Annotated in this window: 52 protein-coding genes (2 of these 52 cut by a window edge); 25 read left to right on the top strand and 27 right to left on the bottom strand. The window is 67.0% G+C overall.

Annotated elements, in window-relative coordinates; translation table 11 throughout:
• The 4 genes from KY493_RS01580 to KY493_RS01565 form a co-directional block, all read left to right on the top strand.
• Positions 1-3,331, top strand: partial view of a TonB-dependent receptor domain-containing protein gene (locus tag KY493_RS01580; RefSeq protein ID WP_219897261.1) — the 3' portion only. Its footprint begins 5 nt before the window's first position; only the last 3,331 of its 3,336 coding nucleotides appear in the window; its start codon lies beyond the left edge, outside the window; its stop codon occupies positions 3,329-3,331.
• Positions 3,332-3,518: 187 nt separating this feature from the next.
• Positions 3,519-3,833 carry a hypothetical protein gene (locus tag KY493_RS01575; RefSeq protein WP_255567967.1) on the top strand — a complete coding sequence of 105 codons (315 nt, stop codon included), beginning with the start codon at positions 3,519-3,521 and terminating at the stop codon, positions 3,831-3,833.
• A gap of 20 nt (positions 3,834-3,853) precedes the next feature.
• Positions 3,854-7,285 (top strand): carbamoyl-phosphate synthase large subunit, encoded by a 3,432-nt coding sequence (carB, locus tag KY493_RS01570; protein WP_219897260.1) that lies wholly within the window; start codon positions 3,854-3,856, stop codon positions 7,283-7,285.
• The gene (locus tag KY493_RS01565) at positions 7,285-8,571 is read left to right on the top strand and encodes a glycosyltransferase (RefSeq protein WP_219897259.1); all 1,287 of its coding nucleotides are present in this window, start codon (positions 7,285-7,287) and stop codon (positions 8,569-8,571) included. Before carB ends, KY493_RS01565 begins: the two co-directional genes overlap by 1 nt.
• Here KY493_RS01565 and KY493_RS01560 read toward each other — a convergent pair.
• Complete coding sequence (locus tag KY493_RS01560; RefSeq protein WP_219897258.1) at positions 8,568-9,872, bottom strand: dicarboxylate/amino acid:cation symporter; 1,305 nt, start codon at positions 9,870-9,872, stop codon at positions 8,568-8,570. The two genes, KY493_RS01565 and KY493_RS01560, sit on opposite strands and share 4 nt — an antisense overlap.
• A 115-nt stretch (positions 9,873-9,987) precedes the next feature.
• On the opposite strand from KY493_RS01560, the gene KY493_RS14375 reads away from it, so the two are divergent.
• The 4 genes from KY493_RS14375 (at position 9,988) to greA (ending at position 11,773) form a co-directional block, all read left to right on the top strand.
• A complete protein-coding gene (locus KY493_RS14375) occupies positions 9,988-10,203 on the top strand; it encodes a cysteine protease (RefSeq protein WP_255567966.1) in 216 nt (71 codons plus the stop codon).
• 38 nt (positions 10,204-10,241) lie between these two features.
• Positions 10,242-10,907, top strand: coding sequence for a glutathione S-transferase family protein (locus KY493_RS01550; protein WP_219897257.1), 666 nt, complete (start codon positions 10,242-10,244; stop codon positions 10,905-10,907).
• Between the two features lie 49 nt (positions 10,908-10,956).
• Positions 10,957-11,157 (top strand): hypothetical protein, encoded by a 201-nt coding sequence (locus KY493_RS01545; RefSeq protein ID WP_219897256.1) that lies wholly within the window; start codon positions 10,957-10,959, stop codon positions 11,155-11,157.
• Positions 11,158-11,299: 142 nt separating this feature from the next.
• A complete protein-coding gene (gene greA / locus KY493_RS01540; RefSeq protein WP_219897255.1) occupies positions 11,300-11,773 on the top strand; it encodes a transcription elongation factor GreA in 474 nt (157 codons plus the stop codon).
• Between the two features lie 21 nt (positions 11,774-11,794).
• Here greA and KY493_RS01535 read toward each other — a convergent pair whose 3' ends face one another.
• Positions 11,795-12,064 (bottom strand): hypothetical protein, encoded by a 270-nt coding sequence (locus tag KY493_RS01535; protein ID WP_219897254.1) that lies wholly within the window; start codon positions 12,062-12,064, stop codon positions 11,795-11,797.
• Positions 12,065-12,131: 67 nt separating this feature from the next.
• Between KY493_RS01535 and trxB the strand changes: the two genes are divergently transcribed.
• Complete coding sequence (gene trxB / locus KY493_RS01530) at positions 12,132-13,145, top strand: thioredoxin-disulfide reductase (RefSeq protein ID WP_219897253.1); 1,014 nt, start codon at positions 12,132-12,134, stop codon at positions 13,143-13,145.
• A gap of 43 nt (positions 13,146-13,188) precedes the next feature.
• On the opposite strand, the gene KY493_RS01525 is transcribed toward trxB, so the two are convergent.
• The 8 genes from KY493_RS01525 to KY493_RS01490 form a co-directional block, all read right to left on the bottom strand.
• Complete coding sequence (locus KY493_RS01525) at positions 13,189-14,145, bottom strand: aldo/keto reductase (protein ID WP_219897252.1); 957 nt, start codon at positions 14,143-14,145, stop codon at positions 13,189-13,191.
• A 68-nt stretch (positions 14,146-14,213) separates the two neighbouring features.
• Positions 14,214-14,621: a response regulator gene (locus tag KY493_RS01520; protein WP_219897251.1), complete on the bottom strand. Its 408-nt coding sequence runs from the start codon at positions 14,619-14,621 to the stop codon at positions 14,214-14,216.
• A gap of 61 nt (positions 14,622-14,682) precedes the next feature.
• Positions 14,683-16,623 carry a PAS domain-containing protein gene (locus KY493_RS01515; protein WP_255567965.1) on the bottom strand — a complete coding sequence of 647 codons (1,941 nt, stop codon included), beginning with the start codon at positions 16,621-16,623 and terminating at the stop codon, positions 14,683-14,685.
• Between the two features lie 90 nt (positions 16,624-16,713).
• The gene (locus KY493_RS01510) at positions 16,714-17,892 is read right to left on the bottom strand and encodes a cell wall hydrolase (protein ID WP_255567964.1); all 1,179 of its coding nucleotides are present in this window, start codon (positions 17,890-17,892) and stop codon (positions 16,714-16,716) included.
• 23 nt (positions 17,893-17,915) lie between these two features.
• Positions 17,916-18,395 carry a Dps family protein gene (locus KY493_RS01505; protein WP_219897249.1) on the bottom strand — a complete coding sequence of 160 codons (480 nt, stop codon included), beginning with the start codon at positions 18,393-18,395 and terminating at the stop codon, positions 17,916-17,918.
• Between the two features lie 216 nt (positions 18,396-18,611).
• Complete coding sequence (locus KY493_RS01500; protein WP_219897248.1) at positions 18,612-18,971, bottom strand: DUF6481 family protein; 360 nt, start codon at positions 18,969-18,971, stop codon at positions 18,612-18,614.
• A gap of 218 nt (positions 18,972-19,189) precedes the next feature.
• Positions 19,190-19,375: a hypothetical protein gene (locus KY493_RS01495; RefSeq protein ID WP_219897247.1), complete on the bottom strand. Its 186-nt coding sequence runs from the start codon at positions 19,373-19,375 to the stop codon at positions 19,190-19,192.
• 23 nt (positions 19,376-19,398) lie between these two features.
• Positions 19,399-19,671, bottom strand: a complete 273-nt coding sequence (locus tag KY493_RS01490; protein WP_219897246.1) for a hypothetical protein — start codon at positions 19,669-19,671, stop codon at positions 19,399-19,401.
• Between the two features lie 244 nt (positions 19,672-19,915).
• Here KY493_RS01490 and KY493_RS01485 point away from each other — a divergent pair, with 244 nt between their 5' ends.
• Positions 19,916-20,950, top strand: coding sequence for a cell wall hydrolase (locus KY493_RS01485; RefSeq protein ID WP_255567963.1), 1,035 nt, complete (start codon positions 19,916-19,918; stop codon positions 20,948-20,950).
• Between the two features lie 15 nt (positions 20,951-20,965).
• Here the strand turns inward: KY493_RS01485 and KY493_RS01480 are convergent, their stop codons facing one another.
• From KY493_RS01480 to nadA, 6 genes are all read right to left on the bottom strand, one after another.
• The gene (locus tag KY493_RS01480; RefSeq protein ID WP_219897245.1) at positions 20,966-21,193 is read right to left on the bottom strand and encodes a hypothetical protein; all 228 of its coding nucleotides are present in this window, start codon (positions 21,191-21,193) and stop codon (positions 20,966-20,968) included.
• Positions 21,194-21,195: 2 nt separating this feature from the next.
• The gene (locus KY493_RS01475; protein ID WP_219897244.1) at positions 21,196-21,405 is read right to left on the bottom strand and encodes a hypothetical protein; all 210 of its coding nucleotides are present in this window, start codon (positions 21,403-21,405) and stop codon (positions 21,196-21,198) included.
• Positions 21,406-21,475: 70 nt separating this feature from the next.
• On the bottom strand, positions 21,476-22,333 hold the full coding sequence (nadC, locus tag KY493_RS01470) for a carboxylating nicotinate-nucleotide diphosphorylase (RefSeq protein ID WP_255567962.1): 858 nt from the start codon (positions 22,331-22,333) through the stop codon (positions 21,476-21,478).
• Positions 22,330-23,853 carry an L-aspartate oxidase gene (locus KY493_RS01465; RefSeq protein WP_370627364.1) on the bottom strand — a complete coding sequence of 508 codons (1,524 nt, stop codon included), beginning with the start codon at positions 23,851-23,853 and terminating at the stop codon, positions 22,330-22,332. Before KY493_RS01465 ends, nadC begins: the two co-directional genes overlap by 4 nt.
• The gene (locus tag KY493_RS01460; RefSeq protein WP_219897242.1) at positions 23,850-24,692 is read right to left on the bottom strand and encodes a metalloprotease; all 843 of its coding nucleotides are present in this window, start codon (positions 24,690-24,692) and stop codon (positions 23,850-23,852) included. Before KY493_RS01460 ends, KY493_RS01465 begins: the two co-directional genes overlap by 4 nt.
• A 55-nt stretch (positions 24,693-24,747) precedes the next feature.
• On the bottom strand, positions 24,748-25,827 hold the full coding sequence (gene nadA, locus KY493_RS01455; protein ID WP_219897241.1) for a quinolinate synthase NadA: 1,080 nt from the start codon (positions 25,825-25,827) through the stop codon (positions 24,748-24,750).
• Positions 25,828-26,002: 175 nt separating this feature from the next.
• On the opposite strand from nadA, the gene KY493_RS01450 reads away from it, so the two are divergent.
• Positions 26,003-28,342: an EAL domain-containing protein gene (locus KY493_RS01450; protein WP_219897240.1), complete on the top strand. Its 2,340-nt coding sequence runs from the start codon at positions 26,003-26,005 to the stop codon at positions 28,340-28,342.
• A gap of 12 nt (positions 28,343-28,354) precedes the next feature.
• Here the strand turns inward: KY493_RS01450 and KY493_RS01445 are convergent, their stop codons facing one another.
• Entirely contained in the window at positions 28,355-29,158 is an 804-nt protein-coding gene (locus KY493_RS01445) for an SDR family oxidoreductase (RefSeq protein ID WP_219897239.1), read from the bottom strand.
• 133 nt (positions 29,159-29,291) lie between these two features.
• On the opposite strand from KY493_RS01445, the gene KY493_RS01440 reads away from it, so the two are divergent.
• The gene (locus KY493_RS01440) at positions 29,292-29,849 is read left to right on the top strand and encodes an SRPBCC family protein (RefSeq protein WP_219897238.1); all 558 of its coding nucleotides are present in this window, start codon (positions 29,292-29,294) and stop codon (positions 29,847-29,849) included.
• Positions 29,850-29,877: 28 nt separating this feature from the next.
• The gene (locus tag KY493_RS01435; RefSeq protein ID WP_219897237.1) at positions 29,878-31,053 is read left to right on the top strand and encodes a zinc-dependent alcohol dehydrogenase; all 1,176 of its coding nucleotides are present in this window, start codon (positions 29,878-29,880) and stop codon (positions 31,051-31,053) included.
• A 55-nt stretch (positions 31,054-31,108) separates the two neighbouring features.
• On the opposite strand, the gene KY493_RS01430 is transcribed toward KY493_RS01435, so the two are convergent.
• The 4 genes from KY493_RS01430 to KY493_RS01415 are packed head-to-tail and all read right to left on the bottom strand — an operon-like array spanning position 31,109 to position 34,230.
• Positions 31,109-31,636 (bottom strand): methylated-DNA--[protein]-cysteine S-methyltransferase, encoded by a 528-nt coding sequence (locus KY493_RS01430; RefSeq protein ID WP_255567961.1) that lies wholly within the window; start codon positions 31,634-31,636, stop codon positions 31,109-31,111.
• Positions 31,633-32,730 carry a bifunctional transcriptional activator/DNA repair enzyme AdaA gene (locus KY493_RS01425; protein WP_255567960.1) on the bottom strand — a complete coding sequence of 366 codons (1,098 nt, stop codon included), beginning with the start codon at positions 32,728-32,730 and terminating at the stop codon, positions 31,633-31,635. Before KY493_RS01425 ends, KY493_RS01430 begins: the two co-directional genes overlap by 4 nt.
• A gap of 30 nt (positions 32,731-32,760) precedes the next feature.
• Entirely contained in the window at positions 32,761-33,876 is a 1,116-nt protein-coding gene (locus KY493_RS01420) for a hypothetical protein (protein WP_255567959.1), read from the bottom strand.
• Between the two features lie 27 nt (positions 33,877-33,903).
• Complete coding sequence (locus KY493_RS01415) at positions 33,904-34,230, bottom strand: PadR family transcriptional regulator (RefSeq protein ID WP_219897236.1); 327 nt, start codon at positions 34,228-34,230, stop codon at positions 33,904-33,906.
• 117 nt (positions 34,231-34,347) lie between these two features.
• Here KY493_RS01415 and KY493_RS01410 point away from each other — a divergent pair, with 117 nt between their 5' ends.
• Positions 34,348-37,704: a DNA methyltransferase gene (locus KY493_RS01410; protein ID WP_219897235.1), complete on the top strand. Its 3,357-nt coding sequence runs from the start codon at positions 34,348-34,350 to the stop codon at positions 37,702-37,704.
• 7 nt (positions 37,705-37,711) lie between these two features.
• Here the strand turns inward: KY493_RS01410 and KY493_RS01405 are convergent, their stop codons facing one another.
• On the bottom strand, positions 37,712-38,437 hold the full coding sequence (locus tag KY493_RS01405) for an extensin family protein (RefSeq protein WP_255567958.1): 726 nt from the start codon (positions 38,435-38,437) through the stop codon (positions 37,712-37,714).
• 82 nt (positions 38,438-38,519) lie between these two features.
• Between KY493_RS01405 and uvrB the strand changes: the two genes are divergently transcribed.
• The 3 genes from uvrB to KY493_RS01390 all read left to right on the top strand — a co-directional run bounded on the left by uvrB (position 38,520) and on the right by KY493_RS01390 (position 42,830).
• On the top strand, positions 38,520-40,865 hold the full coding sequence (gene uvrB, locus KY493_RS01400; RefSeq protein WP_255567957.1) for an excinuclease ABC subunit UvrB: 2,346 nt from the start codon (positions 38,520-38,522) through the stop codon (positions 40,863-40,865).
• Positions 40,866-41,022: 157 nt separating this feature from the next.
• On the top strand, positions 41,023-41,988 hold the full coding sequence (locus tag KY493_RS01395; RefSeq protein WP_219897233.1) for a ParB/RepB/Spo0J family partition protein: 966 nt from the start codon (positions 41,023-41,025) through the stop codon (positions 41,986-41,988).
• A gap of 5 nt (positions 41,989-41,993) precedes the next feature.
• Complete coding sequence (locus KY493_RS01390) at positions 41,994-42,830, top strand: hypothetical protein (protein ID WP_219897232.1); 837 nt, start codon at positions 41,994-41,996, stop codon at positions 42,828-42,830.
• Positions 42,831-42,832: 2 nt separating this feature from the next.
• On the opposite strand, the gene KY493_RS01385 is transcribed toward KY493_RS01390, so the two are convergent.
• Positions 42,833-43,681, bottom strand: coding sequence for a Dam family site-specific DNA-(adenine-N6)-methyltransferase (locus tag KY493_RS01385; RefSeq protein WP_219897231.1), 849 nt, complete (start codon positions 43,679-43,681; stop codon positions 42,833-42,835).
• A gap of 15 nt (positions 43,682-43,696) precedes the next feature.
• Between KY493_RS01385 and KY493_RS01380 the strand changes: the two genes are divergently transcribed.
• The 4 genes from KY493_RS01380 to KY493_RS01365 all read left to right on the top strand — a co-directional run bounded on the left by KY493_RS01380 (position 43,697) and on the right by KY493_RS01365 (position 45,418).
• Positions 43,697-43,957 (top strand): hypothetical protein, encoded by a 261-nt coding sequence (locus tag KY493_RS01380; protein ID WP_370627362.1) that lies wholly within the window; start codon positions 43,697-43,699, stop codon positions 43,955-43,957.
• Positions 43,958-44,041: 84 nt separating this feature from the next.
• Entirely contained in the window at positions 44,042-44,236 is a 195-nt protein-coding gene (locus tag KY493_RS01375; RefSeq protein ID WP_219897229.1) for a hypothetical protein, read from the top strand.
• Positions 44,233-44,784: a hypothetical protein gene (locus tag KY493_RS01370; RefSeq protein WP_219897228.1), complete on the top strand. Its 552-nt coding sequence runs from the start codon at positions 44,233-44,235 to the stop codon at positions 44,782-44,784. The genes KY493_RS01375 and KY493_RS01370 overlap by 4 nt, the downstream gene beginning before the upstream one ends.
• 109 nt (positions 44,785-44,893) lie before the next feature.
• Complete coding sequence (locus tag KY493_RS01365) at positions 44,894-45,418, top strand: hemerythrin domain-containing protein (RefSeq protein ID WP_219897227.1); 525 nt, start codon at positions 44,894-44,896, stop codon at positions 45,416-45,418.
• 3 nt (positions 45,419-45,421) lie between these two features.
• Here KY493_RS01365 and KY493_RS01360 read toward each other — a convergent pair whose 3' ends face one another.
• The gene (locus tag KY493_RS01360; RefSeq protein ID WP_219897226.1) at positions 45,422-46,189 is read right to left on the bottom strand and encodes a hypothetical protein; all 768 of its coding nucleotides are present in this window, start codon (positions 46,187-46,189) and stop codon (positions 45,422-45,424) included.
• 256 nt (positions 46,190-46,445) lie between these two features.
• On the opposite strand from KY493_RS01360, the gene KY493_RS01355 reads away from it, so the two are divergent.
• A complete protein-coding gene (locus KY493_RS01355) occupies positions 46,446-46,862 on the top strand; it encodes a very short patch repair endonuclease (protein WP_219897225.1) in 417 nt (138 codons plus the stop codon).
• Between the two features lie 48 nt (positions 46,863-46,910).
• Positions 46,911-48,002, top strand: coding sequence for a DNA cytosine methyltransferase (locus KY493_RS01350; RefSeq protein ID WP_219897224.1), 1,092 nt, complete (start codon positions 46,911-46,913; stop codon positions 48,000-48,002).
• Here the strand turns inward: KY493_RS01350 and KY493_RS01345 are convergent.
• Positions 47,999-48,847 (bottom strand): NgoMIV family type II restriction endonuclease, encoded by an 849-nt coding sequence (locus KY493_RS01345; RefSeq protein ID WP_219897223.1) that lies wholly within the window; start codon positions 48,845-48,847, stop codon positions 47,999-48,001. The genes KY493_RS01350 and KY493_RS01345 overlap by 4 nt on opposite strands.
• Positions 48,848-48,861: 14 nt before the next feature.
• On the bottom strand, positions 48,862-50,670 hold the full coding sequence (gene lepA / locus KY493_RS01340) for a translation elongation factor 4 (RefSeq protein WP_219897222.1): 1,809 nt from the start codon (positions 50,668-50,670) through the stop codon (positions 48,862-48,864).
• Positions 50,671-50,835: 165 nt separating this feature from the next.
• Here lepA and KY493_RS01335 point away from each other — a divergent pair, with 165 nt between their 5' ends.
• Together KY493_RS01335 and KY493_RS01330 are read left to right on the top strand one after the other, a co-directional pair.
• Positions 50,836-51,972, top strand: a complete 1,137-nt coding sequence (locus KY493_RS01335) for an efflux RND transporter periplasmic adaptor subunit (RefSeq protein WP_219897221.1) — start codon at positions 50,836-50,838, stop codon at positions 51,970-51,972.
• Between the two features lie 9 nt (positions 51,973-51,981).
• Complete coding sequence (locus KY493_RS01330; protein WP_219897220.1) at positions 51,982-55,062, top strand: efflux RND transporter permease subunit; 3,081 nt, start codon at positions 51,982-51,984, stop codon at positions 55,060-55,062.
• 77 nt (positions 55,063-55,139) lie between these two features.
• Here the strand turns inward: KY493_RS01330 and KY493_RS01325 are convergent, their stop codons facing one another.
• Positions 55,140-56,872: the 3' portion of a TonB-dependent receptor gene (locus KY493_RS01325; RefSeq protein WP_219897219.1), read on the bottom strand. It continues 892 nt past the right edge of the window; 1,733 of the gene's 2,625 nt are visible here — the last part of the coding sequence; its start codon lies off the right edge, out of view; the stop codon is at positions 55,140-55,142.

The raw sequence follows: 56,872 nt of genomic DNA, 5'->3' as shown, positions 1-56,872 counted from the left end.
TCAGCATCTACTCGCGACCACCGTGCTCGCCGGCATTCTCGCCGCCGGCTCGGCCGTCGCCCAAACCGCGCCTGCTTCCCCCGAGCAGCAACCGCCTCTCGCCACCGCCCCGACCGGCGATCCTGAGATCACCCAGGAACAACAGCTGGACGAAATCGTCGTCACCGGCTCGCGCATCCGCCGCGACCCGACCAATGCCCCCACCCCGCTGATCCAGGTCGGTCGCGAGGCGCTGCTGAACACCGGCCAGACCACCGTCATCGACTATCTGGCGACCCTGCCGGCCCTGTCGAACTCGGTTGTGCCCTCCGACACCACCGGCACGGGACTCGGCGACGGCGGCCTGTCGCTGCCGAACCTGCGCTCGCTGGGTTCCAACCGCACCCTGACCCTGGTCGATGGCCGCCGCCATGTCGGCTCGTCGGGCGGCTCGCTGGCGGTCGACGTCGACACCATCCCCCGCCTGCTGATCGAGAACATCGAGATCATCACCGGCGGCGCGGCTTCGGTCTACGGCGCCGACGCCGTGTCGGGCGTGCTGAACTTCGTGCTGCGCAAGGATTTCGAGGGCCTCGAGATCGACGCCAATCTTGGCATGATCAATCAGGACGGCCAGCTCAACAAGCGCATATCGGGACTGGCCGGCAAGAACTTCCTGGACGGTCGCCTGAACGTCTATGTGCACGGCGAGTACGAGGAAGTGGATGAAGTCACCTCCAACGACATCGACTGGATCGACGACGCTTACTTCCTGGGGGTTGTAGATTCTGACCGCACCGCCGTCCCTTACGACGGCCAAGTCGATCGCCTGCTCTACAAGAACGTCCTTAGAATGGACATTCCGCGTTGGGGTCAGACCACCCTCGGCAATGTGCAGCAGCCGACAGACCTGACCAGTCCGAACGTCGCGTACGAAGACTGCTTCTCGGGCGGCGCCGGTTGGAGCTATTCGCCCAACTGCTACGGCGTCACCCCCGGCAAGACCTTCTGGTACGACGGCGCCACGGCGCGGCCGGCCAACTTCGGTCAGCGGATCGGCAACGTCGGCATCAATCGCCCCTACAACATTGGCGGCGACGGCGAGAACATCGCCGACTTCAGCACCGGCTCGCGCGTGCCGCGCTCAGAATCGGCGCGGTTCCAGGCCGGCTCGACGTTCCAGTTGACCGACAACATCGAGCTGTACGGCGAGGCCAAATACATCACCGAGGACACCTTCGACCGCGGCCAACCGACCTTCTACGACATCGATCTGGTCGAATCGTACGGCGCGGGTTCGGTCAATCCAATCTACAGCACCAACAACTTCGATCTGCGTTGGTCGGACAACGCCTTCCTGCCGCAGAACGTCAAGGACGCCATCCGCACCAACACGGTGACGCCCTTCACCACGCCGACCCTGACCTCGCCCGGCCAGCCGCTGGCGCCGGTCGCGGCGCAGTTCGCCCGTCACTCGCTGTTCGGGCCTGACCGCTATCAGGACAACACCCGCGAACTGCAGCGCTATGTCTTCGGCGCGCGCGGCGACTGGGATCAGATCGCCTTTGTCCGCGACCTATCGTGGGACCTGGGCTACACCTATGGCAAGGTCGAGGTCGAAAACCGGGAACACGGCACCGACACCCAACGCTTCGCCTTGGCGGCGGACGCGGTGGTGGACACCGCCGGCATCGTCAACGGCCAAGCGGGTCAGATCGTCTGCCGCGTGCAGTTGCTCGACGCCCAAGGCGCTGATTTGGACGACTATCAGCGGGGCGGCGACCTTCGCGACAGCGAATATGGTCGCAACTCCATTGACCAATGCGCGCCGCTGAATGTGTTCGGCAAGGGCAACCAGAGCGCCGAGGCCATCGAATACATCCTGGCCGACATCGGCGTCACCGAGCAGAACGAGCAGCAACAGGTGCTTGGCTCAATCTCGGGCAACCTGTGGGACTTCTGGGGCGCCGGTTCGATCGGCGTGGCGATTGGCGGCGAATACCGCCGCGAGGAAACCTCGGCTACCGGACGTGATCGCGACACCGCGGGCCGCCTGCTGTTCCTGAACACGGGTCCCGACTTCCTGGAAGCGTCCTACGAGAGCAAGGAAGTCTTCGCCGAACTGTCGATCCCGCTGTTCCGCGACTCCATGCTGGGTGAATACGCCGAGCTGAGCGGCTCCTATCGCTACGCCGACTATTCCACCGTGGGCGCTCAGGACGTCTATGGCGTCAACCTGATCTATCGTCCGATCCCGGACATCGCCTTCAAGACCAGCTTCAACACCTCGATCCGGGTGCCTGACCTGGGCGAGAACTTCTCGCCGTTCAGCCAGACGTTCCTGAACGACTTCACCGACCCCTGCACCACGCAGGCCATCATCGCCGTCAACGACGCGGACCAGAAGGCGAACCGGATCCAGAACTGCTCGGCCCTGGCGGCGCAGCAAGGCCTGGACTTCGACTTCGCCGGCGCCACGCCGGAGACGACCGACGACTTCCGCCCGACCTACACCTCGGGCGTGTCGGGCGTGCTGGGCGGCAACCCCGCCCTGCAGCCGGAAGAATCGGACAGCTTCACCTTCTCGACGGTGCTGAAGCCGCGCTTCATCCCGAACTTCTCGCTGGTCCTCGACTACTACGAGATCAAGATCGACAATGTCATCTCGGCCATCTCGGCGGCGACGGCGGCGGCGAACTGCGTCAACGGGCCGTCGCTGAACGACGCGGCGTGCGCCACCATCTTCCGCAACAACCCGGACATTCCGTTCGGCATCGGCGCGCCGCAAGGCGATCCGGTCGGCGGCTTCATCCAGGGCTCGATCAACTACGCCAAGCTGGAAACGCGCGGTCTCGACTTCACGGCCAATTATCGCTTCGACTTCGATGAGATGCTGGGTCGCAATTGGGGTCGCCTCGACTATTCGATCGCCGGCCTGTACCTGATCGAGCAACAGGAGTTCTTCAACGCCGAAGACCCGTCGGATTTCGATGAACTGGTCAGCACGCCCTTCTATCCCAAGGTGCGCTTCACCTCCTCGCTGACCTACACGCCCAACGAGATCTGGAGCGTCAACTGGACGGCGGACTGGCAGACGTCTCAGGACATCATCGAGTCTCGCGACTTCATCAACAATGCCGACCAGCGGTATTACTATCAGACGCGCACGGGCAACTTCGCCCGTCACGACCTGACGGTGCGCTGGAACGTGCGTGAGGACCTGTCGGTGCGCGCGGGCGTGGTCAACGTCTTTGACGCCGAGCAGAAGGACTATCTGGGCACGACCCTGTATTCCAACTTCGACCCCTACGGCCGCCGCTTCTTTGTCGGCCTGAACTTCCGCCCGTTCTAGGATCAGTCGGAAGCCACGAACTGGAGGGCGGTCCGCACGGGCCGCCCTTTTTCGTGGGCGATGCGATCTCGCTTGCTTGCCAGCGCCGCCCCCCCTCTCTAAACGGGCCGCTTAACCGACAACCGGATCGATCCGCCGCGAGCGCGTCTCGCGACGGCTTGGCGCGTGCATGGAGATGAGGACGGCTGTGGACGCTTCCGACGTCAGCCACGACGAGCGCGACGCCATGGTGCGCGCGGCCTTGGCGGCCCAGGGCGACAGCGGCGTCACGCCGCGCCACACCCTGTTCTACTTCCACGGCGACGGCGAGCACGGCGACCTGAACGAGGTGGCGCGCCGGGCCGGCTTTCTGACGCGGGGCGCCGACGACTACACGGTGCTGGAGACCACCACGGCGGTGGACGAGGCGTCGTTTTCCGCCACCTCGGCGATGATGCAATCCTGGGCCGCGGCCTTCCAGCTGGACTACGACGGCTGGGAATGCGCGGTCGTGACGAACTAGAACAACAAGAGGCCTGATCCATGCCCAAGCGCACAGACATCCGCTCGATCCTGATCATCGGCGCCGGCCCCATCGTGATCGGCCAGGCGTGCGAGTTCGACTATTCGGGCGTGCAGGCCTGCAAGGCGCTGAAGGCCGAGGGCTACCGCGTCATCCTGGTCAACTCGAACCCGGCGACCATCATGACCGACCCGGAGGTGGCCGACGCCACCTACATCGAGCCGATCACGCCCGAGATCGTCGAAAAGATCATCGCCCGCGAAAAGCCGGACGCCCTGCTTCCCACCATGGGCGGCCAGACGGCGCTGAACACGGCGCTGGCGTTGGACGCGTCGGGCGCGCTGGCCCGCCACGGCGTGGAGATGATCGGGGCGCGCGCCGAGGTCATCGACAAGGCCGAGGATCGCCAGAAGTTCCGCGACGCCATGGACAAGCTGGGGCTGGAGAGCCCCCGCTCCCACGCGGCGCACACCATGGACGAGGCGCTGGACGGGCTGGAGTTCGTCGGCCTGCCCGCCATCATCCGCCCCTCCTTCACCCTGGCCGGCACCGGCGGCGGCATCGCCTACAACCGCGAGGAGTTCGAGGAGATCGTCGCCCGCGGCCTGGACCTGTCGCCGACCACCGAGGTGCTGATCGAGGAGAGCGTGCTCGGCTGGAAGGAGTTCGAGATGGAGGTCGTCCGCGACAAGGCGGACAACTGCATCATCATCTGCTCGATCGAGAACATCGATCCGATGGGCGTCCATACGGGCGACTCGATCACCGTGGCCCCTGCCCTGACCCTGACCGACAAGGAATATCAGGCGATGCGGACCGGCTCGATCAACGTGCTGCGCGAGATCGGGGTCGAGACCGGCGGCTCGAACGTCCAGTGGGCGATCAATCCGGCGGACGGCCGCATGGTGGTGATCGAGATGAACCCGCGCGTGTCGCGCTCGTCGGCGCTGGCGTCCAAGGCCACCGGCTTCCCCATCGCCAAGGTCGCCGCGCGCCTGGCGGTCGGCTACACCCTGGACGAGCTGCAGAACGACATCACCCAGGTCACGCCGGCCAGCTTCGAGCCGTCGATCGACTATGTGGTCACCAAGATCCCGCGCTTCGCCTTCGAGAAGTATCCGGGCGCCGAGGCGTCGCTGACCACCTCCATGAAGTCGGTCGGCGAGGTCATGGCCATCGGCCGCACCTTCCAGGAGTCGATGCAAAAGGCGCTGCGGGGGCTGGAGACCGGCCTATCCGGTTTCGACGAGATCGAGATCGACGGCGTGGGCGGCGACGGCGAGGACGCCTCGATCCGCGCCGCCGTGGTGCGGGCGCTGGGCCAGCCGACGCCCGACCGCATACGCGTCATCGCCCAGGCCTTCCGCCACGGCCTGTCGGTCGAGGAGGTGCACGCCGCCTGTTCCTACGAGCCCTGGTTCCTGCGCCAGATCGCCGAGATCGTCCGCACGGAGGGGCTGGTCCGCGTCAAGGGGCTGCCGGGGCAGGCCCCCTCCGTCACGGCGCAGGGGCGCCGCGCCACCTCCCCATCCGCTGGCGCGGACAGGGAGGAGAACGGGGCGGAAGCCTCTCCTCCCCACGCCAGTGGGGAGGGGGACCGCGAAGCGGTGGAGGGGTTCGCCCGCGAGTTCCGCCGCCTCAAGGCCATGGGCTTCTCAGACGCACGCCTCGCCCATCTGACCGGCCAGAGCGAGAAACAGGTCCGCGACGCTCGCCGCGCGCTGGAGGTGCGCCCGGTGTTCAAACGCATCGACACCTGCGCGGCCGAGTTCGCCTCGGCCACCGCCTACATGTACTCGACCTATGAGACCGGCGCGCTGGGCCAGGTCCCGGAGAACGAGGCCGAGCCGTCGGACCGGAAGAAGGCCATCATTCTGGGCGGCGGACCGAACCGCATCGGCCAGGGCATCGAGTTCGACTACTGCTGCTGCCACGCGGCGTTCGCGTTCGACGACATCGGCGTTGAAAGCATCATGGTCAACTGCAACCCGGAAACGGTATCGACCGACTACGACACCTCGGACCGGCTGTATTTCGAGCCGCTGACGGCCGAGGACGTGCTGGAGCTGATCGAGGTCGAGCGGTCCCGGGGCGAGCTGATTGGGGTGGTGGTCCAGTTCGGCGGCCAGACGCCGCTGAAGCTGGCGCACGCCCTGCGCGACGACGGCGTTCCGGTCCTGGGCACTTCGGTAGACTCCATCGACCTGGCCGAGGACCGCGAGCGGTTCCAGCAGATGCTGGAGGCCATTGGCCTGCGCCAGCCGCCGAACGCCCTGGCCCGCAGCGCCGAGGAGGCCGCGCGCAAGGCCGAAGAGGTCGGCTATCCCGTCGTGCTGCGCCCCTCCTACGTCCTGGGCGGGCGCGGCATGATGATCGTCCACGATCGCGAGCAGCTGGACCGCTACGTCGGCGAAGCCATGCGCGTGTCCGGCGACGACCCCGTGCTGATCGACCACTACCTGAACCGCGCCACCGAGGTGGACGTGGACGCCCTGTGTGACGACGAGACGGTGTTCGTGGCCGGCGTGCTGGAGCATATCGAGGAAGCCGGCGTCCACTCGGGCGACAGCGCCTGCTCCATGCCGCCCTATTCGCTGTCGGCCGCGACGGTCGCCGAACTGAAGCGCCAGACCGAGGCCATGGCTCGCGCGCTCAAGGTGCGCGGCCTGATGAACGTCCAGTTCGCCATCGAGGAGCCGCACGGGCCCGAGCCCCGCATCTTCGTGCTGGAGGTGAACCCGCGCGCCAGCCGCACCGCGCCGTTCGTGGCCAAGACCATCGGCCAGCCGATCGCCGCCATCGCCGCCAAGGTCATGGCCGGGGTGCCGCTGAAATCCTTTGGCCTGGCGGACAAGCCTTATGACCACATCGCGGTCAAGGAAGCGGTGTTCCCCTTCGCCCGCTTCGCCGGCGTCGATACGGTTCTGGGTCCAGAGATGCGCTCGACCGGCGAGGTCATGGGCCTGGACTGGAAGCGAGAGGGCGAGGCCGACATGGCGCCCGCGTTCGCCCGCGCCTTCGCCAAATCCCAGATCGGCGGCGGCGTGACCCTGCCGACGTCGGGCCGCGCCTTCATTTCGGTCAAGGACGAGGACAAGCCCTTCATCCTGGAAGCCGCGCGGACCCTGCTGGCCGAAGGCTTCTCGCTGATCGCCACGGCCGGCACCCACGCCTATCTGGTCGAGCAGGGGCTTGAGATCGGTCTGGTCAAGAAGGTCTTGGAGGGCCGTCCCCACATCGTGGACGCGATGAAGAACGGCGAGGTCCAGCTGGTCTTCAACACCACCTCGGGCAAGCAGTCGCTGCAGGACAGCTTCTCCCTGCGTCGCACGGCCCTGATGATGAAGATCCCCTACTACACCACCACCGCCGGCGCCCTGGCCGCTTCCCAGGCGATCGGCGCCATCAAGGCCGGCGACCTCGACGTTCGCCCCATTCAGGCCTACGCCTGATGGCCGGGGGGAGCCGCCGCATCGTCCTGGCGACCGGCGGCTCCCTTGGCGATCTTCATCCGGTGATCGCGCTGGGCAAGGCGCTGGCGATGCGCGGCTTCCAGGCCGAGATCGCCACCGCGCGCGATTACCGCGCCAAAGTGGGGGCCGAAGGCCTCGTGTTCCACGAGGTCGGCCCGGACCTCGCACAGCTGGAAGCCGACCTCGGCTTCGACATCGCGCAGCTGACCGACCGAATCGCCCGCTCGGATCGCTTCCTGTTCGAGAAGGTGATGCTGCCCTACGCCGCCAGCAGCACGCGCCAGATGATCGCCGCCAGCGAAGGCGCGGACCTCATCGTGGGCCTGTCCTTCGCCGTCGGCGCCGCCATCGCAGCCGAGAGTCTGGGCCTGCCGCATGTCGCGGTGTCGCTGCAGCCCACGACGGTCTTCTCGGCCTACGATCCGCCATTCCTGCCGCGCGTCCCCTGGTTGAAGCCGGCGGGCGGCGGTTTTCAGCTCTGGCTGAACCGGACGACCTTGGCCATCGGGCGGCGGACCACCGCGTCCTGGACCCGCAGGATCAACCGCATCCGGCGCGACCTCGGCGTGGGTCCGGCGCCTGGCGACATCTTCTTCGACGCCCTGGCGGGCTCCGACCTGGCGCTTGGGCTGTACTCTCCGGTCCTTGGCGAGCGGCAGCCGGACGCGCGTCCAGCCTTCCACGTGGTCGGCTACGCCCCCTACGACAGCGAAGCGGGCGGCCCTCCGGTCTTGCCCGAGGCCCTGCGCCGGTTCCTCGACGGGGGGGAAGCGCCGATTGCCTTCACCCTGGGCAGCGCGGTGGTGAACATCCCCGGCGACTTCTACCGACAGAGCCTGAAAGCCGCCCGTGCGCTGGGCCGCCGGTCGGTGCTTCTGGTCGGACCTGGCGGAGACTTTGGCGTGGCGGACGGGCCCGACGCGATCGCCGTTCCTTATGCGCCCTATTCCCTGCTGTTTCCGCGCGCGGCGGCGGTGGTGCACCAGGGCGGCGTCGGCACGACCCAGCAGGCCCTGCGCGCCGGCCGGCCGCAGTTGGTCGTGCCGCACCTGGGCGACCAGCACGACAACGCCGCGCGGGTCCAGCGCCTGGGCTGCGGCCTGACGCTGGACCGCGGGCGCTATGCTGCACAGGCCGAAGGCGCGCTGTCTCGACTGCTGAGCGAGCCGACCTTCGGCCTGCGCGCCGACGTGCTGGGCGCCCGCACGCGCGACGAGGACGGCGCCTCGGTCGCCGCCGAATTGATCGCCGGATTGATCGCCTAGATCGCCGCGCCGGGATCGGGTTCGGGCGCTTCGTCGCGGCCCTGGACGATGCGGGTGGCGGCGAGGTCGGCGGTGACGTTGCCGACGGTGCGCAGGATGTCGGGCACCACCTCCACCGCCAGCAGCAGCGGCAGCACGCCCAGCGGGCAGCCCATGGCCAGGCAGATCGGCCCCACGGCGGCGAAGAAGCTGACCTGCCCCGGCAGGCCCACGCTGGCGATCGACACGGCGAAGGCGGTCAGTCCGCCGGCGATCAGGGCCGGCAGGCCCAGCTCGACCCCGTTCAGCTGAGCGACATAGAGGCAGACGGCGAGGTTCGCGACCGGACTGGTCAGGCGGAACACCGCCACCGCCAGCGGCAGCACCAGCCCCGCCGTGGACGCCTTGATCCCCAGCGCGGTCCGCGCCCGATCCACCATGGCCGGCAGGCTGGCCAAGGACGACTGGGTCGAGAAGGCCACCACCTGCGCCGGCGCGATGGCCTGGGCGAAGCGGCCCAGGCTGATGCGGCCGAACACCACGGCGACCGCATAGGTCAGCAGGATCAGGCCGATCTGGCTGAGACACACGATGGCGATGTAGTGGCCGAGCGTGCCCGCCACCCCAAGCCCCGCGCGCAGCCCGACGCCGAGCGCCAAGGCGAACACGCCGATCGGCGCGGCCAGCAGCACCCAGTGGACGATCACCACCATGGCCTCCGCCACGGCCTCGAAGAAGGTCGACAGCGAGCGCCGCAGTTCCGCACGCAGCCGCGTGGCCGCGAAGCCGAAGACGATCGCGAACACCACCACCGCCAGCACGCCGTCGGACGCCGCCGCCTGGATCAGGTTGGCGGGCGCCAGGCTGTCCAGGAACGCCTTGAAGCCGTCGGTCTTGGCCGCCGCCCCCACCTCGGCCGCCGCCTCGACGGGGATGCCGGCCAGCAGCGCCCGCCCGGACTCCGGATCGATCGGCCACAGCGCCAGCAGGCCCAGCCCCGCCAAGATGCCGTAGATCACCGCCCCGGTCAGCATGACGCCGAACACCACGAGCGCCCGCACCGCCAGACGCCCCGTCGCGGCGGCATCCGCGATGGACACGATGCCGGTGACCAGTAGGCCGAACACCAGCGGAATGACGGTGATCCGAAGCGCGTTCAGCCACACCTGTCCCAGCTGCTCGACCACGCCGACAGCGCCCAGGGCGACGGGCGAACCCGATCCTTGCGCCAGCGCGCCGACCACAAGACCCGCGACCAGCCCCACCACGACGCGGAAGCTCAGCGAGGAGAGAAAGACGGACAGGCGTCGAGAAGAGGTCATGGGTATCCTGGTGGCGGCGACGGCGCAGTCGCGTCATGCCGTCGCGGGGAGGCGGCGGGCTTGAACGGATCATGCGGGCGATGCGTTCATCCGGCAACATAGAAGGAAATCGATCATGGCCCTGTCCCGCATCGCCACCGCCGCTGCCGGCCTGCTGCTTTCGCGCGGCGGCCGCCGTTTCGCCGGTCGTCACGCCGGCAAGCTGGCGCTCGCCACCCTGGCCTATGAGGCCTGGCGCACCCATCAGGCCAAGAAGACCGGCGGCGCATACGGCCAGTCGGCCCCGAAAGGCGGCGCGCGTCCGCGCTGGAGCGGCCGCCGCCCCCTGTAAGGCTCGACAGCCTGACGGCCGTCCGTCCATAGTCGCGCATGATCACCGTCCACCACCTGAACGACAGTCGCTCGCAGCGCGTGCTGTGGCTGCTCGAGGAACTCGGCCTGCCCTACGAGGTGCGGCGCTACCAGCGTGATCCCAGAACGCGACTGGCGCCGGCCGAACTGCGCGCCATTCATCCCCTGGGCAAGTCGCCGGTGATCGAGGACGGCGACATCCGCGTGGCCGAGACCGGGGCCATCGTCGACTATGTCCTCGACACATACGGCGCGGGTCGCCTGCGTGCGCCGGCGGGCACGGAAGACGGGCGTCGCTTCACCTATTGGCTGCACTATGCCGAAGGCTCGGCCATGCCGCCGCTGTTGCTCAAGCTGGTGTTCGGCCTGCTGCCCGCGCGATCCCCGGCCTTGTTGAAGCCGCTGGTCCGTCAGATCGCCGCCAAGGCGCAGAGCGGCTTCATCGATCCGCAACTGAAGACCCACGTCGCCTTCTGGGAGGCCGAACTGGGACGCTCGGCCTGGTTCGCCGGCGACGACTTCAGCGCCGCCGACATCATGATGAGCTTCCCGGTCGAGGCCGGCGCCGATCGCGCCTTTGACCGCGCCGACCATCCACGCCTGGACGCCTTCCTGGACGCCATCCACGCACGACCGGCCTACCAGCGGGCGCTGGAGCGCGGCGGACCCTACACCTACGCGTGAATATGGGCGGGCGGCGGCAACCGGCGCGCGTCTTGCACGTTTCGATGCCATGCGTCTTCAAACCATCCAGATCGTCGCGGGCCTGCTGGCCGCCGTCGCCTTTGTTCTCGCCTTCATGGCCGCCGGCGCCGTGATCGCCTCCAGCCTGTTCTTGCTGCTGGGCATGGCGGCGCTGGCCTGGCTGGCGTGGAGCCTGATCAAGCGCGTGGGACGCCATCACCGCGAGCCCAGGCCCACCAGCCGGGCCTGAACGGCGCGTCCGCGCCGGACCCTTGAGTTTCCGAACACGGCGCCCTAGCTTATTCGCCCGGCCGCGACCGCCCCGCGGCCTTTTCCGTGCCGACCTCCAAACTTTCCAGTCTCCGGGCGACAACAAGAAAAATCACGACACAATGGAAAAAGTGCCGATGACGGCCGAGGGCTATCGCGTCCTCGACGATCAACTGAAGCAATTGAAGTCGGTCGAACGGCCGAGCGTCATCGCCGCCATCTCCGAGGCGCGCGAGCACGGCGACCTGTCCGAAAACGCCGAATATCACGCGGCGAAGGAGCGTCAGGGCTGGATCGAGGGCCAGATCGCCGAGATCGAGGACAAGATCAGCCGCGCCCAGGTGATCGACGTGTCGCGCCTGTCGGGCGATCAGGTCAAGTTCGGCGCCACCGTCACCGTGGTCGACGAGGACACCGAGGAAGAGAGCCGCTACCAGATCGTCGGCGAGCACGAGGCCGATGTGAAGCAGGGCAAGATCTCCATCGCCTCGCCCATCGCCCGCGCCATGATCTCCAAGGAAGTCGGCGACGTGGTCGAGGTGAACACCCCCGGCGGCGTCAAGGCCTATGAGATCCTGAAGGTCGAGTGGAAGTAGGCTGAGGCCGGCGCGGCGGCGTCAGTCGCCGCCGCCTCCATCGCCGCCGCCGTCCGACCCGTCGGCGTGATCGGCGCGCCCGTCATGGATGATCGGCGCGCCGGCGTCGCCACTGTCGTCGGTCTTGCGCCTGGGCCTCGCCGACATCGCCACGCCCATCCCGGCGCCGATGGCCACGCCCAGGCTCAGCCACAGCCCCATGTCTTCGGTGGCCGCACCGATCGCCGCGCCGATCGACACCCCGAGGGCGACCCCGATCGGCAGCATCTCCGTGCCCTTGCGCGTCTTCATGCCGACCTCCGCGATGAAGCCGCAGACTAGCATCGCGTCCGGCGGAATCAGCGACTAAATAGCGGCCATGACCCAAGTCGCTCCCCGCACCGTTCGCGTCGCCATTATCGGATCCGGCCCCGCAGGCTGGACCGCCGCCATCTACGCCGCCCGCGCCTCGCTCAACCCCGTGGTGATCGCCGGCATTCAGCCGGGCGGTCAGCTGACCATCACCACCGACGTCGAGAACTATCCGGGCTTCGCCGAAACCATCCAGGGTCCCTGGCTGATAGAGCAGATGCAGGCCCAGGCCCTGCATGTCGGGACCGAGGTCATTCACGACATCGTCACCTCGGCGGACCTGTCGCAGCGGCCCTTCCGCCTGACGCTGGACAGTGGCGAGCAGATCATGGCCGAGACCGTGATCATCTCGACCGGCGCCCAGGCCAAGTGGCTGGGGCTGGACTCGGAGGCGGCCTACCAGGGCTTCGGCGTCTCGGCCTGCGCCACCTGCGACGGCTTCTTCTATCGCGGCAAGGACGTGGTCGTGGTCGGCGGCGGCAACACGGCCGTGGAAGAGGCGCTGTTCCTGACCAACTTCGCCTCCAGGGTGACGGTGGTCCACCGCCGCGACGAGTTCCGGGCCGAGAAGATCCTTCAGGACCGCCTGTTCGCCCACCCCAAGGTCGAGGTGATCTGGAACCATGCGGTGGAGGAGATCCTGGGTGTCGTCGACGGCGTCGCCCGCAACGTCACGGGCGTGCGGCTGAAGAACACCGGCGACGGCTCGTCCCGCGAGATCAAGGCCGACGGCGTCTTCATCGCCATCGGCCACGCGCCGTCGTCGGAGCTGTTCAAGGGTCAGCTGGAGACCAACGCCGGCGGCTATCTGCGGGTCACGCCCGGCACGGCCTCGACCGCCATCGAAGGCGTCTGGGCGGCGGGCGACGTCACCGACGACGTCTATCGCCAGGCCGTCACCGCCGCCGGCATGGGCTGCATGGCGGCGCTCGAGGCCAGCCGCTTCCTAGCCGAACAGGACCACAAGGCCGCCGGTCACCCGATCCCGCACAAGGAAGCCGAGAAGATCGGCGTCTGGTGACGCGTCCCCCCTCTCCGTCAGGGAGGGGAGGTCTTGGTCAGCCTTAGGCGCTGGCCTCGGTCAATTCGGCCAGATCGTCGTCTGACAGGACCAGCGTCGCGGCCTTCAGCGTGTCCGCCAACTGCTCGACCGAGGTGGCGCTGACGATCGGCGCCGTCACGCCGGGGCGGCTCAGCAGCCAGGCCAGCGAGACCTGCGCCGGCGTCGCCTCGTTGCGCTGGGCCACCGCGTCGAGCACGGCCAGGATGCGCACGCCCCGCTCGTCGAACTTGTCCTTGAGCATGCCCTCGCGCGCCGTGCCCGCCACCTGCTCGGCGGTCTTGTACTTGCCGGTCAGGAAGCCGGCCTCCAGGCTGAAATAGGTGATGACGCCCAGGCCACGCTCGACGGCGAGGTCCTGCAGCGCGCCTTCGAACGTGTCGCGGCTGTAGAGATTGTAGTGCGGCTGCAGGCTGGCGTAGGCCGCGAGACCCTCGCGCGCCGAGATGTCCAGCGCCTCGGTCGTCTGGACCGCATCATGGTTGGATAGGCCGATCGCCCGCACCTTGCCGGCCTGCACCAGGCGGTCGAAGGCGCGCAGCGTCTCTTCCTGCGGCGTGCGCGGATCGGGCCAGTGCGCCTGATACAGGTCGATCACATCCGTCCGGAGCCGGCGCAGGGAGTCCTCGACCGCGCGCTCGATCCAGCCGGGGGACAGGTCGTTGTGGCCCTGACCCATGTCGGAGCCGACCTTGGTGAATATCTTGACCGCGTCGCGTCGCCCGCGCGCGGCCAGCCATTCGCCGATGATGGTCTCGCTCTCGCCGCCCTCGTGGCCGGGGACCCAGCGGGAGTAGGAATCGGCGGTGTCGATGGCGTCGAAGCCCGCATCGACAAAGGCGTCCAGCAGCTGGAACGAGCGTTCGCGGTCGGCCGTCCAGCCGAACACATTGCCGCCGAACACCAGCGGCGCGATCTTGAGGCCGCTGTCGCCGAGGCTTCGTTTCTGGAGGGGGCTCATGGCAAGTCTCCGTTTCGGGGAGCCTTGCACATAGGCGGCGACCCGCCGGTCACAACCGGCAGGGCGGATCAACCGAAGAGCTGCAGGCCGATCGGCGTCTCGACCGACTTTTGCCCGACGCGACGACGCAGCGCGTAATCCACCGCGGTCTGCACCGCCTGCTCGTCCGTCGGCTTGGACAGCACGCCGATGGTGCCCGCCACGCCGTTCCTGACCATACCCGGATTGGCCGTCATGAACAGGACGGTGACCCCCTGTTCCTGGCCGAGTTCACGGCCCAGGTCGATGCCGGTCGGCCCATCGGACAGGTGAATGTCGACCAGCGCCAGATCGACTTCGCTTTCGCACACGAGGTCGCGCGCAGCCTTGGCGGTCGCGGCGACGCCGACAACCTCATGGCCGAAATCCTCCAGCACGAAGCGAAGTTCCATGGCGACCAGCACTTCGTCTTCGATAATCAGAATACGCGCAGGCATAAGCAGTCGGATCCGGTGATCGCTCGAAACGCGACACTGCCGCGGGAGTTCCAAGAAACAGTCAATGGTCCCGAGCGCCGGCCGCGCGCCGTCTGGCAAGCGCTGTCGCCGGCAGGTCCACAACGATGCAGAGGCCTTCCGGCCGCCACTCGCGGCTGAGCTTGCCGCCGAGCTGCGCCTCGACCGAGAGGTTGGTGAGGGACGAGCCGAAGCCGACGCGTTCGGGCGGCCCGGCTACCCGGGGGCCGCCGGTCTCCACCCACTTCAATACGAAGCGTTCGCCGAGATGGGCGGTGGTCAGATCCACACGCCCGTCGCCATTGGCCAAGGCGCCGTACTTGGCCGCATTGGTCGCCAGTTCGTGGAACAGCAGCGCCACCGATGTGGCCGCCTGATCGTCGAACACCGCGTCGTCGCCGGCGATCTTTACCCGAGAGGCGCCGTCGTCGTCGCCGTAAGGCTGGAACAGCGCGTTCAGAAAGGCGTGCAGGGTGGTGGCCGCAACGGCCGGGCGCGAGGCCTCGGTATGCGGCCGGACAAACTCATGCGCGCGCGCCAGGGCCGAGATGCGGGTCCTCAGCGAAGCGGCGAACGGCTTGGCCTCTGGATGCTGGCGCGCCGACAGGGCGACCAGGGCGCTGACGACCGCAAAGACGTTCTTGATCCGGTGGCTCAGCTCCTGGCTGACCAGCTCGCGGCCATGCTCCAGTTGCTTCAGCTCATGGATGTCGGTGCAGGTGCCGAACCAGCGCGTGATCTCACCCTCGTCGTTGCGCAGGCTCAAGGCCCGACCGAGCACCCAGCGATAGATCCCGGAGTTGTGCCTCAGCCGATATTCGATGTCGTAGGGCTCGCCCGTTTCAAGGCTGTGACGCCAGCGGGTCCAGGCGCGTTCACGGTCCTCGGGATGGAACAGGCCGTTCCATTCGTCGCCATCGCTCGATCCGGCCGGCACGCCCGTGAACTCGTACCAGCGGGCGTTGTAGAAATCATGATAGCCGTCGGGCCGGGTCGACCAGACCATCTGCGGCATGGCGTCCGTCAGGACCCGGAAGCGAGCCTCGCTTTCGCTCAGCGCCGAGGCGATCTCGGCCAGGCGCTGATCCTTGCGACGACGGTCGGTCACATCGACGGAAACACCGGGGAAGCGCACGACCTTTCCGGTGGCGTCACGATAGGCGCGACCCCGCGCCACGACCCAGCGCACCTCGCCCTGAGCGTCGATCAGTCGATACTCGCTGACGAACGGCTCGTCCGAAGCCATGGCGGCCTCGATGTCGCCCGTCAGCCGATCGCGATCGTCGGGGTGGACGTGACGCGTGAAGCGATCGATCGGCACGCCGGCCTCGGCTTCGTCCAGACCGACCCCATACTGCTGGGCAAAGCCGGCGTCGGCCACGACGCGGTCCTCGACCACGTCCCAGTCCCAGGCCCCGACATAGTCGGCCGCGTCCAGAACCCGGCGACTGGCGTCCTCGGCCACCTGCTTCTGCCGAAGGGCGCGGCGCAGGCGGAGCTGAACCATGACCTGCGACGCCAGCGTCCGCAGCGTCTGCTCCTGAAGCTCGGAGAGTCCGTCCGGGCGAGGGCGGGTGTCCAGCACGCACAAGGTGCCGATCGGCAGGTCCGCCTCGTCCTTCAGCAGCACCCCGGCGTAGAAGCGAAGTCCGGCCTCGCCCGTGACCAGCGGGTTGCCCTCGAACCGCGGATCGAGAGTGGCGTCGCGCACCACCATGCTGTCCTGCTGCAGCAGCGCCTGGGCGCAGAAGGAGCTGTCCAGCGGCGTCTCGCGCACGCCCAGACCGACCTCCGCCTTGAACCACTGGCGCTCGGTGTCGATCAGGTTCACGACCGCGATCGGCGCCTCGCAGATGCGCGCGACCAGCGCCACTATGTCGTCGAAGGCCGGCTCTCGTTCGGTGTCCAGGATGTCGAACGATCGCAGTGCGGCGACGCGCTCGGCCTCGTCCCACCCAGGACCGTCTTGCTGCAGGTGGGTCACGCCCGAAAGTCCTCTATCCATCGGCCGGCGCCGCTCGGCTTCAATGCGTCCAGACGCATGGACGTTGCAAGCCCAACCATCGGCGTGGCGTCAACCTGTCGGACGGCCGACCTCCTCCACCTCCATCGTCGCCACGCCCGGCGGAGGCGGCGCGGCCGGCGTGGGCGCCGGCGCGGCCGTTGCGGCTTCCAGCGCCTGCAGCCGGGCGTTGATGGCCTTGACCTCGTCCTGGGTCGGCAGGCGACGACCGCCCAGGCTGGCGACGCCGACCACCCGGGTCTGGCCGTCCACCTCGACCGTCTTCAGGGCCTCGGCGGCCTCGGGCGGCAGGCCGCCGGTGGCCTCGCCCGCCTCGGGACCTGCTGCGATCAGGCGCGGACGCGAAAAGCGCGCTTCGTCGATCAGCGGCTCATGGCCCTTGTAGACGGTGCGGAAGGCGGCGGTTTCGCCATAGACGCCCTTCCAGCGATAGAAGATGTGCGCGCCGATCTGGGTGATCTTGGCCACCGTCGGCGCCCACCATGGATGCACATAGTCGGCGTGGTAATGGGTGGCGGTGCCGACCTGCGTCGCCACATGGCCGGCCAGCGCGCGCTCGGCTACGATCCGCGCACGATCCCACGCCCAGGCTGCCGGCGTCTGGGCCAGGGACCCGTCGCAGGTGAAGCTGAACTGGCAGCCGGTGACGCGCTCGGCGCCTTCGAACACCACCCCGCAGACGGTGTTGGCGTAGTTGGGGTCGCGCACGCGGTTCAGAATGACCTGGGCCACCGCCTCCTGGCCGTTCGTGGGCTCCAGCGCCGCTTCGAAATAGACCGCCTGGGTCAGGCAACGCAGCGCGCGCCGGCGATCCTCCGCCGTGGCGGCGTTGAAGATAAAGGGCTTGGCCGGTCGCAGGGCGCCGATGCTCGGCGTCGCCGCGTTCAGCCGCTGGGCCTCCAGCCCGCTGCGGCCGAGATCGAGCCCCGGCCGCCCGGCCAGGCTCAGGCTCTCCCAGCCCGGCGTCAGTCCCAGCAGAGTGGGATGCAGCATCGAGGGATCATGACGTGCGGCCAGCGACAGCTGCGCCGGGTCCATGCGCGACGTCAGCGCCGCCAGCCCCTTCGGCCCCAGGTCTCCGCCCGTCAGCCGCGACACCCGCTCGGCGGTGCGATCCGCGTCAGGTCGCGGGCTCGATCCGGCAGACATGGCGACGCCGAGGACGGCCGCCACCGCCGGCGCGGCCGCGCCCGCCCGCCTCAACAGGCCCTTGATCCGGTTCTGATCCACGCGCGCCGTTTTCCCGGTCCGCCTCAGCGGCCGCCCAGGGTCGAGCGCAGCATCCAGGCGAACTTCTCGTGCGCGCCCAGGCGCTGGGTCAGCAGGTCAACCGTGACGTCGTCGCCGTCCTCGTCCGCCACCTCGATCCCGGAGCGCATGGTGGCGATCAGGGTCTCGTGGTCGCGCATCAGCTCGTTCAGCATCTCGGGAGCACTCTTTTCCGGGTCGCCGTCCTTGATCGAGGTCAGGTTGGCGAAGGCGGCATAGCCTTGCGGAGCCAGCACGCCGAGCGCGCGGATGCGTTCGGCCACGTCGTCCAGCGCCTCCCACATGTCGCGGTACTGCTGTTCCAGCAGGTTGTGCAGGGCGAAGAACTCAGGCCCGCGCACGTTCCAGTGATAGCCGTGGGTCTTCAGGTAAACGGCGTAGCTGTCGGCCAGAACCTTGGTCAGCTCGGAGGCGACGGCGCTGCGCTCGGACGCCGATAGGCCCGTGTCGATGGTGGCTGTCATGGGTGACTCCCCTTGTTCGGTGATCGACGCCCTGTCTCGGCGGGACGCCGCGTCGGCGAGCCGCAGCAACGCGCAAGCCGGCATGATGTTGCACCGATATGGCGATCATGGCGCGACTTCACGAGTCTTGCATCCCCTCGCATGCCGGCGCCGGCGCAAAGAAAAGGCGCGCCGCAATCCATCGCGGCGCGCCCCAAGCAACAAACCGGCCTGATTTCAGCGTTGACGCGCTTTGCGCGCCGCATAGCGGGCGTCCCGCGCGGCCTTTTGCTCTTCCTTGGTCAGTTGCTTGCGTTCCTTGCGGGCGGCGCGCTTTTCGGCGTCGACGGCTTCCTGGGCCAAACGGTCGGCCTCCAGGCGGGCGGCTTCCTTTTCCGCCTTCTCGCGGCGCAGCTCGGCCTTGGCCAGCTCGTGCTGCTGACGCAGAGCCTCCTTTTCGGCGGCGCGCTTGGCGGCCAGCTTGTCGAACTCGGGATCCGGGGCCGCCGCCTTGGGCTTGAACTTCGCCAGCAGCGCCTTCTTAGCGTCCTGCTGGGCGGTGATGCGGTCGGAGAAGCCTGTTTTCAGATCTTTCATGCGGAGAGGTCGGGTGTCCTGCGATGTCGGCCGCCGAGGCGGTCAGAAGGGGTCATGCGGCGTGCAGCGGACCGGAAGCGGGCCGCACAAAGCGGAAACGCCGGCTGAAATCAAGGTTTGGCCGACGGATCGGCCCGGCGACGAAAGCCCCCGGGACGGTTTTTCCGCGTCTGGTGCAGATAGGACGCGATGAGGCGAAAACAAGCGGCCTGGCGTGTTCAGCGCGGCTTGCCGGCCTGCCCGGCGGCCGTGCCGGCCGCTCCGCCGACCGCCGCCCCGACCGGACCGCCCACCAGGGCGCCGGCCACCGCACCGGTGGCCGCCTTCTGCTCAACAGTGGCGCCGCAGCCGGCAAGCCCCGCCGCGCCCATGACGGCCAGTGAAAGAAACACGATGCGGACCATGGCCGACGCCCTCTGCTGCATATTCAGCGGCCACAACGGCGCAGCCTGCGACCGGTTCCGAATCGTCCCGTCATGTAGACCGTCTTGGCCCACACCTTGCCCGAGACCTGCCAAGCCGCCGATGAGCAGACGATGCCATCGCCAATGTTTCGCTTCAAGCACAGGGCGGCGTGCGCCACAGTAATGGACAGGTCGTCTTTACTGACTTCATGACGCAAGCGCCCCATCGGCGGCGACAGCTCGGAAATACCTAACCCCTTCCGTCCGTTAACCAGCGACTTGCCATCGAACCACAATGACGCCACAAAGGGCTGTCTAAAGGCCCGCCGCGACGCGCCGGGCTTGTAAGCCGTGCGTCGGTTGCGGATCGGAGAAGCGGCGTCGCGCCGACCGATCGCGCAAGACTACCCGTGGGCAGCGTTTCCCGCCCTCCTGATCAGGACTGAGCCTTTGTCGCATCCTTCGCAGCCCTCTGCGTCGCCTTCCGCCGACCGCAAGCTCCGCATCCGTCCGGTTGCGGCCGCCGCGGTGTTCGGAGGGGTGGCTGGGCTCGCGATCGGTTGCGCCTATCTGGGCGGTGTGACGGCGCGGGCCACCGAGGTGCGCGCCCAGGCCGAGCGTCTGCAGGGCGCGGCCAACGAAGGATTCACCGAAGAAGCGCTGTCCGCCGCGGCCGGCGGTCTGGACGCCAGCGCCCTGGCCATCGCGCGCCGCCACGATCCCTACACTGTCGCCGGCGCCGCCCAGCGCGATCGTCAGGCGGAACTGCTGTCGGCGCGCCTGGAACAGCTGCGCCCCGCCGCCGATCCGATGCTGCGCCGCGCCAGCCTGAGCACGCCGTCTGCGTCCTCGCTGCGGCTGGACCACGCGCTGGACGCCTCGCGTGACCTCGATTGCCTGACACAGGCCGTCTACTACGAGGCGCGCGGCGAAGGTCGCGACGGCATGAAGGCCGTGGCTCAGGTGGTGCTGAACCGCGTTCGCCACCCGGCCTTCCCGAAAACCGTCTGCGGCGTGGTGTTCCAGGGTGCGGCCCGGTCCAGCGGCTGCCAGTTCAGCTTCACCTGCTCGGGCGTCATGCGCGGGCGCGTCAATCGCGCCGCCTGGAACCGCTCGCGCGATGTCGCCACCAAGGCCCTGTCGGGTCAGGTCTTCGCCAGCGTCGGCTCGGCCACCCACTTCCACACCACGGGCGTGGCGCCGGGTTGGCGCAACTCTCTGGTTCAGGTCAGCCAGGTCGGCCAGCACCTGTTCTACCGCTTCGGCTCGCGCGGCGGCTCATCGCCCGCCTTCACCTACGCCGCCCGTCCGTCGCAGCCCGAGCGTCCTCGCCTGATCCAGGCTGGGATCGACCCGGTCGAGACCGCCCGCCGCGCCGGCCAAGCTGTGGCCTATTCGCTGGCGCTGGCTCAGGACAGCGTAAAGACCGAGGCTCCGGCCGCGCCGGCGGTTGTCGCCTCGACGCCGGTGACCATCGCGCCGGCCGCCGCGCCGCAAACCGCAAAACCCGCTGAGCGTCCGACCGAAACGACGGCGACCAAGCCCGAGGTCGCGGTCGCCGCGGCTTCGGCCTAAAACCGCCTCTCCGCGTCAGGCGTCGCGGTCGCCCTTTGAAGAGCGATGCGCATCGTCGTGGCTGTGCTTCAGGTCGCGCTCGCCGCCGCCTCCGGACACCTTGCTGTTCCTGCCGTTGGTCGGGCCGCCTTCGCGCGGATCCTCGAACTCGGGCGGCTCGGTCTTGGCGTTCTGATGGCTGGAGCCGGGTCCGCCCCAGCGCTTTTCATCGACCGGTTCGGGATTGTGCTGGTTGTTCGACATGATCAGCGATCTCCGGACTTGTGCTGCGGCGTGAGGTTCTGGTTGGCGTTGCCGAACCGCCCCTGCTCGTCGAGGTTCGCATCGGCGTCGCCCGGCTGTCCGGACTGAAGCCCGGTCGCGCGATCGCGCGCATCGCCCTTGGCCGCCGGATTGTCGTCCGAGCCGCCGCCGGGGCTGATCTGTTCCTCTGGAACGTGAGGCGTCTTGCTCATCGCTGGCTCTCCTTGTCCGTGCACGACAAGAAAACCCGCCGGACTCAGCCCTGTTCCAAACCGCCCCGCTTCACAGGGCGTCCAGGCCGATGTCCAGCACCGGCGCGGAATGGGTCAGGGCTCCCACGGAGATGACGTCCACGCCCGTCTCGGCGATGTCCCGCACCGTGGTCAGATCGACGCCGCCGGAGGCCTCCAGCACCACACTCCCCGCCGTTCGCCGCACGGCCTCGCGCAGATCGCCCAGCGTGAAGTTGTCCAGCATGATCACGTCCGGCCCGACGCCCTCGGCGATCAGCGCCAGCGCCTCATCCAGCTGATCCAGCCCGTCGACCTCGACCTCGACCTTCATCAGGTGCGGCGCAAAGGCGCGGGCGCGCCGGACCGCCTCGCCCACTCCGCCGCAGACCGAGACGTGGTTGTCCTTGATCAGGATCGCGTCATCCAGACCGAAGCGGTGGTTGATCCCGCCGCCGCAAGCCACCGCATGCTTCTCCAGCGCGCGCAGGCCGGGCGTGGTCTTGCGGGTGTCGGCGATACGCGCACCTGTGCCCCGCACAGCCTCAACATACGCCCGCGTCAGGGTCGCCACGCCGCTGAGCCGCCCCAGCAGATTCAGCGCCGTGCGCTCGGCCGACAGAAAGGCGCGCGCGTCCGCCTCGACCTCGGCCAGCACCGCGCCGGGCTCGAACGCGTCGCCGTCACACAGGCGCAGGTCGATGGACGCGGCCGGATCCATCGCCCGCACCGCCAGCCGCACGCAATCGATCCCGGCCAGCACCCCCGCCTTGCGGGCGGCGAACGCCGCTCGCATTCGCGCCCCCTCCGGGATGCAGGCCATGGCGGTCATGTCGCCGGCCCGGCCGAGGTCCTCGGCCAGAGCCATGCGCACCACCGGCTCGATCATCAGGTCGGGCAGCGTCCTCATTCCGCGGCCTCCAGAACCCGCGCGGCGTGCGGAGCCTCCATCCGGCTGTGTCGCGCCTCGACATCCGTGTCCGGGAAATCGGCGCGATAGTGCCCGCCGCGGCTCTCCTCCCTGGCCAGCGCCGCCTGGGCGATCAACCGGGCGGCGGTCAGGACCGGCGCTCCCGGCGCGCGGGGCTCGATCTGGGCGATCAGCGACAGCAGCCGCTCCAGCCCTGCCCGCGTGCGCTCCACCCCCGCATGCAGCGTCATCGCCTCGCGCAGGGCCTGAAGGTCGGCCGAATCCAGCTCCGACCCGATCCGCGCCGGCAGCGGCGGCTCGCCGCCGGTCTCGCGCGCCGCCGCCACGCCTGCCCTGCGCCCAAACGCCGCCGCTTCCAGCAGAGAGTTGGACGCCAGCCGATTGGCGCCGTGCACGCCCGTCGCCGCGCACTCGCCGACCGCGAATAGGCCCGGTGCGGCCGTGCGGCCCTCGGCATCGGCCGCGATCCCGCCCATGTGATAATGGCAGGCGGCCATCACCGGGATCGGGCTGACGCGCGGATCGAGACCGTGGCGCATGCAGGCGGCGAACACGGCCGGAAAGGCCTGCGGAAACTCGCGGCCCACGGCTCGTCTCGCATCCAGGAAGGCGCCGCGCCCCTCGATCCGCGCCCGGTGCACCGCCCGCGCCACCACGTCGCGCGGCTGCAGATCGGCGTCCTCGGCCTCGCCCAGCAGGAAGCGCCCCTCCCCATCCACCAACCGCGCGCCCTCGCCGCGCAGAGCCTCGGTCGCCAGCGGCGCGGGATCGAGACCCACGTCCATGGCGGTGGGATGAAACTGAACGAATTCGGGATCGAGGATGTCCGCGCCCGCCTCATAGGCCAGCGCCATGCCTTCGCCCTTCAACGCGGCGGGCGTGGTCGTGGCGGAGAACAGACCGCCCGCGCCGCCGGTCGCCAGCACCACGGCGCGCGCGACCACCTCGACCCGCCGTCCGTCGCGCGCGACTGCTGCGCCGACGACCCGGCCGGAGGCGTCCTTGAGCAGGGCCTTCAGCGATCCGTCTTCCCACACCTCGATCAGCGGCTGGGCGCGCACGGCGGCGGCGACCGCCGACAGGATCGCCCGCCCCGCGCCGTCGCCGCCGACTCGCGCCACCCGGGCGACCGAGTGGGCCGCTTCCAGGCTGACGGCGAAGCCGCCGCGCCCATCGCGGTCGAACGGCGCGCCCAGCGACGCCAGCCACTGCACGGTGGCGCGCCCGGCCTGCGTCAGTTGCAGGGCGGCGCCTGCGTCCACCAGGCCCGCGCCCGCCGCCGCCGTGTCCGCCGCATGCAGTTCGGCGCTGTCCTGCGCCGTCAGGGCCGCGGCGATGCCCCCTTGCGCCCAGGCCGAGGAACAGCCGCTCAGCAGCGGCTCGGGCGTGACAACCAGCACGGATGCGCCCGCCCGCGCCGCCTCCAGCGCGGCGGACAGGCCGGCCAGCCCGCCGCCCACGATCAGGGGGCCGTCATGCCGGATGCGGTTCATGCTCAGCGCACTCCCAGATAGCTGAGGCCAAGCCGGATCGCCTCGCCCGCATCGCCTTCAGTCATGGGCAGCAGGGCGCCCACGGCCGCGCCGGCGCACAGGGCGGCGGTCGCCAGATACAGGGCGAGGCTGCGTCCCGCCTCCGGCCAGCTCAGCGTCCCCCAGGCCGGCCGCCACACGCCGCGCTTCAAATGGCTGAACACCGCCAGGCCGAGAAAGGCCGCCAGGATGAAGCGACCGGTCGTCAGCCCCCACCAGACCACGGCGATCCCGATCACTAGCAGCACCAGCTGTTCGAGCCGAGGGTGCACCCGCGTCAGCACCGGCCCCAGCGCCTTGGACCCGTCCAGCGGCGGCGCGGGCACCAGGTTCACCAGGTTCAGCATGGCGATGAAAAAGGCGCCCATCAGCCACTCGCCTTGCCCCGTCGCCATCCACACGCCCACGAACGGGATCATGGCCAGCAGGCCGAACGCCGGCCCGGCCAGCGACACCAGCACGCCATGCCATTCGCTTTCCGGCTCGCGTCGCGCCTTGGCCAGGCCGCCCAGGAAGGGAATGATATAGATGCGCGCCGGACCCATGCCGAGGCCGTTCATCACCAGGGCGTGCCCGGCCTCGTGCACGAACAGGCCGATCAGCACCGCGCCGGCCACGATGACGCTGCCGGTCACCCACCACAGGAAGGCCGCCATCAAGCCTGTCGACAGCAGGGCCCAGACCAGGCTCTGGTCCTTGTCCTCCGGCGTTGCCGCGACAGCGGTCGGCGCGGGATCCGCAGAACGAGGCTCGGGCCGAGGGTCCCAGGGACCCGGTTGGCGGATGGGGGTGTCGGTGTCGCTCATGGCGTTCCAATTGGGCGCGGCGGCCGGCCGATACGAAGCGGCCGAACGCCGCGTCTCAGATCAGCTCCACCGCGACGTGGTGGCGCGCGCGCACCAGATCGTAGCGGGCCGGGATGGTCGGCGGCGGCAGGTCGATCATCCGCTGCACCGCCAGTCGTCCGCGCTCGGCCACGTCCTCCGGCACCGTCACCTCGAATTGCATGTGACGCAGGCAGTCGCGGATGTTGAGCAGGGTGATCCGCTTCATGTGCGGGCACATGTTGCACGGGCCGATGAACTGGGTGCCCGGCGCATCGGCCGCGACGTTTGACGCCATCGAGCATTCGGTGATCATCACCACCTGCCGGGGCCGGCGCTGCTCCACATAGTCGCTCATCGCCGCGGTCGATCCGGCGAAGTCGGCGGCCGACAGCACCTCTTCCGGGCACTCGGGGTGCGCCAGGATCTCGGCCTCGGGCCAGGCGGCGCGCATCTCGGCGATGTCGGCGGCGGTGAAGCGTTCGTGCACCTCGCAGCGGCCCTTCCAGGCGATGATGCCCACGCTCGTCTGCGCCGCCACGTTGCGGGCCAAAAACTCGTCGGGGATCAGGATGACGCGGTCGACGCCCCACTCCTTCGCCGCCCACTCCACCACCTGCACCGCGTTGGCCGAGGTGCAGCAGATGTCCGTTTCGGCCTTCACGTCGGCGGTGGTGTTGACATAGGTCACGACCGGCAGGCCCGGATAGCGCGCCTTGATCAGCCGCACGTCCGCCCCCGTCACCGATGTCGCCAGCGAGCAGCCCGCCAGCGGATCGGGGATCAGCACCGTCTTGTCCGGGTTCAGGATCTTGGAAGTCTCCGCCATGAAGTGCACGCCCGCCTGCACGATCACCCGCGCATCGGACCGCGCCGCCTCCTTGGCCAGGCCCAGGCTGTCGCCGACATAGTCGCCCACGCCATGGAAGATGTCCGGCGTCATGTAGTTGTGCGCCAGGATCACGGCGTTGCGCTCGCGCTTCAGCGCATTGATCTCGCTGATCAGGGCGGCCTGCGCCGGCCACTCCAGCGGGGTGACATGGTCCTTCACCTTGGCCCAAACGCCGGCGGTTTCCCGCTCCAGCGCCTTTGTCATCCCGAACGCTCCGTCCGCCATCGCTTGCTCCAGACCTTATGCTCACATTCAGCATAAGCAGGCGCAATGTAGGCCGATCACGGAGCGACGCAAGCGGTTCCACGCTCACGACCGCTGCGGACGGAAGAGACGCGAGCTTCACAATCTTGCAATCTTTGGTTGTTTATCTTGATCAATGTAATCGGGGGATTGCATCATGTTCAACATCATCGACTGCGTCTGGAACCAGCACGATCTGCGTCTGGTCGCGCTTGCCGCCGCCATCTGGCTGGTCGGCGGTCTCGCCTTTTTTCTGCTGCTGAGCCGGGCGGGCGACAGCGGCCCGGCTCGCCGCGATCAGTGGGTCGCCGTGGCGGCCACCGCCGGCGGCGTCGGAGTGTGGAGCACCCACTTCGTGGCCATGCTCGCCTATGACGGCGGCATGCCGATGAGCTTTGGCCCGTCCCTGACCGTCCTGTCTGTGGCGGTGGCGGTCGGCATGTTCTGGATCGCGCTGCGGGTGTTCATGGCGCAGCCCTCGCCGGCGGGGCGTCTCGGGGCCGGCGTGCTGTTCAGCCTGGGCGTCGCGGCGATGCATTTCACCGGCATGGCGGCGGTCCAGGCGTCCGCCCGCCTGCACTACGACCTTGAACAGATCGCCGTAGCGGCCCTGCTGGGCGCCGCGCTGATCAGCGCCGCCTTTCATGTGTTCGCGCAGTTGCGCGGCCCGGCGCGCATCGGCGTCCCTGCGTTGCTCAGCCTGCTGGGCATCTGCGTGATGCACTTCATCGGCATGTCGGCCACGACCCTGATCCCCGACCCCACGGTGGCGGGGCCGCAGGGCGGGGTCAGCCGGGTGTGGCTGATCGGGGCCATTGTGGTCGCCGCGACCCTTTTGATCCTGCTGACGGCGGCGGCGGCCTTTATCGACCGGTGCCTGACCGACCTGCGCGGTCTGACCGAAGCCTCGCTGGAGGGGCTGATGATCGTGCGCGACGGCCGCATCCTGGAAGTCAACGCCCGCTTTGCCGCCCTTAGCGGACGCAAGCCGGCGATGCTGCTGGGCCAACCGGCCGACGCGGTGCTGACCGTCTCATCCGCCGATGGCGTGTCCTCGATCGGCGCCGCCCCAATCGAGGCCGCCCTGCCCCGACCCGACGCCGAGCCCAGGATCGTCGAGGTTTGCGCCCACACCGTCGAATATCGAGGCCGCGAGTGCCAGGTGCTGGCCGTGCGCGACCTGACCGAGAAAAAGGAAGCCCAGCGCCAGATCGAACATCTGGCGCGTCACGACGCCCTGACCGACCTGCCCAACCGCGCCCTGCTGGAGGAAAGGCTGGAGCACGCCGTCGCCTGGTCGCGCCGCACGCGCGATCCGGTGGCCGTGCTGGCGCTGGACCTCGACCGGTTCAAGGCCGTCAACGACATCTTCGGCCATGCCGAGGGCGACCGCGTCCTGTGCCGGGTGGCCGAAATCCTGCGATCGTGCACCCGCACCGTAGACACCGTCGCCCGCATCGGCGGCGACGAGTTCGTGATCGTCCAGGTCGGCGCGGCCCAGCCGGAAGGGGCCAAGATTCTGGCGGACCGCATCCTCTCTACCTTTGCCGCAGAGATGGACGTGACGCGCGATCCGATGGCGGTGGGCGTCTCCATCGGCGTGGCGGTCTATCCGGACGACGCGGGCGATCCCGACACCCTGCGCCACGGCGCGGACGTGGCCCTTTATCGCGCCAAGCAGGCCGGGCGCGGGGCGGCGCGCTTTTTTGACCAGCAGATGGACGCCGAGGTCCGCAACCGCCGCAACCTCGAACACGACCTGCGTCACGCCATTCTGCGCCGCCAGCTGCACGTCGCCTATCAGCCGCTGGTCTCGACCACGGGCGGGACAGTCGCAGGCTACGAGGCCCTGCTGCGCTGGAAGCATCCGGTAATGGGCGAGATCAGCCCGGAGGTCTTCATTCCGATCGCCGAGGACACCGGCTCCATCGTGGCCCTGGGCGAATGGGTGCTGCGCGAGGCCTGCCGCACGGCCGCGACCTGGCCGATCGACTACGCCGTATCGGTCAATGTCTCGACGGTGCAGTTCCAGGTGGCGACCCTGCCTGACCTGGTGGCGACGGTCCTGGCCGAGACCGACCTGCACCCATCGCGGCTGGAGCTTGAGATCACCGAGTCGGTGCTGATGAAGGACCGCGCCGCCGCGCTCCACACGCTGAACCGGCTAAAGGCCTTGGGCGTGCGCATCGTCATGGACGACTTCGGCACAGGCTATTCGTCGCTCAGCAACCTGCAGAGCTTTCCGTTCGACAAGATCAAGATCGACCGCAGCTTCATCGGCGCCATCGAGGACGACGAAGCCGCCCGCTCGATCATCCGCGCCATCGTCGGTCTGGGCCGCAGCCTGAACCTGCCGGTCGTGGCCGAGGGCGTGGAGACCGAGGCCCAGCGCCGCATGGTCTCCGACGAGGGCTGCCCTCAGGCGCAGGGCTTCCTGTTCGGCCGCCCCGGCTCCGCCCCGGTGTTCCCGGAGCGAAGCGAGGCCCAGGCCGCTTGAGTCAGGCGCGGCTTAGTTCTTGCCCGAGCCGGGCTCCGCCATGCCGCGGTGCATTTCGGCCAGGGCGGTCTGGGGCGTGACCGCCGCCATGGCCGCCTGGATCTTGTTCTTCAGGCCCGCCACCACGTCGCCGTCGCCGCGCTTCATGGCTTCGTAGCCGGTCTTGGCGACATCGGCCGGATCGGACTTGTCCTTGCTCTGGCCCACCGAGGTGTCGAGCATGTCGGCGCGTTCGAAGAACTCTGTGTCCACCGGACCCGGCATCAGCACGGTGACCGACACGTCCGTCTCCTTCAGCTCGTTGCGCAGGGCAAAGGAGAAGCTGTCCACAAAGGCCTTGGTGCCATTGTAGACCGCCTGGAACGAGCCCGGCATCAGGCCCGCGATGGAGCCGGTCAGCAGGATCTTGCCGCGCCCGCGCGTCCGCATCTCGGCGCCGACCTTGTAGAGCAGGCGGATGGTGCCGGTGATGTTGGTGTTCACGACATGCATGATGTCGTTCCAGTCCTGGTCCAGGAAGGCGTGACCCAGGCCATGCCCGGCGTTGGCGGCCAGGGCGTCGATCGGGCGGCCGGCGGCGGCGGCGTAAAGCTCATCCACGGCCTCGACCTTGGACAGGTCCAGCTGCAGGGCGGTGACTTGGACGCCGAGGGCCTCCAGCGACTGCTTGGCCTCGACGATGGCGGGCTGGTCGGCGGCGATCAGCAGGTCATAGCCGTCCTGGGCGAACAGCTTGGCGAGTTCATAGCCGATGCCGGACGAGGCGCCGGTGACAAGGGCGAGGGGGCGGGCGGTTTCGGCGGACGTGACGGCCATGGCGGGGGCTCCGGGCGAGTTTGGGTCGCCTTCTCAAGCCCCGACATGACGGTCGGTTCCGCTTGAACCCACGACAAGGCGGCAGGGAACGATCCGGACTCCGAAGGCTTGTTTTGAGCCTCAGGAGGACCTCATGGCCAACGACCCCATTTCGACGGACGCCGACGTGGCGTCCACCAACTTCATCGACAAGGACCAGCACGAGGGCGAGCACAGCGCCTCCTCGATCCAGGCGGTGATGATCAACAAGCCGCGTGAGGAGCTTTACGCCTTCTGGCGCGATTTCGGGAACCTGCCCGCCTTCATGCCGAACGTGAAATCGGTGCAGCAGACGGACGCCAAGCACACCCGCTGGATCATCGACGGCCCCGGCGGCAAGGATGTCGAACTCGACAGCGAGATCGTCGAGGACATTCCCGGCGAGAAGATCGCCTGGCGCGGGACCGAGGGTTCCGACCTCGACCACGAAGGCTGGGTGTCGTTCAAGGACAATCCCCAAGGTCGCGGCGTCGAGGTCCGGGTCTTCATCAGCTACGACCCGCCGGCCGGCAGGCTCGGCAAGATCGTGGCCAAGGTCATGCAGCGCGAGCCGCGCGTCCAGGCCCGCCGCGAACTGCGCCGCTTCAAGCAGCTGATGGAAACCGGCGAGGTCTCGACCTCGCAAGCCCCCGCCGCCGCGCCGCGCGGCTGATCCCACCCCTTCAAGAAAGAACAATCGCATGCGCGCACTCACCTGGCACGGCAAGCACGACGTCCGCGTGGACACGGTTCCGGATCCCGAGATCGTCAATCCGCGTGACGCCATCATCAAGATCACAGCCACCGCCATCTGCGGCTCGGACCTGCACATCTACGACAGCCAGATTCCGTCCATGGTCAAGGGCGACATCCTGGGCCATGAGTTCATGGGCGAGGTGGTCGAGGTCGGTCGCGGCAACACCAGCCTGAAGGTCGGGCAAAAGGTGGTGGTGCCCTTCGTCATCGCCTGCGGCTCCTGCTTCTTCTGCGGCAAGGAGCAGTATTCGGCCTGCGACAACTCCAATCCGGCCGACAAGTCCGACATCTCCGAGACCGCCTACGGCTATCCGGTGGCCGGCCTGTTCGGCTATTCGCACATGACGGGCGGCTATGCGGGCGGCCAGGCCCAGTACGCCCGCGTGCCCTATTCCGACATCGGCCCCATCGTCATCCCGGAAGGCATTCCGGACGAAAAGGTGCTGTTCCTGTCCGACATCTTCCCGACCGGCTGGATGGCGGCCGAGAACGCCCAGATCGAGCCCGGCGACACAGTGGCCGTCTGGGGCTGCGGACCCGTCGGTCAGTTCGTGATCAAGAGCGCGATCCACATGGGCGCCGCCCGCGTCATCGCCATCGACCACCAGCCGGCGCGTCTGGCGCTGGCCAAGGCCAACGGCGCCGAGGTCCTCAACTACCACGAGGTCAAGGTCCGCGAGGCGCTGAAGGAGATGACCGCCGGCATCGGCCCCGACGCCTGCATCGACGCGGTCGGCATGGAGGCGCACGGCTTTGCGCCCGACAACATCATCGACGCGGTCAAGCAGGAGACCAAGCTCGGCACCGATCGCCAGCACGTCTTCCGCGAGGCCATCATGGCCTGTCGCAAGGGCGGTCGCGTCTCGGTGCCCGGCGTCTATGGCGGCATCGGCGACAAGTTCCCCCTCGGCGCTTTCATGGAAAAGGGCCTGACCATCAAGACCGGTCAGACCCACGTCCAGAAGTACCTGCCGCACCTGCTCGAGCTGATCATGGACGGCAAGATCGAGACCACCGACATCATCAGCCACCGCCTGCCGCTGGAAGAGGCCCCCACCGGCTACAAGAACTTCCACGGCAATCCCAACGAATGGCGCAAGGTCATCCTGTCGCCGCACTAAGGCATGGCTTCGGCCTGCAAGAACAGGCGGCGAGGGCTGAGGCCCTCGCCCCTTTCTATGGGCGCGTCCTGGCCGCGCGTTCATGCTCCAACAGCCAGCGCTTGCGCTCCACCCCGCCGGCGTAGCCGGTCAGGGCGCCGCCCGCGCCGATCACCCGGTGGCACGGCGTGACGATCCCGACCGGATTAGCCCCGTTGGCCAGCCCCACGGCCCGCACCGCCGTCGGCTGGCCGATGGCCGCGGCCAGCTGGCCGTAGCTGCGCGTCTCTCCGGCCGGAATCTCCCGCAGGGCCGCCCAGACACGGCGCTGGAAGTCGGTGCCGCCGGTCACAACGGTCAGGCCGTCGAACGCCCGGAGGTCGCCGGCGAACCAGGCCTCCAGCGCCGCGCGCACCGGCTCCGGCGTCTCGCCCTCGACCAGCTCCACCTCGCCATAGTGTCGGATCAGCAGCCGTCGCAGCCGGTCCTCGTAGTCGTGGAAGTCGAGCGCCCGCAGCCTTCCATCCGCATCCGTCGCCGTCAGTACCTGCCCGATCGGACTGTCCAGCCGACCCAGGGTCAGCCGCATCGGTTCGCCTTTCATCTCGCCTCTCCCATCTCCGTCGCCGCCCGCCAGTAGAGGGCGCCGTACGCCCGCCATGGCCGCCAGACTTCCGCCCGCGCCAGCAAGGCCGGATCGTCCGTGCACAGCCTGTCACTCGCCAACCCTTCGTGCAGAATCCAGTCGCCGGGCGGACGCAGCCCCGGCCGCTGTGTCATCGCCTTCGCGAGCACCGGATCGACCGACAGGTCGCGCGCGATCGCCTCCGGATCAGCGGCCAGGTCGAACACGCGCCGCACCCGCGCCAGCACCCCCGGCAGCGCCTTCAGCGACGACAGCTCGACCGAAACGACCAGCCGGTCCCCATCGCCGTCCCGCACGGCGACCTCGCCCTCCGCGCCGTCGATCTCGACGCCGAGCCTGCGCGTCCACACCCCGCCCTGCACCGTCTCGTCCTCGTTGTCCCGCCGCGCCAGCGCCGTCATCATCGCCGCGACATCATAGGGCGCGCGGTAGCCGAGGCTCAGCGTCAGTCCGCCGGACGGCGTCCGCTCGCCACGTCGCCGCAGCGCCGAGGGCGGCCGACCGTACAGGGTCTTAAAGGCCTCGTTGAAGCGCCGCACGCTGCCGAACCCCGACGCCAGCGCCACGTCGGCCATCGACAGGTCGGTGTCGTGGATCAGCGTCTTGGCCAGCAGCACCCGGCGCGTCTGGGCCACGCTGACCGGGGCCGCGCCCAGATGCTGACGAAACAGCCGGCGCAGGTGCCGACCGCCGACACCCAGCCGGGCCGCCAGCCCCTCGGCGTCGCCGTCGTCCAGCGCCCCCGCCTCGATCAGGGCCATGGCTCGGCTGACGGTGCTGGCCGATCCGCGCCACGCCGCCATGTCGGGCGCCGTCTCGGGCCGGCAACGCAGGCAGGCCCTGAGCCCCGCCGCCTCCGCCGACGCGGCGCTGAGGTGGAACACCACGTTCTCGCGCCGGGGCGTCCTGGCCGGGCACACCGGCCGGCAATAGATCCCGGTCGAGACCACGCCGGTGAAGAAGCGGCCGTCGAAGCGGGCGTCCCGCGCCGTCAGCGCCCTCCAGCAGGTTTCGTCGTCCAGGGTCATGCGCCACAGGATGACCTTGCCCACGTCGTCTGTCTCGCGGTTTTCGGACGTGGATCAGCAGCCCTGGCGCGCGTCCCGGCCGGTGAACAGCCGGGTCGCGGCTCTGACGATGCGCCAGTACTCTCCGACGAAGCTGCCGGCCACGGTCATCATGATGATCGCCGCGATGACGCCCTGACCGGTCGAGAAGGCGTCCGTCACCCGCGTCACGAACGCCGGGATCGTGTCGACCCGGATCAGCGGCGACAGCGGCGACGCCAGCCACACCCAGCCGGCGAAGACCAGGCCCGCCGTGGCGAACACGATGTCCCCGATCGCCGTCAGCCGCACCGGCGACCCCGTCGCCGCCCGCAAGAGATCAAAGGCGATCCGCGCCGCCATATAGGCCAGCACCGGCCAGTAGGACAGGGCGACTAGGTCGCCGATCAGCCGGCCGAAATCGACGCCGTCCATGACCCCGCCGCCCAGCGCCTCCGGCCGGATCGAGGCGCCCAGCAGGCCCGTCCACCACAGCAGCGCCACGCTCCACCCCACCGCGCTGGCCACCGCTCTCGCGGTCGGCGACATGGCCGCCGGCCGGGTCGCGACGGGCGTCGTCGCGCCATTGCGCCCCCGCTCGCAGGCCTTGGCCAGTTGCTCGCTCCAGGCGTCACCGCTCAGCCCGCCCAGTTCGAACAGGCCCAGGTCCTGCACCCGCCAGTGGGTCAGAAAGCGCGGCTTGTTCGCCTGCCGCTCGATGATGAAGCCGGCGATGGTCAGAAAGCCCACGATCATCACCGCGCCTTCCAGCAGTCCATGCAGCCCTTGGGTGATCGCCTGACCGACGGTCACGTCGCCGACGATGCTGCGCACCACCACGCCGACCAGGGTGATCGCCGCCAGCACCGCCAGCCCCGCCTTCACCCCGAACAGCCACCAGGGATAGAGTTCGGCTCCCACCAGCCCCTGCGCTTCGCCATAGCGACCGGCGACCGCCAGGGGATGGCCGAAGTCGCGCAGCACCGCCTCCTCCTCGGCCTCGTTCAGCGGCCGGCCCAGCTCGGCTTCCCGCGCCTCCATCCGCGTCATCAGCAGGTCGCGCAGCTCGGCTGTGATGTCCTCGCGCTTGGCCGTGGGCAGCTGCGCCGCCACGGCCCTCAGATAGCGTTCGGTCAGGTTCAGTGCGTTCATGATCGGTCCCTCCTCCGGCCCGGATATTCAAAGGATGCGCGTCAGGGAGGCGCTGATGCGCCGCCACTCGTCCGCCAGTCTGGTCAGCATCGCCTCGCCCTGCGGCGACAGCCGGTAGAAGCGCTTCTTCCGCTTCTCCTCCTCGCGCCATTCGCTGAGCAGCAGCCCCTGCCCCTCCAGCCGGCGCAGCAGCGGATAAAGGGTGCTTTCCTCCATCTCGATGCCGTCCTCGGCCAGGGCGACGCGCAGCGAATAGCCATATTGCTCGCTTCTGAGCCTCGCCAGCACGGCCAAGATCAGCGACCCCCGCCGCAGCTCCAGCCGCAAGCTCTCAAACAGATCCGCCTCGCCCATCGAAGCCGCTCCTGATGCGTCACATAGTGTGCGGCACACAGTATGCCGTGTTTTACCCGCCTTAACCATCACTCTTTCATGGAAGGTCAGCAGATCGCATATCCAGCGGGGGCGGGCTTGGACGTCGAAGCGTTTATCAGGCGCTGGAGCATGGCGCGCGGCGGTGCCGAGCGCGCCAACTATCAGATGTTTCTGACCGAGCTGTGCGAAGCCCTAGGCCTTCCAAGGCCCGACCCGGCCAGCGACGACACCCATTCCAACGATTACGTATTCGAGCGCGCGGTAAAGCGGCGCGAATCCGAAGGCTTAGCGTCCACCCTGCGTATCGACCTGTACAAGCGCGGGTCATTCATACTGGAGGCCAAGCAGTCGCGCCTTGCTTACCGAGGCGAGGCGCAAGCCTCTCTGTTTGAAGCAGACGAAGCCGAATCAACCGCCGCATCGCAAGGCAAATGGGACGTGCTGATGCGCAACGCCCGCCGCCAAGCGGAGGACTATGCCTTTCGCCTGCCCGCCGATCATCCCGCACCGCCGTTCATCATCGTCTGCGACGTGGGCTATGTCTTCGAAGTCTACTCCGACTTCTCGGGTAGCGGCCGTGCTTACTCCCACTTCCCAGACCGCAAGGGCTTTCGCATTCAGCTGGAAGATTTGCGCGATCCCGCCGTGGTCGCACGACTGAGGGCGATCTGGACCGATCCGCAGTCGCTCGATGCTACCCGCGAGTCGGCTCGCGTCACACGTCAGATTGCCGAGCGGCTGGCAGCTGTCTCACGTCGGCTCGAACGCAAGCACCCGGCGGAAGAGGTCGCACATTTCCTAATGCGCTGCATCTTCACCATGTTCGCCGAGGACGTGGACCTGCTGCCGAAGGGCAAGTTCACCGCCCTACTAGAGGAATGCCTCGACGGTCCTGACAGCTTTGCACCTCTGCTGCGTGACCTTTGGAAAAGGATGGACGATCCGATCTATGACAACCGCTTCTTCTCGGGCTTCAAGACCTACCTGAAACATTTCAACGGCAACCTCTTCAAGGACGCGCAGGCCTTCCCGATGGCGCGGGAGGAGATCGGCGAGCTTCTCGCCGCTTCGAAGCACGACTGGCGCTACGTAGAGCCCGCCATCTTCGGCACCCTGGTCGAACAGGCGTTGGAGCCGTCGGAACGGCGCAAGCTCGGCGCTCACTATACGCCTCGCTCCTACGTTGAACGCCTAGTCGAGGTGACCGTGATGGAGCCCCTGCGCGCCGACTGGAACGCCGCTCTGGTTAAGGCTGGTGACGCCCGCGAGCGTAAGGAACCGAAGGAGGCGGTGGCCGCCGTCCGCGCCTTCCATCACCAACTCTGCATCACCCGCGTGCTGGACCCCGCCTGCGGCACCGGCAACTTTCTTTATGTGTCGCTGGAACTGATGAAGCGATTGGAGGGCGAGGTGCTGGAGGCATTGGCCGAACTCGGCGAGACCGAGGGCATCGGCTTCGAGACCGTCGATCCGCACCAGTTCCTCGGCATTGAGCTGAACGTCCGCGCCGCGGCCATCGCCGAACTGGTGCTGTGGATCGGCTATCTGCAGCAGCACTACCGCAACCGCTCCGAACACCCGGCCGAGCCGATCCTCAAGGCCTTCGGCAACATCCAGCAGAAGGACGCCATCCTGACTTGGGAGGGCTATCCCGAGCTGCAGTTCGAGATGAAGGACGGAGCGGCGGTCCAAATTTTTCCAAATGCACGACGGCCGGATTGGCCGGAAGCGGAGTTCATCGTGGGAAACCCGCCCTTTGTGTCCAACAGAGATATGAGAGGCTTGCTAACCGATGCCTATGTAGACCAACTAAAGCCCATCTATCCTGAATTCAGCCAAGCAGCCGATTTGGTGATGTTTTTTTGGATTACAGCCGCATCCTACTCGGATAGTGTACGCCGTATTGGCTTTGTTTCGACATCCCGGATTCGATTGAAACAGAACAATGCAGTATTGCGAAATGCGCTTTCCAACACTTGGTTCGTTCGATTTGCGGTCCCTGACCACGATTGGCCGGCAGACAAGGATGGAGCTAAGGTCCGAGTCGCATTTGCAGCGGTCGATCGATCTCGAGGACCTTCGGCGCTGGTATTTGCGCCGGACCACAATGCCGTCGGTGGCCGCACTTTCGGAGGTGCCGAATACACGACCCATGTCGTAGACTATATCTCGCCGCAGTTGTCCGCCGGTCACGACCCCAGCCAAATGGCTGCACTACTCAGCAACGAAGGCATGTGTCATGCTGGGGTGAAGCCGTACTCGCGGGAGCTTCATATTGATGGGGCAGTGCGCGAACACCTTCTTCCGAATTTAGACGATCAGGCGCGCTATGCGCCGAAGATCATGAACGGCCACGACGTTGGTCAATCTTGGCGCGGCCTTTATGTCATTGATGTTAACGAATTAACAGAGCGCGATCTTCGGACTGATCTACCGACACTGTTCGGCTACATTCTTGAGAAAGTGAAACCTAGGCGCGCTCTCGAGCGAAACCCTCGCCTGCGCTCCGAGTTCTGGAAATTCGAGGCAAACCGTGCGGCAATGAGGGCAGGGATCGCCGACCTCGAGCACTATGTGGTGACGCTGGAGAACTCCCCACAACGCTATTTTACAACCTTGTCAAAGGGTATTCTCCCGGACCAAAAGCTACGCGTCTTCGTCAGTTCAGACATGGCGTTGCTGGCTGTCCTGTCATCGCAGTTCCACGAACTCTTCTCCGTCGAATTTGGGGGCAGAGCCGGCAAAGCGAATACGCCGGTTTATAACACGGATTGCTTCGCCAAATTTCCCTTTCCCATCCTTTCCGGCACCATCCGGGAGACCCTCCGCGACCTTGGTCAGGAGCTCGACGCCACGCGCAAGACCGTACAGGCCGAGCATCCTGACCTGACCTTGACCGGTCTCTACAACGTGCTGGAGAAGGTCCGCGCCGTGAGGCCGCTCGATTCAAAGGACGAGGACGTCAAGGATCGCGGCCGGGTCTTGATCCTCAAGAACCTGCACGACCAGATCGATCAGGCTACCGCCGACGCCTACGGCTGGCCGCACAACCTGACTAACGAACAAATCCTGGAAAAGCTCGTCGGCCTGAATACCGAGCGCGCGGCCGAAGAGGCCGCCGGCCATGTCCGCTGGCTGCGCCCCGACTATCAGATTCCCCGCTTCGCCCGGGGAGCCGCTGCCAAGACAGGTGACCTGGCCTTGCCGCAGAACGTAGTTGCCATCGACAATCGCTTGCCGCTCTTCCCGAAGGACAAGGCGGAGCAACCATTGGCCATCCGAGCGGTTCTGGAAGGCGCGGGCCGTCCTTTGGACACACCCTCCGTCTCGCGGTCATTCAGAAGCGGCGGCAAGCGTATCGAACCGCGTGTTGCGCAGGCCATAGGCACTCTTGTCCGCTATGGCTGGATCACGGCTCTCCCAAACGGCACCTACGCCGCCCGCGCCGCCTAGACCCGTTTCACGAACACAGCCCCGGCCGGCCCGCCTCCAGGTGCAGGTGGTCGTGGTGGACGGCGTTGTAGTCGGGGCTCAGGGTGGTGCCGAAGATGCGGCAGGCGTCGTCGCGGATGCGGCGCAGGAAACGGGCCTCGGCGTCGTCTCCGCTCCAGTCCGCCGCCACCGTGATCCGCCGTCCGTCCCTCAACCGCACTCCGGCGAAGTCCAGGGCGGCGGCGCGGCCATGGGCGCTGGGTCGGGTGCTGCCGCGCCCGTTGTTCACAGGCCGGCAGGCGTAGACGCCGAAATGGTCGATCTGCACCACATCCGAGCCCAGGATCTCGCGCGCCGCCGGCTCCAGCGACTGCCGGCGCCAGACGCTGAGCGCCAGCGCCGTTTCGCACGTCATGGTCACGTCGCCCGGCGCCATGCGCGCCACGGTGCCGAGGTCCGCGCCCAGCACGCCCGCGTTGGTCAGGCCGCAGGTTTCGGTGTCCACCCGGTCCGGAACGGGGCTGAAGCGCACCCGCGCCGCCGTCAGCTCGGCCGCGCACGGCTGCAGGTCCGAGGCCGCCCGCGACACGGCCCCGCGCGTGCCGCCGTCGATCGCCCGGTCGATCAGGCCGCCGACCAGCGGCGCCTCCACCCGCGTCGGCCGAACGGCGCCGGCCCGCTCCGCTGGCGGCGTCCGCACGCAGCCCGCCAGGGCGACAACCACGGCCAGGAACACACACGCTCGCCTGCTCATCCGCATATCCGCTCCGACCCGCAACCCTTGTCCCGCCCGCCGCGCTATGGCGGGACGGCCGGCCGCATACTAGATTTCGTTCATGAACCGTTCCTCGACACCCAAAGGGTCTCCGATCCAGACGGCCAAGCCGGTGCATACGCCCAATCGGGGCCTGAAAGAGGCCGCGGCCGTCTTTCACCAGGATGTCGGCAAGATGCCGATGTTCGCCCCCGTCACCGGCCCGCGCCTGACGCCGGAGGAGGCCCCGGCCGCGCCCGGCGACTGGACCCCGCACCGCCCCGACCGCCCTCAAAAGGAACGGGGCGGCAAGAAGCGCCAGAAATTCCGGCTGGAGACCGCCTACACCCCCGCCGGCGACCAGCCCGCCGCCATCGCCGAATTGGTGGCCCAGGCCGGGCAGGGCGACCGCGACCAGGTGCTGCTGGGCGTCACCGGCTCGGGCAAGACCTTCACCATGGCCAAGGTGATCGAACAGACCCAGCGCCCCGCCCTGATCCTGGCCCCCAACAAGACCCTGGCCGCCCAGCTCTATTCCGAGTTCAAGGCCTTCTTCCCCGACAACGCGGTCGAATACTTCGTCTCATATTATGACTACTACCAACCCGAAGCCTATGTGCCGCGAACGGACACCTACATCGAGAAGGACTCGAGTATAAATGAACAGATAGATCGGATGCGACATTCCGCAACCCGGTCCATACTCGAAAGAGACGACGTGATCGTGGTGGCGTCGGTCAGCTGCATCTACGGCATCGGCTCGGTGGAGACCTATACGGCCATGACCTTCACGCTGAAGGTCGGGGACCAGATCGACGAGGGCAAGCTGCGCGCCGACCTGATCGCGCTGCAGTACAAGCGCAACGACGCGGCGTTCGAGCGCGGCATGTTCCGAAAGCGCGGCGACACGCTGGAGGTCTTCCCCGTCCACCTGGAGGACCGGGCCTGGCGCATCAGCCTGTTCGGCGACGAGATCGAGGCGATCGTCGAGTTCGACCCCCTGACCGGCAAGAAGACCGCCGATCTGGACGAGGTCACCGTCTACGCCGCCAGCCACTATGTCACGCCGCGGCCGACGCTGAACCAGGCCACACATGGCATCAAGGCCGAGCTGAAGGAGACGCTCGACTGGATGGTCGAGAACGGCAAGCTGCTGGAGGCCCAGCGGCTGGAGCAGCGCGTCCGCTTCGACTTGGAGATGATCGAGGCCACCGGTTCCTGCGCCGGGATCGAGAACTATTCCCGCTGGCTGACCGGCCGCGCGCCCGGCGAGCCGCCGCCCACCTTTTTCGAATATATTCCCGACAATGCCCTGCTGTTCGTGGACGAGAGCCACGTCACCGTGGGCCAGATCAACGGCATGTTCCGGGGCGACTACCGCCGCAAATCGACGCTGGCGGAATACGGCTTCCGCCTGCCCTCCTGCATCGACAACCGCCCGCTGAAGTTCGAGGAATGGGACGCCATGCGGCCCCAGACCGTGCACGTCTCCGCCACCCCTGGCCCGTGGGAGATGGAGCGCACCGGCGGCGTCTTCGTCGAACAGGTGATCCGCCCCACCGGCCTGATCGACCCTCCCGTCGAGATCCGCCCCGTCTCCGGCCAGACCCGCAACCAGGTCGACGACGTCATCGACGAGGTCAAGGCCGTGTCACGCCAGGGCTATCGCTCCCTGGTCACCACCCTGACCAAGAAGATGGCCGAGGACCTGACCGAATACATGCACGAACAGGGCGTGCGCGTCCGCTACATGCACTCGGACGTGGACACGCTGGAGCGGATCGAGATCATCCGCGACCTGCGCCTGGGGACCTTCGACTGCCTGATCGGCATCAACCTGCTGCGCGAGGGGCTGGACATCCCCGAATGCGGCCTGGTCGCCATCCTGGACGCGGACAAGGAGGGCTTCCTGCGCTCCGAGACCTCGCTGATCCAGACCATCGGCCGCGCCGCCCGCAACGTCGACGGCCGCGTCATCCTCTACGCCGACCGCATGACCGGCTCGATGGAGCGCGCCATCAGCGAGACCAACCGGAGGCGCGAGCGGCAGGAGGCCTACAACACCGAACACGGCATCACCCCCGCCAGCGTCAAGCGCGACATCAAGGAGATCCTGGACAGCCCCTACGAAAAGGACCGCGTCCTGATCCCCGCCGGCGTCAAGGAAGACGCCAAGCCCTTTGTCGGCTCCAACTTCCAGGCCGCCCTCAAGGACCTGGAAGGCCGCATGCGCGAAGCCGCCTCCAACCTCGAGTTCGAGGAAGCCGCCCGCCTCCGCGACGAGATCAAGCGCATGAAGCTGATGGACCTGGAGTTCGCCAACGACGCCCTCACCGGCGCCGGCGAGGAGGTCGACCGCTCAGCCCCGAAGAAGTGGCGCGCCGAAGCGGCGGCGGAGAAGGCGCAGGCGTTCCGGAAGGGGCGGTAGAGGTTGAGTGGTGCCAGCAGCACATCCTAGGCCTGCTTAGATAGTCGGACATTCGATGCGGACTGGGAGGCATGCCTGACCAAATCCCTGTAGACGCGCCGAAAGTCCTTGTGCGGGCCTTCCGGCAACCTATCATTGTCACGATTGGGGGCGATTTATGAGCATTGAAATAGCTGCGGCACAGCCGCGGCCTAAGCCACAGACCGTCGAAACGAACAAGCTGCGGGCAAACCCCCATAACCCTCGGGTGCTCTTCGACGAGGATCCGATGGAAACGCTCAAGGAGTCGATTGCGAAGGTCGGCATCCTCGTGCCTCTCACTGTCTATCGGGCAGAAGGCTCCCAGAACTTCACCATCCTCGACGGCCAACGGCGCTGGACCTGCGCGACCGCCTTGGGGATGCCGGAGGTGCCAATTAACGAGGTACCGGAGCCGTCGCTCACCGAAAACATCGTCACGATGTTCCAAATCCATAAGCTCCGGAAAGACTGGGAGCTTATGCCGACAGCGCTGAAGCTCGGCGTCCTCATGGACCACCTTGATGAGCGCCGAGACAACGTCTTAGCTTCGCTAACGGGCCTCGACACTGCTGTCGTGGGGCGATGCAAGAAGCTCCTAACTTTTGAAGCCAAATATCACGACATGATGCTGCATCCCGACCCTAGGAAGCGGCTTCAGGCTGACCTGTTTATTGAGATGTATCCGATCGTAACCGACCGATCGGTAATCAAAGCAGGTTGGTTCAATCGAGTCGACATGATTGAAGCTTTTATCCGGAAGCACATGGAAAAGCTGTCGGGCTTCAAGGCCGTGACTGATTTTCGCAAGATCAAGGCATACCTCACGGCGGCTCGGAAGTCTGGTCGCGAGGACGAGACGGTCGGTCGGCTTCATGACCTCGTTTATCGAGATGACGTCCTGATCTCCGACCTCGAGGTGGACGCCGCCCGTATCCACAGCACAGCGGATGGGTTGGTACGTTCGATCGTGAGGCTGCGAAACGATCTGATGGCGCTGGATGTCGAAGAATTCGCCGCAGAGAAGGATCTCTGGGAAGAGATCGAACAATTTGTCATGGCACTTCGCGAAAAGCTGCTCGATGCGGAGCGCCGGCCGATATGAGTGAGATGAATATCGAGCCCGCGGTGCCGCTGCCGGCATCGGAAGAACAGTTTGCGGCTTGGGAGGCCCGGTTTCGTCCATATCGCCGACATCCCTCACGCGATTGCTTGATCGCTTGGTTAAAGCAGTTTGACGAAAAGCATCAGACTATCGCGCATCGCGTCTTGGACAGTGTGATCCTCCTCAGCGAAGACGACATCCTTCAAGGCTACAAAGGGACGTTGGAGAGCTTGCCGGGCTGGAGCAAGAAATCAGATGAACGCGTGGGCCGTTGGTTCTTTGTGGGAATGGGGGACGCTGGCGAAAGCGGCCAAGCCATGCTGCGACTCTTCAGAGAGGCCAATGGGCTTGCCGCAGACCGCTGGCAAAACCTTTGCGTGATGCCTCGGGAGCTCCCAAGTCTCGCGCTAAAGGCCATTGATAGTGTTGTCTTCGTCGACGACTTCGCCGGAAGCGGCCAGCAGATGGTGAACTATTGGCCGATCATCGAAGAGCTCGTCGCTTCGGAAGCTCGTTGCTACCTAGCCCTGTCGGCGACCACGTCGCGTGCGGAGGCGGAAATCCGCGCCAAGACGGAGTTTGACGTTCGAGCACCAGTGATCCTCCAAGAGAAAGACAATCTATTTTCTGAGGCATGTGACACGTTCACGGATGAAGAAAAACTTGTGCTTGAAGGGTACGGCAAACGGGCTTCGAAATCCCATCCGCGCGGCTTTGGCGATTGCGGCCTCGCGATCGTTCTCAGCCACAAGACACCCAACAACTCGGTTCCTATTCTGCACGCGAACCATGCCAACTGGATCAGTCCGTTCCCACGCCAACTGATACCAGTGGCTGCCTGAGCTCAAAATGAAACGAACATCGCCTCAGTAACCCTGCCCCGCTTTGCCGCGTTTGAAGCAAGTGTGGATGGCCGCTCAAGTTGAATGAGCCTGAATTCATCATACAGCGCTATGACATCGGCGTGATCGGCATTGGAAACGATCACGTGCACGCCGCGATTCGCGAGCCGCCGAGCGGTCGCGGCAAGGCGCTCCTGATCCGCCCAACTGAATAGCCGCTCGTTGTAATCACGGAAGCCATTCAGATTGTGCTTCGTGACATAGGGCGGATCGAGGAACACGAGATCACCCGAACGAGGGCTCCGCAGGGTCTGGGCGAAATCGCAACGGGTCAGGGTGATGTTAGGGCGCTTCAGAATGTCCGCGCAGAGTTTGAGGTTCGCCTCGTCAAAAATGAAGTCCGACTGAGGAGCGCCATAAGGGACATTGAACTCGCCGCGGCTGTTCACCCGGTAGAGCCCGTTCCAGCAGGTTTTATTTAGGTAGAGGAACTCTGCTGCACGTGCCGGGTAATCGAGAGTTCTGGTGGCTCGTATATCATAGAAGATCGTTTTGTCGGGTTTCAGAGGGCGGAGGTAGTCGGACAGGTAGTCCACGTTGTCTCGAACTGCCTTCCAAACGCCCACCACCTCCTCGCTGAAGTCAGATAGAGAAGCACGTTCCGGTTGCAACGCGAGAAACAAGGCACCGGACCCAAGGAAAGGCTCGTAGTAGCGGCCGTACGTCGAGGGAATAAAAGGTAGGATTTGACCGAGGAGGCGCTGCTTGGATCCTGCCCAACGGAGAAATGGACGCGGATCGACGGGCGCGGGGTCCTTATCTGTCGCTTGGGTGACGGCCTGCTTGTGCATATCTCGGACTAGCGAATTCAGGACTCGGGGGGAAGTGTACCGAGTGAAGGCAAACAGAACGCGCGCGGCTGGCTGCTCGCCGTGATGAAGGCGGTGGAGGCGGTGGGTCGGCCGGAGTTCACCCTGGCCGATGTCTATGCTCATGAAGCCGCGCTGGCGGCTCTCTATCCCGGCAACAACCACGTCCGGCCCAAGATCAGGCAGCAGCTTCAGGTTCTGCGGGATCGCGGATGGCTCGCGTTCAACGGGCGGGGCGTCTACCGGCGGACGGCCTGAGCGTCGCCGCGCCCTTCCGACCAAGCCCTCCGTCCGCCCCTGACGCAGCGGTGGTCTAAGGGTCCTCCTCCATACGGGAGGACGATGATGGCGAAGGCGAAGGCGGCCCGGTGGCGGGGGCTGGATCGGGTGGAGCGTGTCGAGCAGCGGATGCTGGGCGTGCTGAAGGTGCTCGATGTGGTGAAGACGATCGAGGCCCTGCCGGACGGCCCGGAGAAGCGGCGGCGCATGGCTCTGGTCGACCGCATGGTCGCCGACATCAAGCGGATCCCGCTGTGAGCCGGCATGGCGCGCCCAAGATCCGAGGCCCCGAGACCTGGTCCGAGATCCGGCGGGCGTGGGAGCGGGGCGAGACGGCGGCGTCGCTGGCGCTGCGCTATGACGTGGGGCTGGCCAACCTGTGGCGGCGGCGCGCGGCGGAGGGGTGGCGCAGGCTGCGCGCCGAGGACCCGGCCCCTGAGCCGCTGGAGGGCTGGGCCCGCTTCTCGGTCAACGAGCGCGAGGCGTTCGAGCGGCGGCTGCAGGACGCGCGCGACCTGGCGCTGTGCCTGGAAAAGGCCATGCGGGACGAGCGGCTTTCCGAGGCGCCGCTGTGGCACATCTCATGGCTCTATCGCTGGCGCGCCGACAACCTCCCGCCCGAAGCCGCCGCGCGGGACCGGGCGCGGGCGCGCGAGATGGACCAGCCCTGGGCCGAGAGCTTCTGGGACGCCGACGGGCGGCTGAAGCCCCTGCCCTGGCTGGACGCGGAGATGGCGCGGCTGCACCGCGAGGACTGGCGCGAGGCGCTGGGCCTGCCGCATGGGGTCGAGCCGCACCTGCCCTGATGCGCCCCCCCCGCCTCGGCCGGCGTGCGATTCACTCTCACAGGAACCGGCGCGCGCCTCGCCCCTTCCGCTCCGTAGACTATCCCAACCGTTTTTCGGAGCCCGCCCCATGTCCATCATCGACAAGGCCATCGCCGCCGTCACCCCCGCCCCGTCGGAAGAGCAGCGCGCCGAGGCCACCGCCAAGGCCCGCCAGATGGCCGCCCCCGGCGACTGGCTGTCCATGGCGCTGGACCACCACGACCAGATCCGCTCAGGCTTCGAGCGCGGCTCGGCCGCCCGCACCCCCGCCGAGCGGATCGCCGCCTGCAAGGACCTGGCGCTGGTGCTGAACGGCCATTCGCTGGCCGAGGAGCTGGTGCTCTATCCGGCCATGGCCCAGTCGGGGCACAAGGCGCAGGCGGGCATCGCCTATACCGAGCAGGACACGGCCAAGATGCAGATGGCCGAGCTGGAGAACATCGACCCCGCCGACGAGGCTTGGGCCGACAAGTTCGGCCACATCAAGGGGGCCGTCCTGACTCACGTCTATGAGGAAGAACACGGCTGGTTCATCCACCTCAAGAAGCACGGCGAGCACCAGGACCGCCTGGCCGCGCGCTACAAGGAAGAGTTCGACCGCTACGTCTCCTGACGCCTATTCGTCCCAGCGGGGGCGCGGGTGGCCCTCGGGCGGCTCAGGGATCGGTTCGTGCCCCAGCCCCCGCAGCTGCCGCTCCAGCGCCGCCGCCCGCCAGCGGGCCCTGAACCACTTGCGGTTATGCATGTCGGTGATCTCACCTTCGGCGCGGTGCTGGGCGTTGCGACACTCCCAGTACCGCTGCTTGATCTCGTGGTCGGGATCGCGCCCGGGCTCCGAGCCGATCAGGCTGAAGCGCTCGCTCACCTCCTCGTCCAGCAGCACCGCGAGCCTCAGATCCAGCGGCATGGTGTCCACCGTCATGCCGCCTCGCCGGGGATCGCCCCGCTCGGCCAGCTTGGCGTAGGTTTCGGCCAGCGCCGCCAGCGCCTTGGCCTCGGCCCACAGCCGCCCGTGCATGGCCCGCCCGGACGCCAGCGTCGCCGTCCGCGCCAGCTCGCCCGCATCGCCCGCCTGTTCGTTCCCCACCGGCGCCGGCGCAAACAGCCCGGCCAGCGCGCGCGAGCCCACGGGGTTCAGCGCCCGCGCCGCGCCCTGCTCCTCCTCCACCATCCGCGCATGGGCCCGCGCCCGCGCATCGCCCATGGACTTCTTGGTGAAGCCGTCGCGGCAGGCGTAGCGATAGACCGAGGACGGCGCCACCTTCCACTTGGCCCCCAGCTCCTTGGCCGTCGCCCCGTTCTTGTACTCCTCGGCGATGATCGCCCAGGTCTCCGCCGTCAGGCGATAGTGGGTGGCGGGAGCTTCGGCATAGGCGCGGGTCATGGCGGGAGGTTAGCCGAAAGGTCAGCTATGGCGGGAAAGTCGGCCTGCAAGCCGCTGGAACGCCCGCCAGGCCGCGAAGCCGAATGCGACATAGATCGGTCTGAGCCACCTATGCGCAAGCGGAAGTAGACGTTCCCAGACAGCGACGTTGTAGGCGTGAGCGACCTTCACTCAGGCTCACTGCTCAGGCAACCAACCTTGGATCGCCGTTATTACTTACCAGATGAAGCCACCACCTGGTCAGTAGCCGTCGCCTATGAAACCGAAAGATGCTCGGACTTCCGAGGCCATGTCTCGCGTCAAGCAGGCGCGGACCGCACCCGAGGATAAGGTGGCTGAAGCCTTACGCAGCCTCGAGGTCGCTTACCGCCGGAACGTCAAGAACCTCCCCGGGCGGCCGGATTTCGCAAATCGAGCGCGGGGTTGGGCGATCCAAGTTCACGGCTGTTTTTGGCATCAACATACTTGCAGGCGAGGTACGACGCCGATCCATAATCGAGAGCTATGGCAGGCAAAGTTCGCTCGTAACCGCGAACGAGATGCGGAGGTCGAGGCCGCGCTGGTGAAAGCTGGGCTCCGCGTGGTCACTCTTTGGGAATGCGAGACTAAAGACGCGACTCAGCTCAAGGAGCTGATACAAGAGCGCCTGAGGCTACCTCGCGGCAGAATGTAATCATAGGTTGCATTCTGTTGACAAGCCCGCTTGTTCGCGTTTTGTTGCATGACGCTCACTGTTGGAAAAGCCATGTCCCTCCGGTTGATCGATCTTTTCAGCGGTGCTGGTGGCATGAGCCTCGGCTTCTGCGACAAGCGTTTCTGCGGCGGCTTTGAGCCCGTCCTGGCGATCGACAACGATCCTGCGGCTGTGAAGACGCATGAGCTGAACTTCAGCGGCCGCGCTGTTCAGGCGAACATCGAGCACTGGCTGTTGCACAACGAGGTGCCTCAGGCGGACGTTGTGATTGGTGGGCCTCCTTGCCAAGGTTTCAGCCTCCTTAATCGTAAGCGTGATGGCGATGCACGCCGGGCGCTTTGGGAGCCCTTTATCGAAATTGCGGAGAAGTCCGGCGCACGGGCTTTTGTGATGGAGAACGTCGCCGAGCTTTACCGCTCCCCAGAGCGCAACCTCATCGAGAAGAAGGCGCGGCAGCACGGCTTTTACACCGAAGCTGCCATTGTTAACGCTGCTGATTATGGCGCACCTCAAACGCGTAAGCGCACAATCATCTTGGGTTGGCGCGAAGCATTCAATCTACCGAACTTCCCACCGCTGCCCTCGCACGCTGATCCGAAAGTCAGCCGCAACTTGCCCAGGTGGCGCACTGTGCGAGACGTAATTTCAGATCTGCCTGAAGAAACAGTCGGCACCGAGATAGGCTCGCACCGCATCCTCGGCCTTCATTTCGGTCGAACGCCCACACAGAAGAGTCTAGATCGGTATGCTGCGGTTCCACCAGGAGGTAACCGCTTTGACCTTCTCGCGAACCGCCCCGACATCACTCCAGATTGCTGGGTAAGAAAGACTAGTGGCGGGACTGATCTATTTGGACGTCTTTGGTGGGACAGACCCTCGGTGACCATCCGAACAGAGTTCTACAAGCCAGAGAAGGGCCGGTATCTTCACCCAGAGGCTAATCGGCCCATCAGTCACAGAGAAGCCGCGCGCCTGATGGGATTCCCAGATGATTTTAGATTTTACGGAACCAAAGTTGAGGTGGCCAGGCAGATTGGTAATGCCGTTCCTCCGCATCTAGCAGGCGCCTTGGCTCGAGTTGTGCAAAGCATACTGCTACCTCGGACGATTGCCGCCTAAACTGCCAAGTCGAAGGGGAGGTCTGATATGTCTCGCAAGCGACGACCGTCAGACATCATACGGAAGAGGTCCTGGGCCTCTTCGCTCCCCCGTTCTGAAGTGGCGGCACCCAACTCAGGTAAGCCGATATGATAGACACAATCGATGTCGCCAGTTCCTAATGCCAGAGAAGCAATGCGACTCATCAACGGTTCCGCAGTTACCACGGCGATGTGAGGAAGCTTACCTTTCCGATTGCGGATCAGATTGAGCGCTTCACTGCGAGCGTTTTGAGCCCGATCTGAACGGATCGTCCACTTACATGAGACGCTGGCATGTAGGATTGGGTCACCGCCGTTCCGCTGGCGTAAAGGCGTGTGACGCGCGAATTCATCTTCAACGATGCTCTCGGAGGCGTTTAACATCTCGTCGGAGACCGGGTTTCGATAGATGACGACGTCAGGGCGTATGATATAGTCGCGCCCCATCGCCACTCTGAGATCAGCATCGTTCTGAACAGCTCTCTCGACGGCCGTTAGATGAGCATACTGATCGTAGGTCGAGATCAATCCACCGGATGCTATCTCGAAATCACCACACCTGACCATGGACAGACGTGGGAATATCTCGGCTAAGAATGTTCTCACAAAATCTTCAAATCCACGCCCTGCGGTTTGACCTGCAAGGCGCGCACCAAGTGCTTCGTTGCCTATCTTGGTGAGAAACAACCGGGAAATATCACGACTAGACGCCGACGCGGAATCGGCAATGCTAGCCACTCCTTTTTCATTGGTCGTCAACAATCCTGCTTGGATCATACCAGCATGGAAGCGACGACGGGCAGCTACGACGAGGGATTCGGTCATCTCATCTGCCATGCTCAATCCTCGTCCATCTTCAACGCCGCGATGAAGGCTTCCTGCGGGATTTCGACCTTGCCGAACTGGCGCATGCGCTTCTTGCCGGCCTTTTGCTTTTCCAGCAGCTTCTTCTTGCGGGTGGCGTCGCCGCCGTAGCATTTGGAGGTCACGTCCTTTCGCAGGGCGCGGACGGTTTCGCGGGCGATGATCTTGCCGCCGATGGCGGCCTGGATCGGGATTTGGAACAGGTGGGGCGGGATCAGCTCCTTCATCTTCTCCACCATGCCGCGGCCGCGCGTTTCGGCGCGCTGGCGGTGGACCAGCATGGACAGGGCGTCGACCGGCTCGGCGTTGACCAGGATCGACATCTTGACCAGGTCGCCCTGCTTGTAGTCCGTCAACTCATAGTCGAAGCTGGCGTAGCCCTTCGAGATCGACTTCAGCCGGTCATAGAAGTCGAACACCACCTCGTTCAGCGGCAGCTCATAGACCACCATGGCGCGGCTGCCGACGTAGGACAGCTCCTTTTGCTCGCCCCGGCGGTCCTGGCACAGCTTGATCACCCCGCCCAGGTATTCGTCGGGCGTCAGGATGGTGGCCTTGATCCAGGGTTCGGCGATGCTTTCGATCTGCATCACGTCGGGCAGGTCGGCGGGGTTGTGCAGGTCGATCTCGGTCCCGTCGCGCTGGATGATCTTGTAGACCACGCTGGGGGCGGTCGCGATCAGGTCCAGGTTGAACTCGCGGCTCAGGCGCTCCTGGATGATCTCCAGGTGCAGCAATCCCAAGAAGCCGCAGCGGAAGCCGAAGCCCAGCGCGGCCGAGCTCTCCATCTCGAAGGTGAAGGAGGCGTCGTTCAGGCGCAGGCGGCCGATGGCGGCGCGCAGGTCCTCGAAGTCGGCGGCGTCCACGGGGAACAGGCCGCAGAACACCACCGACTGCACCTCCTTGAAGCCCTTCAGCGGCTCGGCCGTCGGTTTCTTCTCGTCGGTGATGGTGTCGCCAACGGCGGCGTGGGCCACTTCCTTGATCTGGGCGGTGATGAAGCCAACCTCGCCGGGGCCGAGCGCCTCGACCGGGGTGTTCTTGGGCAGAAACACGCCGACGCGGTCCACCAGGTGGGTCGAGCCGGACTGCATCATCTTGACCCGCATGCCGGTCTTCAAGACGCCGTCGAACACCCGCACCAGCAGCACCACGCCCAGGTAGGGATCGTACCAGGCGTCGACCAGCATGGCCTTCAGCGGCGCATTGACGTCGCCCTTGGGCGCGGGCAGGCGGGTGACGATGGCCTCCAGCACGTCCTCGATGCCCAGGCCCGACTTGGCGCTGGCCAGCACGGCGTCGGAGGCGTCGATGCCGATCACGTCCTCGATCTGGGCGCGCACGCGGTCGGGCTCGGCGGCGGGCAGGTCCACCTTGTTCAGGACCGGCACGATCTCGTGGTTGTTCTCGATGGCCTGATAGACGTTGGCCAGCGTCTGGGCCTCGACGCCCTGCGACGCGTCCACCACCAGAAGCGAGCCCTCGCACGCCGCCAGCGAGCGGCTGACCTCATAGGCGAAGTCCACGTGCCCCGGCGTGTCCATCAGGTTCAGGACGTAGTCCAGCCCGTCCTGCGCCTTGTAGTGCAGCCTGACCGTCTGCGCCTTGATGGTGATCCCGCGCTCCTGCTCGATCTCCATGTTGTCCAGCACCTGGCTGGTCATCTCCCGCGCCGTCAGCCCGCCCGTCGTCTGGATCAGCCGATCCGACAGGGTCGACTTGCCGTGGTCGATGTGGGCCACCACACTGAAGTTTCGGATGCGCTCGACGGGGGTGCTGCTCATCCGCGCGCCGGTAGCATGGGCGGGCGGTTCGCACAAAGCGCGGCGTCAGAAGCGCATTAAGGTGTGGTAATGCGACGCTTGCACGTTTGAGGGCGGTTGCGCGAACGGCTATGGCTGTGCTCGAGGCCCTGCTCACCAGATCCGAGGAACAACACTGTGGCGACCATGACCCGATCGGCCCTGGCCTTCACGACCGCGATCAGCGTGCTGATGCTGGCCGCCTGCGGCGGCGGCGAGGACAAGGCGGGCCAGGAAAAGGCGGGCGCCGCCGGGGGCGCGTCTCGCCAAACGGTGACCACGGCGGTGGTCGGCCAGAGCAATCTGCCTCGCACCGTGACCGCCTCCGGCAGCGTTTCGGCCTGGGAAGAGGTGCCCGTCGGCGCCGAGACCGGCGGCCTGACCGCGACGGCCGTCTATGTCGACGAGGGCGCCTATGTCCGCCAGGGCCAGCCCCTGGTTCAGATGAATGATGCGCTGCTGCGCGCCCAGCTTCGCCAGCAGCAGGCGGCGGTGCAGACGGCCGAGGCCAACGCCGCCCGCGACGACGCCGCCCTGTCCCGCGCCCAGGAACTGCGCGAGCGCGGCTTCCTGGCCCAGGCCGCTCTGGACACGGCGCTGGCCGATCAGAGAGCCTCGCGCGCAGGCGTCGCCTCGGCGCGCGCCGCCCTGTCGGAGACCCAGACCCGCCTGTCGCAGGCCACCATCCGCGCGCCTGTCTCGGGCCTGATCGTCAGCCGCAGCGTCACGCGCGGCCAGATCATCGCGGCGGGGACCGAGCTGTTCCGGATGGTTCGCGACGGCCGGCTGGAGCTGGACGCCCAGGTGCCCGAGACCGAACTGCCGCTGGTCCGCGCGGGCCAGTCGGCGAGCATCACCTCCAGCGAGGCCGGCCAGACCACCGGAACCGTTCGGGTCGTCACGCCCGAAGTGAACGCCGAGACCCGCCTGGGCATCGCCCGCGTTTCGCTGCAGCCCGGCAGCGCCCTGCGTCCGGGCATGTTCGCGCGCGCCGAAATCGCGGTGGGCGCCCGGCCGGCCACCACCGTGCCGACCGGCTCGGTGCTTTATCGCAACAATCGCGCCGGCGTGTTTCTGCTGAACGGCGACAGCACGGTGCGCTTCCAGCCGATCACGGTGCTGTCGCGCACCGACGCCCAGACGGCGATCGAAGGCGTGGCCGCCGGCGCCCGTGTGGTGGTCGAGGGGGCCGGCTTCCTGAACGACGGGGACCGGGTCGCCGTGCCGCAGCAACCGGCTCAGCCGGCACAGCCCGCCCAGGCCGTCCAACCGGCGACGAAGTAAGGCGCGGCCATGAACCAGATCTCGTCCTGGGCGATCAAGAACCCGATCCCGATCATTCTGCTGTTTGTTCTGCTGACCCTGGCCGGGATCGTCGGCTTCACCGGGATGCGGATCAACAACAACCCCGACATCGACTTTCCGCTGGTCGCCGTCACCGCCGCGCGACCCGGCGCGGCGCCGGCCGAGATGGAGGTCCAGGTCACGCGCCTGATCGAGGACTCCATCGCCGGCCTGTCGGGCGTGCGCCACATCTACTCCAACGTCAGCGACGGCGTGTCCTCGACCAGCATCGAGTTCGAGCTGGGCACCGACACCGAGCGCGCGACCAACGACGTGCGCAACGCCATGAGCGGCGTGCGCGCCTCCCTGCCCCAGGACATGCAGGAGCCGTCGGTCCAGCGCATCGACATCACCGGCGACGCCCTGATCACCTATGTGGTGCGCTCGCCCACGATGACGCCGGAAGAGATCAGCTGGTTCATCGACAACGAGATGAGCCGCGCCCTTCTGGCCATGGGCGGGGTCGGCGAGGTCAATCGCTCGGGCGGGGTCGATCGCGAAATCCGCGTCGAGCTCGATCCCCAGCGCCTGTCGGCCTTTGGCGTGACGGCCGCCCAGGTCAGCCAGGCCCTGACCAGCGTCAACAACAACCTGCCGGGCGGGCGCGTCACCGTGGCCGGCTCCGAGCGCGCCGTGCGCACCCTGGGCGCGGCCGGAACCGTCGAGCAGCTGCGCGAGACCCTGGTGCCGCTTGGCGACGGCCGCAACGTCCGGCTGGGCGATCTGGGCGTCGTGCAGGACAAATGGAGCGAGCCGCGCCGCCTGGCCCGCTACAACGGCCAGGAGGCGGTGACCTTCAACTTCCTGCGCTCGCGCGAGGCCAGCGAGGTCACCGTGGCCGAACGGGTGCGCGAAGAGGTCGCCCGCATCGACGAGGCCCACCCCGAGCTGACCATCGAACAGGTCACCTCCTCCGTGCAGTATATCGAGGAAAGCTATCTCGCCTCGTTGGAAGCCCTGGCCCTCGGCGCGATCCTGGCGGTCATCGTCGTCTTCATCTTCCTGCGTGACTGGCGCGCGACGGTGATTGCGGCGACGGCCATGCCGATGTCGCTGATCCCGACCTTCGCCGTGTTGGGGCCGATGGATCAGTCGCTGAATGTCGTGACGCTGCTGGCCCTGTCCCTGACCATCGGCATCCTGGTGGACGACGCGATCGTGGAGATCGAGAACATCGTCCGGCACATGCGCGACGGCAAGCCGCCCTATGACGCCGCCGTCGAGGCCGCCGACGAGATCGGCCTGGCGGTGGTGGCGACCACCGCGACCATTATCGCCGTGTTCGCGCCGGTCGGCTTCATGCCGGGCATCATCGGCCAGTTCTTCAAGGCCTTCGCCCTGGCCGCCTGCATCTCGGTGTTCTTCTCGCTGGTGGTGGCGCGGACCCTGACGCCGCTGATGGCGGCCTATATGCTCAAGCACAGCCAGCACGAGGACAAGGATCCCTTCTGGATGGGCGGCTATCTGCGCGCCCTGCGCTGGTCGCTGGGCAACCGTTGGAAAGTGTTCGCCTTTGGCGTGCTGTTCCTGGTCGGATCGATCTTCCTGTCGGTCGCCGCGAAGATGTCGTTCGAGTTCATGTCGCCCGGCGACGAGGCTCGCGCCGCCTTTCAGATCGAGACGCCCCCCGGCTCGACCCTGCGCCAGACCGACGACATCGTTCAGCAGGTCACGCGCCGTCTGGAGGCGCGACCCGAGGTCACGTCGGTCTACGCCGCTGTGGGCGGCCAGGACGTGAACCAGGCCAATGTCTATGCCGACATGGTGCCCAAGGAGGACCGCGAGCTGAGCCAGCAGGCCTTTGCCCGCGCCATGGTCGATGAGCTGAAGCAGATCCCCGGCGCCCGCATCCGGGCCGGCATCGCCCAGCAGGGCGGAGGACCCGGCGACGGCACCAGCTACACCTTCTCGATCCTGGGCGACGATCCGGCCACGCTGGAGGCTGCGGCCCGCAGGGTCGAGGCCGAGATGCGCGGCGTCCCCGGCCTGGCCAATGTGGTCAACACCGCCGCCATCGCCCGGCCTGAAATCCTGGTCCGGCCGCGTCCCGACGAAGCCGCGCTGGCCGGCGTTTCGGCCGGCGCCATCTCGCAGGCGGTGCGGGTCGCGACCATCGGCGACGTCGATCAGAACCTGCCCAAATACAACCTCGGCGACCGGCAGATCCCGATCCGGCTGCAGCTGACCGAGGAGGCCCGCGAGGACCTGACGGTGCTGGAGACCCTGCGCGTGCCGACCAGCAGCGGCGCGGCCGTTCCGCTCAGCGCCGTGGCGGACATCACCTTCGGGGCCGGACCGGCGACCGTCAGCCGCCAGGACCGTTCGCGCATCGCCTCCATCACCGCCGAGCTGGACGGGATCACCACCGGCGCGGCCGGCCAGGCGGTGCAGCGTCTTCCGTCCGTCCAGAACCTGCCGGCGGGCGTGCGCCAGACCCCGGCCGGCGACGCCGAGTTCATCCAGGAGATGATCACCGGCTTCGCCATCGCCTTCGCCTCGGGCATCCTGCTGATGTACGCGGTGCTGACGCTGCTGTTCAAAAGCTTCGCCTATCCGATCACCATCATGGCCGCCCTGCCCCTGGCCATCGGCGGCGCCTTTATCGCCCTGGTGATCGCCGGCGGCAGCTTCTCCATGTCGGCGCTGATCGGCGTACTGATGCTGATGGGAATCGCGGCCAAGAACTCCATCCTGCTGGTCGATTACGTGATCATCGCCGAGAAGGAAGGCATGCCCCGGTTCGACGCCATCATGGACGCGGCGCACAAGCGCGCCCGCCCCATCCTGATGACGACCTTCGCCATGGGCGCCGGCATGGTGCCGATCGCCATGGGCGTGGGCGCCGACGTCGAGTTCCGCTCGCCCATGGCCATTGCGGTGCTGGGCGGCCTGATCTCCTCGACCTTTCTGTCGCTGCTCTACATTCCGGCGATCTTCACCATCGTCGACGACTTCTCCCACTGGGTCCGGCGTCGCCTGGGCAAGCGGTTCGAGAACCAGCGCCGCGTGGCTCACGCTCCGGCGGAGTAGAGGTCCAGGCGTTCATCAACGAAAAAGCCCGGCTGGATCGCTCCAGCCGGGCTTCTTTTTTGCGTTCGCGGGATGGATCAGTAGCGGACCCGCAGCGTCACCCCATAGGTGCGCGGCTGGCCCAGATAGGCGTTGTAGGTGGCCGTGTCCGTGGCCGGATTGTAGAAGGTGCCGTCCGCCTGCGGCGTGGTGGTGTTGGTGAAGGCGGTGCCCTGCAGCGGCGCGGCGAAGCCCACCTGGGTGTAGTCCTCCTCCAGCAGGTTCTGCGCCCACACCTCCAGCGTCCAGTGCTCGTTCTCCGAACCCAGCATCAGCCGGCCGTTCACGACGGTGAAGTCGTCCTGGAACTTGTAGGGCAACAGGTCGGAGCCGGTGTTGTACTCGGTCGAGTATTTGGCCGACAGGTTGAAGCCGCCGCGCAGGCCGCGTCCGAAGCTGCGGTTGAAGTCCAGCGCGCCCGTCACCGACCATTCCGGTGCGAACGAGGCGCGCGCGCCGGGCAGCAGCGACAGCTGCGGGAAGCGGCCGGGGCTGGACAGGTCGCCCGCGCCGAACTCGCCGTACTTGGCGTCGGTGTAGGTCGCGCCGCCCTGGAAGGTCAGGCCCTCGATCGGCGCCAGCCAGATCAGGTCCATGTCCACGCCCTTGGACTCCAGCTCCGGGATCGACTCGACCACGAATGCGGTGCCCAGGAAGGTGTTCAGCTGGAAGTTCTCGAACCGCTGATCGAAGTAGGTGGCGTTGAACAGGACGCTGCGATTGAACAGCGTGGTCTTCAGGCCCAGCTCGTAGCTGTCGACGGTTTCGGCGGCGAAGAACAGGGAGGCGTCCGGCGTCACCCCCGTCTGCACCCGGTCCATGTTGTAGCCCGCGCCCTTGTAGCCGCGCGCGTACGAGCCATACAGCAGCCAGCCCTCCATCGGCTTCCACGCCGCCTTGATCGTGCCGGAGATGTTGGTGTCGTCGAACTCTTCGGAGATCCGTCGACCGTCATACAGCGGATTGGACCAGGGCAGGCAGATCAGGCCGAGGGCGGCGGCGGGGATGGCGATGGCGCCCGGCTGGCGGTTGGCGGCCGTCTGGCTGGCCAGGGCGCCGCCGCATTGCAGGCCATTGGTTCCCAGATTGTCCTGTAGCCCAAGCAGGCGCTTCTTGTCGTAGGTGGCGCGCAGGCCCGCCGTGATCTCGAACTGATCTGTGACGCGATAGGTGTTGTTGGTGAACACGGCGATCGATTCCGACCGCTGGCTGTAGTGATCCTGATAGGCCTTGCCGGGGGTGAAGACCGCGCCGAACTGCGTCGGGATGGCCGTGGGGCTCAGCACGCACACCGGCTGGCCCGCCACTGGCCCCGCCGTGCCGATCAGCAAGCCGCGAGGGTTGGTGAAGCAGCCCAGGCGATCCGGGCGCGGGCCGCCCGCAGCCGCCGGCACGCTGGCGGTCAGCAGGAACGAGGCGAAGGCGTTGTAGTCGGCGCCGAACACATAGCTGTCGTCGCGGTAGATGTTCTCGATGGTGCCAAAGCCGCCCACCAGCCAGTCGAACCGGTCCGACGTGCCGGCCAAGCGCATCTCGTGGGTCAGGTTGGTGACGCCGTAGCCGTTGGAGCCGTCATTGTCGCGGTGCAGGATGTCGGCGCCGGTGTAGTCGAGGTCCATGCCCTGCTGGAACGACCAGTCGCGGAACGAGCTGATCGAGGTCAGGGTCACGTCCGGACCGAAGTCGATGTTGGCCTCGGCCGACACGCCGAAGTCCTCGATCTCCTGCGGCGTTTCGCGGTTCGAATAGGCCGTGCGGCTATAGGGCAGCA

Source organism: Brevundimonas sp. PAMC22021 (genome assembly GCF_019443405.1).
Classification (GTDB): Bacteria; Pseudomonadota; Alphaproteobacteria; order Caulobacterales; family Caulobacteraceae; genus Brevundimonas.
This window is presented reverse-complemented; position numbering and strand designations above follow the sequence as displayed.

Coding starts and splice junctions, on each gene's coding strand:
- KY493_RS01440 (WP_219897238.1), top strand. CDS start 29,292: ATGGCCAACGACCCCATTTCGACGGACGCCGACGTGGCGTCCACCAAC.
- KY493_RS01520 (WP_219897251.1), bottom strand. CDS start 14,621: ATGCCTGCGCGTATTCTGATTATCGAAGACGAAGTGCTGGTCGCCATG.
- KY493_RS01345 (WP_219897223.1), bottom strand. CDS start 48,847: ATGACCGAATCCCTCGTCGTAGCTGCCCGTCGTCGCTTCCATGCTGGT.
- KY493_RS01330 (WP_219897220.1), top strand. CDS start 51,982: ATGAACCAGATCTCGTCCTGGGCGATCAAGAACCCGATCCCGATCATT.
- KY493_RS01450 (WP_219897240.1), top strand. CDS start 26,003: ATGTTCAACATCATCGACTGCGTCTGGAACCAGCACGATCTGCGTCTG.
- greA (WP_219897255.1), top strand. CDS start 11,300: ATGGAAAAAGTGCCGATGACGGCCGAGGGCTATCGCGTCCTCGACGAT.
- KY493_RS01535 (WP_219897254.1), bottom strand. CDS start 12,064: ATGAAGACGCGCAAGGGCACGGAGATGCTGCCGATCGGGGTCGCCCTC.
- KY493_RS01385 (WP_219897231.1), bottom strand. CDS start 43,681: ATGCACAAGCAGGCCGTCACCCAAGCGACAGATAAGGACCCCGCGCCC.
- KY493_RS01460 (WP_219897242.1), bottom strand. CDS start 24,692: ATGAGCGACACCGACACCCCCATCCGCCAACCGGGTCCCTGGGACCCT.
- KY493_RS01560 (WP_219897258.1), bottom strand. CDS start 9,872: ATGACCTCTTCTCGACGCCTGTCCGTCTTTCTCTCCTCGCTGAGCTTC.
- KY493_RS01445 (WP_219897239.1), bottom strand. CDS start 29,158: ATGGCCGTCACGTCCGCCGAAACCGCCCGCCCCCTCGCCCTTGTCACC.
- KY493_RS01335 (WP_219897221.1), top strand. CDS start 50,836: ATGACCCGATCGGCCCTGGCCTTCACGACCGCGATCAGCGTGCTGATG.
- KY493_RS01430 (WP_255567961.1), bottom strand. CDS start 31,636: ATGAAAGGCGAACCGATGCGGCTGACCCTGGGTCGGCTGGACAGTCCG.
- KY493_RS01375 (WP_219897229.1), top strand. CDS start 44,042: ATGATGGCGAAGGCGAAGGCGGCCCGGTGGCGGGGGCTGGATCGGGTG.
- KY493_RS01415 (WP_219897236.1), bottom strand. CDS start 34,230: ATGGGCGAGGCGGATCTGTTTGAGAGCTTGCGGCTGGAGCTGCGGCGG.
- KY493_RS01505 (WP_219897249.1), bottom strand. CDS start 18,395: ATGACAGCCACCATCGACACGGGCCTATCGGCGTCCGAGCGCAGCGCC.
- KY493_RS01480 (WP_219897245.1), bottom strand. CDS start 21,193: ATGTCGAACAACCAGCACAATCCCGAACCGGTCGATGAAAAGCGCTGG.
- carB (WP_219897260.1), top strand. CDS start 3,854: ATGCCCAAGCGCACAGACATCCGCTCGATCCTGATCATCGGCGCCGGC.
- KY493_RS01365 (WP_219897227.1), top strand. CDS start 44,894: ATGTCCATCATCGACAAGGCCATCGCCGCCGTCACCCCCGCCCCGTCG.
- lepA (WP_219897222.1), bottom strand. CDS start 50,670: ATGAGCAGCACCCCCGTCGAGCGCATCCGAAACTTCAGTGTGGTGGCC.
- KY493_RS01565 (WP_219897259.1), top strand. CDS start 7,285: ATGGCCGGGGGGAGCCGCCGCATCGTCCTGGCGACCGGCGGCTCCCTT.
- nadC (WP_255567962.1), bottom strand. CDS start 22,333: ATGAGGACGCTGCCCGACCTGATGATCGAGCCGGTGGTGCGCATGGCT.
- KY493_RS01435 (WP_219897237.1), top strand. CDS start 29,878: ATGCGCGCACTCACCTGGCACGGCAAGCACGACGTCCGCGTGGACACG.
- KY493_RS01475 (WP_219897244.1), bottom strand. CDS start 21,405: ATGAGCAAGACGCCTCACGTTCCAGAGGAACAGATCAGCCCCGGCGGC.
- KY493_RS01420 (WP_255567959.1), bottom strand. CDS start 33,876: ATGAACGCACTGAACCTGACCGAACGCTATCTGAGGGCCGTGGCGGCG.
- nadA (WP_219897241.1), bottom strand. CDS start 25,827: ATGGCGGACGGAGCGTTCGGGATGACAAAGGCGCTGGAGCGGGAAACC.
- KY493_RS01525 (WP_219897252.1), bottom strand. CDS start 14,145: ATGAGCCCCCTCCAGAAACGAAGCCTCGGCGACAGCGGCCTCAAGATC.
- uvrB (WP_255567957.1), top strand. CDS start 38,520: ATGAACCGTTCCTCGACACCCAAAGGGTCTCCGATCCAGACGGCCAAG.
- KY493_RS01495 (WP_219897247.1), bottom strand. CDS start 19,375: ATGGTCCGCATCGTGTTTCTTTCACTGGCCGTCATGGGCGCGGCGGGG.
- KY493_RS01405 (WP_255567958.1), bottom strand. CDS start 38,437: ATGAGCAGGCGAGCGTGTGTGTTCCTGGCCGTGGTTGTCGCCCTGGCG.
- KY493_RS01350 (WP_219897224.1), top strand. CDS start 46,911: ATGACGCTCACTGTTGGAAAAGCCATGTCCCTCCGGTTGATCGATCTT.
- KY493_RS01390 (WP_219897232.1), top strand. CDS start 41,994: ATGAATATCGAGCCCGCGGTGCCGCTGCCGGCATCGGAAGAACAGTTT.
- KY493_RS01360 (WP_219897226.1), bottom strand. CDS start 46,189: ATGACCCGCGCCTATGCCGAAGCTCCCGCCACCCACTATCGCCTGACG.
- KY493_RS01550 (WP_219897257.1), top strand. CDS start 10,242: ATGATCACCGTCCACCACCTGAACGACAGTCGCTCGCAGCGCGTGCTG.
- KY493_RS01500 (WP_219897248.1), bottom strand. CDS start 18,971: ATGAAAGATCTGAAAACAGGCTTCTCCGACCGCATCACCGCCCAGCAG.
- KY493_RS01395 (WP_219897233.1), top strand. CDS start 41,023: ATGAGCATTGAAATAGCTGCGGCACAGCCGCGGCCTAAGCCACAGACC.
- KY493_RS01545 (WP_219897256.1), top strand. CDS start 10,957: ATGCGTCTTCAAACCATCCAGATCGTCGCGGGCCTGCTGGCCGCCGTC.
- trxB (WP_219897253.1), top strand. CDS start 12,132: ATGACCCAAGTCGCTCCCCGCACCGTTCGCGTCGCCATTATCGGATCC.
- KY493_RS01355 (WP_219897225.1), top strand. CDS start 46,446: ATGAAACCGAAAGATGCTCGGACTTCCGAGGCCATGTCTCGCGTCAAG.
- KY493_RS14375 (WP_255567966.1), top strand. CDS start 9,988: ATGGCCCTGTCCCGCATCGCCACCGCCGCTGCCGGCCTGCTGCTTTCG.